The organism is Microbispora sp. NBC_01389, from assembly GCF_045040095.1.
In the GTDB taxonomy this organism is placed as follows: domain Bacteria; phylum Actinomycetota; class Actinomycetes; order Streptosporangiales; family Streptosporangiaceae; genus Microbispora.
This window is the reverse complement of sequence record NZ_CP109552.1, coordinates 6,150,252-6,207,922: the sequence shown is the minus strand read 5'-3', so window position 1 is coordinate 6,207,922 and position 57,671 is coordinate 6,150,252. Positions and strand designations below refer to the sequence as shown.

The window sequence follows — 57,671 nt, the reverse complement described above, 5'->3', positions numbered from 1 at the left end:
CGCGTCCGTGAGCGAGCTCGCGCGGCCGTTCGCCATGTCGCTGGCCGCGATCGTCCAGCATCTGAAGGTGCTGGAGGCCTGCGGGCTGGTCCGGTCGGAGAAGATCGGCCGGGTACGCGCCTGCCGCCTGGAGCCGCGGGCGCTCACGGCGGTGGAACAGTGGGCCGGCGAGCGCCGCAGGACCTGGGAGCACCGCCTCGACCGGCTCGGCGACCACCTCGCCGAGCAGCCCGACGAGTGGGATCCGGAGGATGGGAAATGACCGATCGTCACGTGGAACACGCCGACTTCACCATCGAGCGCGCCTACGCCGCCTCGCCCGAGCGGGTGTTCACCGCCTGGGCGGAGGAGAAGGCCAAGGCCGACTGGTTCGCCGGCGGCGGGAACGACTACCGCCTCGACTTCCGGGTCGGCGGCAGGGAGGTCAACCGCGGCAGCCGGAGCGGCGGCCCCGTCATCACCTTCGACGCCCGTTATCACGAGATCGTCCCGCCGGAGCGCATCGTCTACGCCTACGACCTGTACGTCGGCTCTACGCTCGCGTCGGTGTCGGTGACCACCGTGCAGTTCGCCCCCGCCGGTCGAGGCACCCGCCTGGTGCTGACCGAGCAGGTCGCGTTCCTCGACGGGCACGACCGTCCCGAATGGCGCGAGCAGGGCACCCGCGACTGGCTGGAGACGCTCGCGGCGCACCTGGAGCGGGAGACCTCCCGCGCCTGAGCCCCGGCGCGCTCGCCGCTCGCCGCTCGTGGGCCGGGGCGCCGCGGCCCGGGACGGCGGCACGAGCCGGGGAGCGCATTCCGGGAGAAGCGCATCGCGGTCACCGGCCTCATTGTGGGAGTGAACCACCGCAGGGCGCCTCCGCCGGCATCGCGGCGGGGATCGCCTTCGCCTTCGTGTCAGGGCTCGCGGGAAGCTTCACGGCCTGCAACATCGCCGCGTTCAGTGCGGTGGCGCCCCTGATCGGCTCGGAGGGCAGCCGCTCGGGCCGTCTGCTGCGGCTGTTGCGGCCTCTCGGATGGCTGGCGGCCGGGATGATCCCGGTGTCGGCCGCGTACGGCGCCCTCGTCGGGCTCGCGGGCACCGGTCTGCCGCAGTTCTCGACCGCCCAGACCGAGCCGGGGGTCCTGTCGCCCCGGAGCGTCCAGTCGATGATCGTATTCGGCGTGATCGGACTGGTCATGATCTATCAGGGTCTGGCGGCGCTGCGTCTCGTGCCCGACCCGTTCGCGCGGATCGCCGCCAGATTCCCGAACTTCCCGATGGTATTCATGGGCGTGCTGATCGGGGCATTTCTCATCGGGCGCCCGTTCCCGCTTTTCCGTCAGATGTTACGTAACGCGGCGGAGAGCGGGAATCCTCTCTACGGCGCCTTCGTGTTCGTCCTGCAGTCGCTCGGCAACATCGTCATCATGGCCCTGCTGTTCCTGCTCGTCGCGGGCCTGGCGGGCGGGCGGCTGCGGCGGTGGCTCTCCAGGCGGCCGAGCCGGGCCGCGGTGCTCACCGCCGCGGCGTTCATCGTCGCGGGCGCCTTCACGTTCCTGTACTGGGATGTTCGCCTCCTGGCGACCCGCGAGATCATCTCCTGGTATCCGATGATCAAGTGGTGAGATGGCTCGCGGTGTGGGACGGAACGCCACCGGCGCCGAGTGGATTCATTCTCCGGCAGGCTGACGGGCGATGCCGCCTGGAGGGGTGACGGGTGGGCCGGCGAGGCCGGCCCGTCCCGAGCCTGGCGCCGCGGCGCTACCGTTGCTCGGGTGGAGGAGATTGATCGCCGCATCGTCACGCTGCTGGCGGCGGACGGCCGGATGAGCTTCACCGATCTGGCCAAGGAGACCGGGCTGTCGGTCTCCGCCGTTCACCAGCGCGTACGCAGGCTCGAAAAGCGCGGAGTGCTCCGTGGATACGCCGCGCTCGTCGACTACGACGAGATCGGGCTGCCCCTGACGGCGTTCGTCTCGATCAAGCCGATCGACCCCTCCGCGCCGGACGACGCCCCGGTGCGGCTCAGCCATCTGACCGCGATCGAGGCCTGCCACAGCGTCGCGGGGGATGAAAGTTACATCCTCAAGGTCCGTGTCGCCTCGCCGCTCGCCCTGGAGGAACTGCTGCAGCAGATCCGCGCCTCCGCGAACGTCAGCACCCGCACGACGGTCGTCCTCAGCACGCCGTACGACTACCGCTCCCCGGTGCTCGGAAGGGAACCGGAGGGCGGCGCCGCCGAGGGGTGATCTATAAAAGCAGGCAAACGGCCCCCCAGGGGACACATATGTGACTACGTCGCGCCCGATTCCGGGGAAGGGCGGGACGCCACGTAGAATCTGGCGGCCTATGCCACCATCTTCGACGGGCGAGCTGGCCCGGGAGCAGAAGTACGTCGCGGCGCTGTACGAACGTCTCGACGTGCTGCGGGAGCGCACGCGCGGGCAGCTCGACGCCGTGCTGGCCCAGGGAGCCTCCGGCACCCACCAGAACCGTTCGGAGCGCGACTCGTTCGCGGGCATGTACGCCCAGCGCCTCGCCCGTCTGTGGGCCGTGGAGCACGGCCTGTGCTTCGGCCGGCTCGACCTCGCCGAGGAGGGCGGGCCAGAAGCGAGTCACGCCAAGGAGGACCGGGCCGACGAGAAGCGGCTCTACATCGGCCGCATCGGCCTGTCCGACGACGACCAGCACCGGCTGCTGATCGACTGGCGGGCCCCGGTGGCGCAGCCGTTCTACCGGGCCACCCCGGCCGCCCCGATGGGCGTCACCCGGCGGCGCCACCTGCACAGCCGCGGCCGTACGGTCACCTCGATCGACGACGACCTGCTCGACCTCGACCGCATCAGCGAGGCCGACCGGGCCACGCTGAACGGCGAGGCGGCCCTGCTGGCCGCGCTCGGCGAGAAGCGCACCGGCCGCATGCGCGACATCGTCGCGACGATCCAGGCCGAGCAGGACAAGATCATCCGTAGCGACCTGAACGGCGTGCTCGTCGTCCAGGGCGGGCCGGGCACCGGCAAGACCGTGGTGGCCCTGCACCGCGCGGCCTACCTGCTCTACACCTACCGGGAGCGGCTGGAACGCCGCGGCGTGCTGATCCTCGGGCCCAACCCGACGTTCCTGCGCTACATCGAGCAGGTGCTGCCGTCCCTCGGTGAGACCGACGTGCTGCTGTCCACGGCCGGCGAGCTGTATCCGGGGGTCACCCCGAGCAGGCGGGAGCCCGCCGAGGCCGCCGCGGTCAAGGGCCGGGGCGCGATGGCCCGCGTGATCGAGCGGGCCGTCCGGGAGCGCCAGCGGATGCCGCGCACGCCCGTGCAGATCAGGCTCGACAAGTTCACCCTCTCCCTCGACCGGCAGACGCTGGAGGCGGCCCGCTCGAAGGCGGGCCGTTCGCGCCGGCCGCACAACCAGGCCAGGGCCGTGTTCGTCCGGCACCTGCTGACCGTGCTCACCCGGCAGGCGGCCCGGCACCTCGGGCGGGCCTCGCTCGACGAGGCCGACTTCGCCGACCTGCGCGAGGAGCTGCGCACCGAGGAACCGGTGCGGGTGGCGCTCAACCGGCTGTGGCCCTACCTCACCCCCCAGCAGCTGCTGATCGGCCTGTTCACCGACCGCGGCCGGATGGCCGCGGCGGGGTTGGACGCGCGCGAGTGCGACCTGCTGCTGCGCGAGCCCCCCAGGCCGGGCGACAGGCCGGGCGACAGGCCCGGAGACAGGCCCGGAGACAGGCAGGGCGAGAACTGGTGGAGCGAGGCCGACGTGCCGCTGCTCGACGAGGCCGCCGAGCTGCTCGGGGACATCGACGAGGGCGTGCTGCGGGCGGCCCGCAGGGCCGAGCAGGAGCGCGAGGAGCGCATCGCCTACGCCCGCGAGGTGCTGGAGCTGACCGGCCTCGCCGACGTGATGGACGCCGAGCGCTTCGCCGAGCGTCACCAGGCCGACGACCCCTACCTCACCACCGCCGAGCGGGCCGCCAGGGATCGTACGTGGGCCTTCGGCCACGTGATCGTGGACGAGGCGCAGGAGCTGTCGGAGATGGCCTGGCGGATGGTGATGCGCCGCTGCCCGACCCGGTCGATGACGATCGTCGGGGACATCGCGCAGACCGGGTCGGCCGCGGGCGCGGCGAGCTGGGGCCGGGTCCTCGATCCGTACGTCGCGGGACGGTGGCGCGAGGAGCGCCTCACCGTCAACTACCGCACCCCCGCCGAGCTGATGGAGGTCGCCGCCCGCGTGCTCCAGCTCGTCGGCCCCGACCTCAAGGCGCCGGAGTCGGTGCGGGAGACCGGGGAGCGGCCGTGGGCCCTGCCGATCGCCTCCCTGGCCGAGACGGGCCCCCTGGCCGCGGCGGAGGTGGTCGAGGAGGGTCGCGTCGTGGTGATCGTCCCGGCGGGCATGGCGGCGGAGATCGGGGAGATCGTCCGGTCGGCGGTGCCGGGCGCCGCCGTCGGGACGGGCCCGGCGGCGCTGGACGCGCCGATCGCGGTGCTGCCGGTCGCCGAGGCCAAGGGGCTGGAGTTCGACGCGGTGATCGTGGTCGAGCCGGAGCTGATCCTGCGCGAGTCGCCCCGCGGGCCGAGCGACCTCTACGTCGCCCTCACGCGCGCCACGAGCCGCCTCGGAGTCGTCCACAGGGGTGAGCTGCCGCAGGTTCTGGAGGGCCTGGGACGGCGCTGAGCCAGACCCCCGTCCTACCTGCGGAAACGTGGTGTTTGTGCTGGTCGGAGGGTGGTTGACAACTGCGCTGAGGTCGGTAGTTTGCTGCGCAGTCCAGCACGGGACTGACCGGTTGGCCGTACTGTGGCGCCGTCGGCTCCTGCGTCGATGACGGAGCGTGGCTCCCGGGCCTGGCCTGGGAACATCTCCGTCAGCACACCAGGCGCAGAGCCGCGTCCCGCCTAGGCGGGGCACCCCAGCCGGCCGGGGGGTTGGACCCAGGAGGGGCCCGGGAGCCCAGTAGACAACGGAGCTCCGCGCCCGCCGCCGACGGGACGGAACCGGTCCGAAGGGCACCCGGGACCCCTTTCCCCCTCTCCTCTTCGCGAAGATCACCACTTTGGCGGCCGTAGAGTGGCCGGGGCTCGGTTTGGCGGGCTCCGGAGTCGTCTGCGACGCTGGACCTCGGTGAGTACGGGGCAGGCGTGGCACCGGCTCGCGGCAGGTCATCGGGCTCCCGACGGGCGCACCGGTGCTCGGGAAGAGGCGAGGAGAGACCGCTCCGTGGCATTGAAGACGGCGCAGGAGCCGGCGTCGGCCGCCCCCCGCGCGGGCTCGCGGCGGGTGCCGGAGGCGCCGGCCCGCCTCGCCGCATCCGTCGTGGGCGGCGTACTGCTCCACCTGGCCTTCCCGCCGCTCGGCTGGTGGTTCTGCGCCCCGCTGGGCGTGGCGCTGCTCGCCCTCGCGCTGCGCGGCGCCCGCCCGCGCCGGGCCGCCTGGATCGGGTACGCGGGAGGGCTCGCGTTCCTGCTGCCCACGCTGGCCTGGGTCCGGCCCATCGGGGACGACGCCTGGCTGGCCCTGGTGGGCGTCGAGAGCCTGTTCTGGGCGGCGCTGGCCGTCGCGGCCGTGCTCGTGATGCGGCTGCGCCTGTGGCCGCTGTGGGTCGCCTGTCTGTGGGTGGCGCAGGAATGGGCCAGGGGACTGTTCCCCGTCGGCGGCTTCCCGTGGGCGCGGCTGGCCTTCAGCCAGGGCGAGTCGCCGTACACGGGCTTCGCCGCGCTGGGCGGCGCACCGCTTGTAAGTTTCACCGTCGCCCTCACGGGCGCACTGCTCGCCGCGCTGGTCAGAGGGCGTGCGCCGAGGTGGCGTGCCGACCGGGTGGTTGCCGGAACGCTCCTCGCCGCGATAGCCGTACCTGTGCTGGGGCTGATCGTGCCCCGGCCCGGCGACGAGGGCAGGACTGTGCGGATCGGGGTCATCCAGGGCAACGTCCCTGGGCGGGGGATGGACTTCCTCGGCGACGAACCCGCCGTCGTGCTGCGCAACCACGCCGACGAGACGCACCGCATGGCGCAGGCCGTACGCGCCGGGACACTGAAGCGTCCCGACATCGTGGTCTGGCCGGAGAACTCCACCGACATCGACCCCTACGACAACGCGTACGCCCGGGAGGTCATCGACTCGGCGGCCAAGGACGTCGGCGTGCCGGTCCTGGTCGGCGCGGTCGTCAAGATCGGGGCCGAGAACCGGGCCACCCGCGGGGTGGTCTGGGACCCGGTCACCGGGCCCGGCGCCTACTACGACAAGCGGCGGCTGGTGCCGTTCGGGGAGTACACCCCGTTCAAGGACCTGTTCCTCGCCCTGTCGTCGCGGGCCAATCTGGTCGGCCGGCAGTCCGTCGCGGGCGACCGGCCGGGCGCGCTGCGGATGGGGCCGGTCACGATCGGCGCGGTGGAGTGCTACGAGGTCGCGTTCGACGGCACGGTGCGCGACGCGGTGCTGGCGGGCGGCACGCCGCTGGTGGTGCAGACCAACAACGCCAGCTACGCGCTCACCGGCCTGCCCCCGCAGCAGCTCGCGATGTCGCAGCTGCGCGCGGTGGAGTTCAACCGGGCGGTGGTCACCGCCGCGACCACGGGGATCTCCGCGTACGTCGGCCCGGACGGCCGGGTCGGCTGGCGGACCGGCGAGCTCGTGGCGGACATGAACGTGCTGGACGTGCCGGTCAGGACACGCAAGACGGTGGCGGCGCGGGTAGGTGCGCTACCGGAGTGGGTTTTGGTACTCATGGGAGCCGGAGCGACGGTGGCGGCCATCTCTGGGGCCATCTCTGGGCGGAGGAGAAGCTGATGGAGCGGACCCCAGGGCGGGTGCTCGTTATCGTCCCCACCTACAACGAGCGGGAGAATCTCCCGCTGATCACGCGGCGGCTCCGCGAGGCGCTGCCCGACGTCCACCTCCTCGTCGCCGACGACAACAGCCCGGACGGCACCGGCCGCATCGCCGACGAGCTGGCGGAGCGGGACGACCATGTGCACGTCCTGCACCGGACGAGCAAGCAGGGGCTGGGCGCGGCCTACATCGCCGGGTTCCGATGGGGCCTCGCCGAGGGCTACGACGTGCTGGTGGAGATGGACGCCGACGGCTCCCACCAGCCCGAGGAGCTGCACAAGCTGCTCGACCTGGTGGCCGACGGCGCCGACCTCGCCATCGGCTCGCGCTGGGTGCCCGGCGGCAAGACCGTCAACTGGCCCGTCTCGCGCGAGTTCCTGTCCCGGGGCGCGAACACCTACGTGAGGCTGGTGCTCGGCATCCCGGTCCGCGACGCCACGGCGGGCTTCCGCGCCTACCGCGCGGCCACCCTGGAGAAGATCGAGTTGGACGGCGTCCAGTCGCAGGGCTACTGCTTCCAGGTGGACCTCACGCTCCGGACCGTACGGCAGGGCCTGCGGGTGAAAGAGGCGCCGATCACGTTCGTCGAGCGCACCGTGGGCGCCAGCAAGATGAGTCGTAAGATCATCCTTGAGGCGTTCTGGCGCATCGCCCTCTGGGGCGTCGCCGGCCTGGGGGAGCGGTTTCGCCCACGGCGATGAGCGCGGGGACGATCCACAGGAACCCCGGCGGCCGTGGGGACGTTGACCGCAACGTACGGGTGCCGGGGTGAGTGGGGCGAGAAATGGTGCGGATCGGGCTGTTCCTGGGGTTCCTCGTGGTGCCCGTCCTGGAGATCTGGTTTCTGATCCGGGTGGGCAGCGTGATCGGCGGATGGCAGACGGTCGCCCTGCTCATCGCCGACAGCCTCATCGGGGCCTGGCTGGTGCGCCGGGAGGGACGGCGGGCGTGGGCCGCGCTGCGGAGCGCCGCCGAGTCGGGACGGATGCCCGACCGTGAGCTCGCCGACGGCGCGATGATCGTCGCGGGCGGCACCCTGCTGATGACCCCCGGCTTCCTGAGCGACGTGCTCGGGCTCTTCGTGATCCTGCCGTTCACCCGGCCGATCGCCCGCCGGTGGCTGTCGTGGTTCCTCGGCCGGCGGGTGCGGTCGCTCGCCGCCCGCTCGCCGTACGCGCCGCTGTTCGGCCAGGTGGAGCCGGACCCGGCGGCACCCGGCCGGGCAGGGTTCGGTCAGGCAGGGTTCGGTCAGGCGCGATCCGGTCGCGGGGAGGGCTCCCGCGGCCGGGTGGTGCGCGGCGAGGTGATCGAGGACGACCCCCTCTCGGCCCCCGGCGACCGCTCGCACTGAGGGGCAGCGGGGCTGTGACGGGCCAACGCCCGTACCGGAGCCGGGATCAGAGGCCGGGGTCCCGCTCGTCGCGGTCCCGCTCGTCCCCACCCCGCTCGGCGTCCGGTTCGTCGTAGCGGTCGCGGTTCTTCGCGTCGGTGCCGAAACGCTGCCCGGCGCGGATGTCCGGAGTGGCGTCGAAGCGCTTCTCGGCGCGGGTGCCGGCGTCGCCGGCGAACCGTTCCCCGGAGTCGCTGACCGGGTCGCCGCCCTCGAACCGCTCCTGTGACCTGGCCGCCGGGTCGTCCATGTCGTACGGCTCGCTGGAGGTGACGCCGGTGTCGCCGCCGCCGAAAAGCTCGCCGGAGCGGGTCGCCGGGTCGCGCGGCGCGAGCGGCTCACCGGGCCGGGTGCCGGGGATCTCGGCGTCCAGACGGTCCATGGAGCCGAGCGACGGGTCGTCGGTGCCGTACCGCTCCCCGCGGTGGGTCACCGCGTAGTCCGTCCCCGCACCCGCGTAGCCGGTGCCGTCGGCGGCGCGGTCCGCGGTCTCGCCGGGGCGGTCCAGGCGCTCACGCTCGCGCCGCCCGCCGGTCTCGGCCCAGCCGGTGAGGCTGCCGGGCTCGTTGGCGCGTTCCCAGGCCTCGTCCCAGCCCATGTCGTAGTGGCGGTAGAGCAGGCGCTCCTGCTCGGCGGACAGGTGCCCGCCCTCCTCCAGGTCGACGTCGGGGGCGTTCTTGACGTGCTCCTTGTCGTACGGGACCTCGATCCCGTCGGCCGTCACGTTCGCCTCGTGGAGGGGAACGAAGGTCTGCTTGGCGTGCAGCAGGCCGGTCTTCACGCAGAGCCACTTCGGCAGGCCGGTCGCGTCGTCCAGGAAAACGTGCGCGACGTCGCCGATCTTGTCGCCGATCGAGTCGTGGACCGGGTGGTCGAGCACCATGGGGATCTGCTCGTGAGTGATCACGTGCTTCTCCTTGTCTCTCGCTTGATCGGTCCTTGTCTGGCTACCGCGGATCGGCCGATGAAAACCACTTCCACGGAAAAACACAGGCGCCCGCGATTCCGCCGTACTCGTCCTCCATCCGCGTCGGCCCAGGTGAGCGGCGACCGCCGCGGCATGGAACCCGGCGGAGAATTCGTCCTCCCGCCAGGGCGGTGGTCAGTGTCCCGCCCAGGGGCCGAGGTCATCCTCTTTCCATTCGAGGCGGTCGGCCACGCCGATCACGCCGTTGGTCCGCTCGACCATCCGGGTGAGGACGCGCGCCTGCGAGCGGCGTCCGACGGAGCCGGCGAGGGTCACCACTCCGTTTTCGGCCGAGACCTCGACGCCCGACAGGTCGGCCCACAGGCAGGTGCCGATGACGTCCTCCCGTATCTCCCGGGCGATGTCGGCGTCGCCGCGGGCGAGGACCTTGAGCAGGTCGTGGCGGCTGAGGATGCCGACGAGCACGTCCTCGTCGTCCACGACCGGCAGGCGCTTGACGCCGTGCCCGCTCATCAGGCGGGCCGCGGTGACCACGCTGGTGTACGGCCGGATGGTGAACGCGGGCGCGGACATGAGCTCGGCCGCGGTCACGCCCCGGGCCCGCTCCTGGGTCCGTACGGCTCGGTGGCCCACGGCCTCGCGGAGACGGGCCCGCAGGGGCGGCCGGTAGCCCTCGCGGTAGAACTGCTCGCGGAACTCCTCCTTGCGCAGCAGGTCGGCCTCGGAGACCAGGCCGATGACGTGGCCCTCGCCGTCCACGACGGGCACCGCGCTGATCCCATGGGCGATCATGATCTCGGTCACGTCGCGGAACGGCGTGCTGCCGTTGACGGAGGCGACCTCACTCGTCATGACATCCCGCACCTTCATGTGCATGACCGTCTCCTTCCCGACGTGTCCTTTCATCTCCCATCGCATCGCGCCGCGGACCCGGCGCGAAGGGACCGACGACCCTCCCGGCCGGGCCCTTCGCCACCTCCCCGGTGGGGGCGCGCCCGCCTCCGGAGGGATCGGTGGCCGAAAGTCCCGCCCACTCGGGACCTTCACCGCTCACCCATGGGAACGCGGGCGGGGCACGCTGGCCTGGAGAGACGGGAGGCGTCGTCATGACGGCGAAGGTGAAGGATGTCATGGGCAAGGTGGCCATCGCGGTGCGGATGGACGCGTCGTTCGCGGATCTCGTCGCCACCATGCGGCGGTACGGCGTGGGGGCGGTCACGGTCATCGACGCCGACCGGCGCCCGGTCGGGGTGGTCTCCGAGGACGACATGCTGCTGAAGGAGATCGACCTGGGCGAGCACATGTTCGGCGGTCCCCGCAGGCGCGTGGAGCAGCGCAAGGCGGCGGGCACGAACGCCGGCCAGATCATGACGCGACCGGCGATCACGGTGACCGGCGGCACTCCCGTGCGCGACGCGGCCCGGCTGATGCACCGCAACCGGGTCAAGCAACTCCCGGTGATCGACGCCGTGAGCGGCCGCATCGTGGGCACCGTCCACCAGGGCGACCTGCTGCGCGTCTTCGCGCGGCCCGCGGCGGAGATCCGGGCCGAGATCGAGCGGGTCGCAGGCCGGATGGATCTCGACCTCGGCGACCTCGACGTCGCCGTTTCCGGCGGAGTCGTCACGATCAGGGGGCAGGTGCCCCGCAGATCAGTCGTGAGGCCGCTGCTGCACACCGTCCGCCGGGTCGAGGGCGTCGTCGAGGTCGACGCCGACGACCTCGCCTTCCTCGTCGACGACCTGCTCATCGCGCCGCCGCTGCTGTAGCGCGGCCTGCTGCGGCACGGCGCTTCCGAGGCCGGGCCCGTACGCGCCCTTCGAGGGGGGAACACCGTGAACACTCGGACATCTGAGGGGATCGCGCAGGCGGCCCGGGAGGCCGTGGAGGCCGCCCTGTGGGCGCCGTCGATCCACAACACCCAGCCCTGGTCGTTCGCCGTCTCCGGCGACGAGATCAGCCTGCGCGCCGACCCGGACCGGAGGCTGCGCGTCTCCGATCCCACCGGCCGGCAGATGACCATCAGTTGCGGCGCCGCGCTGTTCAACGTGCGGATCACGCTGATGGCGCTCGGGTACGAGCCCGAGGTGCGCCGGCTGCCGAGTCCTGAGGGCCCGATGCTGCTGGCCACCGTGCGGGTGCGGCCCGGGCGCGAACCGGGCGAGCACACCCGGCTGCTGTACGGGGAGGTCCAGCGCCGCCGCACCCACCGGGCCGGGTTCACCGCGCTGCCCATCCCCGACCCGCTGACCGACGCGCTCGTACGGGAGGCCGCGGCCGAGGGGGCGCACCTCGCGCCCGTCAAATCGGACGCTCCGGCACGGGTGCTCGCCGCGCTCACCGGGGCCGCCCAGGACGTGCAGGCGCAGGACCGGCAGTTCGTGCTCGAACTCACGCGCTGGGCCCGGCCTCCGGGCAGCGCGCGGCGGGACGGCGTGCCGGTGGCGGGCTACCCGACCGACCCCCGGCGGACCTACCCGCAGCACTTCGCGTCCCGCGACTACAGCAGGGGACAGGAGTGGGGGGCGGCCCCCGAGGAGCGGGTGTCCACCTCGACCGGTCTCGTAGCGCTGCTCAGCACGCCGGGCGACGCCCGGGAGGACTGGCTGATCGCGGGGGAGGGACTGCAGCGGATGCTGCTGCACGCCTCCGCGTACGGGGTGAGCGTCGCCTTCCACACCCAGGCGCTGGAGATGTGCGAGCTGCGCGAGTTCATCCGCAGGCACCTGTGCTCCGGTGAGGCACCCCAGATGATCATGAGAATGGGCTTCGTCCTCGACGAGAGTGAAAGCGTCCGGCGCGCCCCTTCCGACATTCTGGAGTGAGCCTCCGCCGCCGCGTGCCGTGTGCGCCGTGCTCCGCTGCCCGCCGCGAGCGGGTGCCTGCATGGATCGGGCATGCGCGGTCTGGGTGCTTTTCCAGCCAGATTCCCTCACTTCCGTGTGGTCTGCGCATGCGTGGAAGGCGGGGCTGTGGGCAGTGGAGACGGACCGCCGGCCCGCCCGAGTTTCCGCCCACGCCGTCCGGTCCGCCGGACCTCCGGCGGCGACCCTTCAGGGCTCACTCTGGGGGCTCACTCTGGGGGCTCACTCTGGGGGCTCACTCTTGTGGGCCGGCGGTGGCGTGAGGACCATGCGTGGGAGGTGTGCCATGAGATCGATCGCCCGCTGGGTCGTGGCGGGGCTGCGCCGCTACCGGCCCGATCGCAACCCGCTGCGCCGCCGGTCGGACCGGGTCGAGGCGGGGCTCGTGGCGGCCGTCCTGCTCGCCGTCCTGCTCGCGGTGTGGCCCGCCGCGCTGGCCGCCCGCGCGGCGTACGGCGGCGGGCCCGCGGCGGCGGGGCCGGGGGCGCGGCACCTGGTCGAGGCGACACTGACGGGCGGGGCCACCGCGAGCGCGGCCGACGCGCACGTCCTGTTGGGGGCGACGGCGGCGCGCTGGCCGCTGCCGGACGGCGGGGTCCGCGAAGGCATGGTGCCGGCGGCCCTCCTGCTGCGGGACGGGCCCCGGGCCCGGCTGTGGATCGACAGCGAGGGCAGACCGGCCACGCCGCCGCCGCACCGCGCCGAGATGACCGCCAGGGCGGGGCTCGCCGCCTTCGGCGTCATGGCCGCGGCCCTCGCACTGGCCGCCGCCTGTCTCGTCCTCGCGCGGCGGCGGCTGGACCGCGCCCGCTACCGGGCGTGGGACGCCGCCTGGGCGGACGCCGACCAGCGGTGGCGCAGGCACCGCATCTGACCGGCGAGGCCAGTGAGGCCGGTGAGGCGATCATCGGCCTTGGTCAGCGCATGAACTGGCAGACGTCACCGCCTCCGGAGGCGTTCTGCACGCTGTTCCGCCCGGCGTTGGTGACGGTGCTCTGCTGCGGGCCGCCCAGGAATGACGGCGTGTAGACGCCGACGAGGTTCTGGTTGTACCGGCCGTTGCCGGACCGGTAGGCCCGCGCGTGGGTCCGGGAGCCACGGGCCACCTGCCGTACGCCGGGACCGGGTTTGGCCGCGGCCGCGCGCGGCCGGTGGCGGTGCGCCGTCGCGGCGTCCGCCGGAGCCGGCGCCGCCAGGGTGACCCCGGCCGCCGCGGCGGCCAGCAGTGCGGCCACGCCGAGGCGCAGGACCGGCGGGACCGGTTCGGATCGGAGAGCTTCCGCGCGGAGAGGCACCACCGAAAAACCTCCTACATATCCGGCACTATGCAGACACAAGCGACATATGTTTCGTACCCGCACTATTGGGGCGAGACATGCGCCTTGGGGGAGCGGGGAAAAGGAAATTACCGTTTCGACCCGACCCTGCCCAGCGGTTCGGGCATGGCGTTCAGCGCGGCGGTCGCGTCGGCCCAGGCGGAGTCGCCGGGGTAGAGCGTGGTGCGGAGATAGGCCCAGACGAGCGCCCGCAGCGCGGCGACGCGCTCGGGGTTCTCGTCGGTCGTCTCCGCCCCGTCGTACATGGACACGCCGCCGAGGCCGTGCTCCGCCCCGAACAGCGTCAGCAGGCGGTTCGGGTTCCGTCGTGGGTTTTCCGGCCGATGCCGAGGGGGACCGGCGGCGGGTGGGATCGGCGGCGCGGGGGCGCGGTCAGGCGGCGGCGCGCTCGGCGACCGGCCGGCGGCGGAGGTCCGGGCGCAGGAGGGCCGGGGGCCGGTAGGCCTGGTCGAGCGCGCCGACGTCGGTGCCGGGCGGGACGATCTGGTCGATCTGGTCGAGGATCTCGTCGGTGAGTGTGACGTCGACGCCGGCGAGCAGGTCGTCGAAGTGCTCCATCGTGCGCGGTCCGATGATCGCGCTGGTCACGCCGGGATGAGCGATCGCGAACGCCATCGCGAGGTGGGTCATCGGCAGCCCCGCCTTCTCGGCGATCGGGATGAGCCGCTCGACGGCGTCGTGCCGGCGCTCGTCGTTGAGGTGCCGGAAGAGGCCCGCGCGGCGCAGGTCGTTCTGCTGCCCCCTGCGGACGCGGCCGGTGAGCAGTCCCTGCGCGAGCGGGCTCCACACCAGCGTGCCCATCCCGAAGCGCTGCGCGACCGGCAGCACCTCGCTCTCGATGCCCCGGTTGAGGATCGAGTAAGGCGGCTGCTCGGTGTGGAACCGTTCGAGGCCGCGCCGCTCGGCGACCCACTGCGCTTCGACGATGTCGGAGGCGGGCATCGTGGACGATCCGATCGCACGGACCTTCCCGCTGCGGATCAGGTCGGTGAGCGCGGAGAGCGTCTCCTCGACGTCGGTGTCGGGGTCCGGCCGGTGGATCTGGAAGAGGTCGATGTGGTCCGTCCGCAGACGGCGCAGCGAGTTCTCGACCGCGATCATGACCCAGCGCCGCGAGGCGCCCTGCCGGTTGGGATCGTCGCCCATCGGGCGGCTCATCTTGGTCGCCAGGACGACGTTGTCGCGACGTCCCTGGAGCGCTCTGCCCACGACCTCTTCGGAGTCGCCGTAGACGTCGGCGGTGTCGATGAAGTTGATCCCCGCGTCCAGTGCCTTGTGGATGATGCGGATCGAGTCGTCGGGGTCGGGGTTGCCGAAGGACGTGGCGAACATCATCGCGCCGAGGGCGAAGGGGCTGACCTTGATGCCGGTGCGGCCCAGGGTTCGGTAACGCATGCGGTGACTCCTGACGAGTGGTGGCGGTGACCGGGCGGTGGCCGTCGGCCGTGCAGGCGGGGGGTGTGCAGGCAGAGGGGTGTGCAGGCCGGGCGTGGGACGCCGGGGGCGTGCCGTATCCTGAAGCGAAGCGGAACGGCTTTCCGGAACGACTATACGGAAAGTCTTTCCGGTTATGCAAGCGGAGGAGGGCCGTGACGGAGCACACGCCGGCAGAGCACACGGTGGCGGCCGCACCCGGCTCGACCGGCAGCACGGGCGGCGCGGGCGGCACCATGGGGGGCGGCGTGCCTGGACGCGCGCCGCGCCGGCTGCGCGCCGACGCGCAGCGCAACATCGACTCCCTGCTCACGGCGGCGAAAGCCGTCTTCGCCGGCTCGGGCGTCGATGCGCCCGCGAAGGAGATCGCCGATCTGGCCGGTGTCGGAGTCGGCACGCTGTACCGGCACTTCCCGCAGCGTTCGGACCTGGTCAAGGCCGTGTTCCAGCGTGAGGTGGACGCCTGCGCCGAGGCGGCCCCGGCGCTGATGGCGGAGCACGGGCCGGGAGAGGCGCTCGACCGGTGGCTCCACCGGTACACCGAGTTCGTCGCGACCAAGCGTGGGCTCGCCGCCGCCCTCCACTCGGGCGATCCGGCGTTCGACGCCCTGCCGGGTTACTTCATGGGACGGCTGGGGCCCGCACTCGGGTCCCTGCTCGACGCCGCGACGGCGAGCGGTGAGATCCGCGCCGGCGTCGGTCCCGAGGACCTTCTCCACGCCGTCGCCAATCTGTGCCTGCCCATGGCGGGCGAGGGGGCGGCTTTCAGCAGGCGCATGGTCGGGCTGCTCGTCGACGGGCTCCGCTACGGCGCCGATGCGAGCCGGGCCGACTCTTGAGCGCAGGAATCGGACCGTTTCCTTCCTCTGTGTCTGCTTTCAGGTAAAAAATGCGTCGCTGCAACCCCATAACCCTTCTTGTCGTATAGGTCTAACGAAGAGATAGGGGTACGGGGCTTTCTGATGCTGACTAAGCGAATCTCGGCGTACGCGGTGGCGGGCCTGCTGGTGTACGCGGCCGCCGCCACGATGATGGAACGACGCGCGCGGAAGGCCCTCGCGGCCGAGTGTGACCGGCTGCGCTGGTTCGCCGCCGACCTGTCGCACGAGCTGCGCACCCCGCTCACGGCCGTACGGCTGGAACTGGAGGACGCCGCCCAGGACGCCGGAGCCGACGTCGCGTCGCTGACCGAGCGCCTGCTGCCCAGCCTCGACCGGACGGAGGCAGTGGTCACGAGCATGCTCCTGCTGACCGGGCGGCAGGCCGGCGACGAGGGGCGCGAACTGGTCGACCTGAGCGACCTCGTCGGCCGGGAGGTCGCCTCGCGCCGCGATCCCTACCCGGTCACGGTCCGCCTGTCCGGCCAGGTCAACGTCAGCGCCGTACGCGAGCAGATGCGCCAGGTGCTCACCAACCTGCTGGACAACGCCCAGCGGTACGCCCGCTGCGGCGTATTGGTGGAGGTGTCACGACATGGCGGCGTGGCGCGGATGCTGGTGGACGACGACGGGGACGGCGTCCCCGAGGCCGACCGGAGGCGGGTGTTCCAGCGGTTCACCCGGCTCGGCGGCCACCGCGACCACGACGGCGGCGGGCTCGGGCTCGTGATCACCCGGGTCATCGCCGAGGCCCACCGGGGCAGCGTCGAGGTCGAGGAGGCGCCCTCGGGCGGCGCCCGGTTCGTGCTCCGCCTGCCCGCCGCCTGACAGGCTCTCAGGGCCGCCTGACAGCACCCCTGACGGGGCATCTGACCCGCCGCCTGACGGGTTCTTGACGGACGAGGGCCGCCGCGCCGATAGCATTCGATCACTGACCGGCCCGACTCATCCCCCTGGAGTGACGATGCCCCGACCCGGCGACCTGGTGATCGGCGGATACACGCCCGACACGGAGGGATCGGGCCCCGGCCTGACGGTGGCCCGGCCGGACGCCGATGGGCGGCTGGAGCCGGTGGCCGAGACGGCCGTGTCCGGGCCGTCCTTCGTCGCCGGCCACCCCCGCCTGCCGCTGCTCTACGCCGTGCTCGAACGCGAAGGGGAGGGCGGCCTCGCGGTCCTCGCCACCGGCGCGGACCGGGCCGCTCCACGCCTGCTGGCCGAGCACCCGAGCGGCGGGTCGCTGCCCTGCCATCTCGCGCTCGACGACCGGGGTGAGTGGCTCGTGATCGCCAACTACGGCGACGGGACCGTCACGGCGTACCGGCTGGGGGAGGACGGCATGCCGGAGCCCGGCCCGCTGACGTTCCCGCACGAGGGCCGGGGCCCCCACCCGGAACGGCAGGAGGGCCCGCACGCCCACATGGCCGTCTTCGGCCCCGGCGGCGTCCTGTACGTGACCGACCTCGGCACCGACGAGGTCCGCCGCTTCCTGCCCGGCATGCGCCCGCACCCCGAGGGCGCCGTACGGCTGGTCTCCGGCAGCGGCCCCCGGCACTTCCTGCACCACGAGGGACACTGGTACGTCACCGGCGAGCTCGACGGGACCGTGCGCGTCTACGACGCCTCCTGGCAAGAGGCGGGGACGGTCCGGGCGAGCGGCGCGGAGGGGGAGAACCTGCCGTCCCACATCGCCCTGTCCGCCGACGGCCGTCACCTGTACGTCGCCAACCGGGGACCCGACACCGTCGCCGTCTTCGCCGTCGACGGGCCGCGGCTCACGATGGTGGCCGAGGCGCCCGCGGGGGGCCGGTGGCCCCGGCACTTCGCGATCGACGGCGACCGTCTCTACGTGGCCTGCCAGCGGTCGGACGTGGTCGTCGCGCTGGGGCTGAAGGAGGGGCTGCCGGAGCACGGGGGCCAGGCGCTGGCTGTGGGCACCCCCTCGTGCGTGCTCGTCCGCTGACAGTGATGATGTACGGCCCCGGCAGGCGCCGGGACGGTCAGGGGACGCGGCCGACGCCGCCGACGATCCACACCCGCTGGGCCCGCGCGGCGCTCTCCTTCGTCTCCGGTCGCCACTGGCGGATGTAGACGAGACCGGGCTCGACGAGCTCGGTCCCGTCGAAGAAGCGCAGCACCTTCTCCCTGGTCCGCGGCACGTCGTCGGCCCGGGTCACGATCTGGCGGAACAGCTCGACGATCGGCCCGGTCAGCTCGGGACGGCTGTCGAAGACGGCGTGGCCGACGGCCAGGTAGCTGCCGGGGGCGAGGTGGTCGCGCACGTGGGCCACGCACTTGTACGGCTCGGCGGAGTCCGGGAGATACTGCAACCGGGCCGGGATCAGCAGCCCGACCGGCTGCCGGAAGTCGACGAGCCGGAGCATCTCGGGGTCGGTTAGCATCTCCGCCGGGCGCAGGATCGAGCCCTTGACCACCCCGGTGCCGGGGGTGCGGGCGAGCAGGGCCCGGGCGTGGCTGAGCACCACCGGGTCGTCGTCCACGTACACCACCCGGGCGTCCGGCGCGAGCTCCTGGGCGACCTCGTGGGTGTTGCGGCGGGTCGGCAGCCCCGACGCCACGTTGAGGAACTGCCGCACGCCCTGGTCGACCAGGAAGCGGACCACCCGTTCGAGGAACGTCCGGGTGTCCACGGCCATCGTCTTCACCTCGGGGGCGATGGCCATCAGGCTCTCGGCGAACTCCCGGTCGGCGGCGAAGTTGTCCTTGCCCCCGAGCAGGTAGTCGCTCATCCGCGCGATGTTGGCCCGGCTGGGGTCGAGGCCCGCCACCTTTGCGGTCCACGAGTCGCCCGGTTCCCGGCCCCCTGACTCCGCGCCACCCGTGTCTGGGCCACCCGTGTCTGGGCCGCCCGAGTCCGGGCCACCCAGTTCCGCGCCGTCCACTCGGCCTCCCTTGCTCCAGATCAACCAAGCATGATTATTCCGGTAAGTTCGTTGTGTCGGATGCCGATCACTCTGGAAATCCGCGAAAGCCTGCTAGTCCCACCAGAATGACCAGGCGTTGCTGCCCACGAGCTGTTCGGCGTAGTCGGCCAGCGTCCCCGGCCCCTGCAGGACGCTGTCGGGGCAGAACGTCCAGTGCTCCGCCGCGACGTGCAACGCGTGCGCCGGCGTGGCGGGCGGTGCGGCGACGCTGAGGTCGAGCGTGTTGAACCCCATGCCGACGACCCGCGCCCCGAACCGTTCCTCCCAGCTGCGCACGACGGCGGCCAGCGGCACGGTCCACTCGTTGTGGTGCAGCGCCCCCTGCCAGCCGATCGCGACCATGGCGTCGGCGCCGCGGCCCACCGCGGTCAGGCCCAGAAGCGTCATGCGCTCGGCGAGCATGTCGGCGTACCAGTCGGCCACCACGTCCGGGTCGGCCACGGGCTGGGCGGGAGGCGCGGGCCCGGGGCACTCGGCCCCGAACGGCGCGAGGTAGGCCTCGTGGCCCAGCAGCAGGTCCTGCCACGCCTCGGCCATGAACGCGGCCGCGCTGAAGCAGTCGACCTGATCGGGCGAGTCGGGGGCGATCTGCCCGGCCGCCCAGGGCTGCACGCCGTCCTCCAGCAGCACCGGCCACAGGCCCGAGCGGGGGTGCTCGGCGCGCAGCCGGGCCCACAGCCCGGCGGGCACCGGCTCGTCGCTCAGCCAGAACGACGGGCGGTGGTGGGTGCGCATCCTGTCGTAGTCGGGGTCCGGCCACACGAGGGACCCCGACGGCAGGCCGGCGGACAGCACCCGGCCGTCGCCGCCGTCGCCGAACAGCAGCTCCAGACCCATGGGGAGCCGCCGACGCTCGTGAACCGACATGCGCCAATAATGTCGGACCTGGCCCCGGCGCGTCCCGCCAGGGCGATCATTATGCGATGTCGAGCCGGCCCAGTCCCTCGGCGAGAACCTTGGTCGTCAGACGCGTACGGCTGTCGCAGCCGAGCTTCGCGAAGATGTGCTCCAGATGGGTGGTCACGGTGCGCACGCTCAGCACGAGCGCGGCGGCGATCTGGGGGTTGGAGTCGCCCCGCGCGACCCGGGTCAGCACCTCGATCTCCCGGGTGGTCAGGTCGTACGGCAGCGCGCAGGGGCGCTCGGCGACGACCGCGCCCTGGATCGAGCCGTGGAAGCCGACGCCGGCCCGGTGCAGGCGCATCTCCCGCCACTGGCCCGTGCCGTCGAGCCACAGCCCGCGGCGGGACAGCTCCCGCGAGTCGATGAAGTCCCGCGCGAGGTCCGCCATGGCCGGCTCGGCGGCGAGGGCCCGCGAGGGCGGCCAGCCCGCCACGTCGCGCCGCCGGCCGCCGCGCTCGAACGACAGCGCGTGGAAGCCCGGCGGCAGGCCGAGGGGATCGACCACGCAGCGGGTCACGTCGGTGAGGTGGGCCAGGGCGGGCGACACCGCGCCGATCACCGCGGGCGCCTCGGGCGGCAGGTCCGCGCGCGAGCCGACGTGCAGCAGGCCGGTGTAGCGCCCGCCGGTCAGGAACAGCGGCGTGGTGATGCCATAGCGCCAGCCGTACGGCTCCAGATGACGGCGGAAGTAGCGTTCGGTGCCGGGAGAGCCCATGACGACCGGCGTGCGCGCGGACATCGCCCGGCGGTAGGTGTCGAGCCCGGCGTACTCCTCGGCCGCGTCGTCGTCGACGCGGGTGTAGCCGGCCGAGACCAGCGAGCGGTGCCGGCCCGTCGCCGGGTCGAACGCGACGAACTCGTAGGCCTCCACGGGGATGACCTCGCCCAGCGCGGTCATCGCCCCGTGCGCCCCCTGCCGGGCCACCTGGAAGCCCAGCTCGGCGACCGCGTGCAGGCCGCGCGCGCTGAGGCTGATTGGGTTCATCGATCCTCCACGCTCAGACTGCCCGGTAAAGATCCCGCGAGCAATACGTAAAGTCTCCGATGCCGACGGCGGCCCCGTTTCCTACCCTCACCCGCAACACCACCGAGAGGCGGAGCACAGTGCGGGTCACGAGAAGCCGGACGGCCGCCCTCGCCGCGGCCGCGATCATGCTGAGCGGCGGCTGCGGGGGATCCTCGTCCGGCGGCGCGAAGGGCGCGGACGCCGACCGTTTCTCCGTCGCGCTGACCGAGCCCGACCACCTCACCCCCGGCAACACGTCCAGCGACTACTCGATCACCGTGCTCGACACGCTCTTCGAGACCCCGGTCTCCATCGACGCCGCCGGCGGCAGACCGGTGATGCGCGCGGCCGAGTCGGTGACCAGCACCGACCAGAAGGTCTGGACGATCAAGATCAGGCAGGGGGGCGTGTTCAGCGACGGAGAGCCCGTCACCGCCCAGAGCTTCGCCGACTCCTGGAACGCCACCGCGTACGGCCCGAACGGCTGGACCAACAACTACTACTTCGCCAACATCGAAGGCTACGACAAGCTCAACCCCGCCAACGGCGACCCCTCCACCGACAGGCTGAGCGGCCTCAAGGTCGTGGACGACCACACCCTGGAGGTCACGCTCACCGCGCCGTTCAGCCAGTTCCCGATCACGCTGGCCTACATCGCGTTCGCGCCGATGCCGAAGGCGGCGTTCGCCGACCTCAAGGCGTACGACCAGGCGCCCGTCGGCAACGGGCCGTTCGTCCTCGACGGCGCCTGGGAGCACGACCGGCAGATCAAGGTGAAGCGGTCGCCGTCGTACAACGGCGAGCGCCGGGCGAAGGCCGGCGCGGTCACCTTCAGGATCTACGCCGGCCGCGACACCGCCTACACCGACCTGCGGGCCGGCCGGGTGGACCTGCTGACCACGATCCCGCCGGCCAGCACGGCCGAGGCGCAGCGGCTGCTCGGCGACCGGTTCCTTCGGACCCCCGACGGCACGATGGACTACCTCGGCTTCCCGACGTTCGACAAGCGGTTCGCCAGCCGCGACCTGCGCCGGGCGTTCTCGATGGCGATCGACCGGAAGGCCATCGTGGACGCCGTCTACGACGGCGCGTTCAAGCCGATGGCGTCGCTGCTCGCGCCGCTGGTGCCCGGCTACCGGGAGAACGCCTGCGGCGAGGCCTGCGCGTACGACCCGGCCGGGGCCAAGGCGCTGTTCGACCAGGCCGGCGGGTTCAGCGGCACGCTGACCCTGTGGTTCTCCAACGCCGACCCCAGCTACGAGCAGTGGATGACCGCCGTCGCCAACCAGCTCAAGCAGAACCTCGGGATCTCCGACATCAAGCTGCGCAAGGTCCCGGCCTCCGACTACCTGTCGTCGCTGCGCGAGCGCAAGGAGGACGGCCCGTACCGGAACAACTGGGTCATGGACTACCCCAGCCCGCAGGACTACCTGGAGTACATGTGGGGCGCGGGCAACCGGATGGGCTGGGAGAACAAGGAGTTCGACGACCTGATCAAGCAGGCCGACTCGGCGCCCGGTCTCGACGCCAGCCTGCCGCTCTACCAGAAGGCCGAGGACGTCGCGCTCGCCGAGATGCCAATGATCCCGCTGTGGAACTGGCAGAACCAGGTCGGCTTCTCCACCCGGATCAGCGGTGTGGACGTGACGCCGTACAGCAAGAACCTCTACGCGATCAGCGTGAAGCAGGGGTGACGCGGGAGTGAGATACGCCGCGCGGCGCCTGGCGCAGGCGGTCCCGGTCTTCGTCGTGACCACCTTCCTGATCTACACGATGGTGTTCGCGCTGCCCGGCGACCCGATGCTGGCGCTCGCGGGCGACAAGCCGGTGCCCGAGCAGGTGCTCGCCGTCATGCGGCAGCGCTACCACCTCGACGAGCCGCTGCTCGTGCAGTACGGCCACTACATGCTCGGGGTGTTCCACGGCGACCTGGGGGAGACCTTCACCGGGCAGCCGGTGAGCGAGCTGCTCCAGGACCGGTGGGCGGTCACCGCGCAGCTCGCGCTGACCGCCTGGGTCTTCGAGCTCGTCGTGGGGATCGGCCTCGGCGTCCTCGCCGGGCTGCGCCGGGGCGGGGCCGCCGACACGGCGGTCCTCGCCGGCACCACGTTCGTCATCGCGGTCCCGGTGTTCGTGGTCGGGTACACGGCCCAGATCGTGCTGGGCCTCAACCTGGGGCTGTTCCCGACCGCGGGGACCGACGACGGCTGGCCGGGGAGCTACCTGCTGCCCGGCATGGTGCTCGGCTCGTTCGGCCTGGCGTACATCGCCCGGCTCACCCGCACCTCGCTGGTGGAGAACCTGCGCGCCGACTACGTCCGTACGGCGACCGCGAAGGGGATGGTGCGGCGGCGGGTCGTCGGGCTGCACGCGCTGCGCAACTCGCTGATCCCGGTCGTGACCTTCCTCGGCGTCGACTTCGGCAACCTCATGGCGGGCGCGGTCGTCACCGAGGGCATCTTCAACCTGCCCGGGATCGGCCAGCAGGTGTTCCAGTCGATCCAGCTCCAGGAGGGCCCGGTCGTCGTCGGCGTCGTCACCCTGCTCGTCATGGTCTTCATCGCCGCCAACCTCGCCGTCGACCTGCTCTACGGCGTGCTCGACCCGAGGATCCGCCGTGCTCGCGCGTGACGCCTGGCTGGAACTGCGCGGCCGGGTGGTCTTCTGGCTCTCCGCCGCCGTCCTGCTGGTCGCGTCGGCGATGGCGGCCTTCCCCGGGCTGTTCGCCGCGCTCGGTCCCAACGAGCGCTGCGACCTGCGGATGTCGAAGCGCGGCCCGCGGACCGGCGCGCTGTTCGGGTACGACCTGCAAGGCTGCGATTACTGGTCGCAGGTCGTGCACGGCACCCGGGCGTCCATCGTGGTCGGCGTCGCGGTGACCGTGTTCGCCCTGCTGATCGCCATCGTGCTCGGGCTCGTGGGCGGGTTCTACGGGGGTCTCGCCGACGCGCTGATCTCCCGGACCACCGACGTGTTCCTCGGCATCCCCTTCGTGCTGGGGGCGACGGTCGTGCTGGTGGCCTTCCCCGACCACGGGATGTGGGCGATGACGCTGGTCCTCGTCCTGCTCGGGTGGACGACGATGACCCGCCTGATGCGCGGCCAGGTGATCGCGATCAAGCACATGGACTACGTCGCCGCCGCCCGCATGCTGGGCGCGAGCGACCGCAGGCTGATGGTCCGGCACATCCTGCCCAACGCGGTCGCGCCGGTCTTCGTGGTCGCGATGCTGAACGTCGGCAACGTGATCGCGGGCGAGGCGACGCTCGACTACCTCGGCGTCGGCCTGCAGTACCCCGACGTGTCCTGGGGCCTGCAGCTCAACACGGCGCAGACGTTCTTCGCCGAGCACCCGCACCTTCTGGTCTTCCCGGCGCTGTTCCTCACCGCGACCGTGCTGAGCTTCCTCATGCTGGGCGACGTCGTCCGCGACGTCCTCGACCCCCGCCTGCGCTGACTCGTGGCGCACAGCGAGCGAGCCGGCACCGCACACCGCCCGGCACCTACCGCTCGGGCGAGCCCCGGGACCCGGGCCCCGGAAAAGGCCCGCATGCCCGAGGGCTGCCCGAATCGTCAGCGGGGGAGTGGGTTGTCCGGCCTCGGACGCCGCGGCATCCATTGCCGGAAACTGCTGCGGGTGGCCCTGGCTATCGCACGGTGATGCTGCCCGGGCCGACCTTCCCCGTTACGTGGACGCGTAGCCGAACCGGGGTGCCGGGGGCGACACGCGTGCGATTCTGTACGCTGCCACTGCCCACCGCCACATCCTCGACGTCCACGAGGACGTCCGGCGGAACCACCAGCGTCACCGATCCGCTGCCCACCGACGCCTCGATCTCCAACGTGGGTGACGTGATGACGGCACCGGTGAAGTCGAGAACGACGGATCCGCTCTTGCACTCGACCTGCATGCGCTGCGGCACCACCCAATCGCCGTCGCGCTTCGCACTCGCGCTGCCGACCGCGATCCGCGTCAACTCCTTCGGAAGAGTGGCCGCGACACCGCGCGCCAACGCCGGTCCGGCCCCCGGAAGGTCCGCGAGCAGCGCGTCGAGCTCCCCGTACGTACGCGCCGTCAGCGCCGCTTCGAGCCGTTCGTCCAGCTCGTCCGCGCTCAACCGGCCGTCTCCGGCGGCGACTCGTAGCAGCTCCACGATCTGCTCTCGATCCTTGTCAGACGCGCGCAGCTCGCCCCGACCGGGCGCCATTTCACCAGACATATCTTCACTGTAATGATGTGGCCGTTCCCCGTTGCTGGGCCTGTGGAGCTTTAGGGGGGACGTTAGGGGTGAATCTGCCCACACGCCCGGCGTGCGGCACCAATCGCGATGTCCTGGCCAGAACCTGGGAACTGTCGCTCGCACGTGCCGACCGGCGGGGGGTCAGGAGCACGCCCTTGACCCCCGCCTGCGCTGAGCCCTCTGGGCGGGCCGGCGGATCGAGAATCCGTGGATCACTGTCGAATCGGTTCTTCCACCGTCGATGAACATTTCATCCCCTGTCGGTGAGTCGATCCGGCCTCAGGTCGTCCGTCGCCGCAGGCCGACAGCCACGGAGGCCTGACCATCATCGTCGAAACGGTTCGCGATCTCCTTGACAGGATTCTCTCTCGAATCGATTCAATGAGACCGGTGGAGACGCCGCGGTTTCCAGGACACGGCCCGTCCCGCCATCCCCACCCCTTCCGTCGAAGGAGTCACGAGTGAACATCGGATTCAGCCGGTGGCACAGGCGCCGCCGCAGCCTGGCCGCGCTGCTGTCGGCCGCGGCGCTCGTCGCCGCGTCCGTCGTCGCGACCGCCGGGCCGGCCCAGGCGGCGGACGAGTCGATCGCGGTCAACTTCTCCGCCGGGAGCGGTTCCCCCACCTATCGGGCGTCGGGGTGGATCTACGGCATGACGGAGAACGGCGCCAATCCGCCCGACCATTTCTTCACGGACGTGAAGTACCGGTTTATGCGTGCGGGCGGCGCGCAGCTGGACGGCCCGGGTGGATGGGTGTCGGGCAAGTACGACCGGCGGTGGAACGCCACCCGGGCGCAGCTCCTGCGTACCCGTTCGCTGGGCGGTGAGTTCGTGCTGCTGGTGCACGACCTGTGGGGCGCGGACGGCTATGCGATCTCGCGCTTCCCGGGCGACAACGGCAACTGGACCGACTACGACAACTTCCTCACCCGCCTGATCGACGACGTGCGGGCGACCGGTGTCCCGGTGCAGTGGGATCTGTGGAACGAGCCCAACATCACCCTGTTCTGGAACCGTACGCAGTCGCAGTACTTCGAGATGTGGAAGCGGGCCTACCAGCGCATCCGGGCCGCGTTCCCGTCCCAGCTGATCGTGGGGCCGAGCTGCGCGTGCGTGCCGTCCACGGGCGGCTGGTGGACGCAGTACCTCGACTACGTCAAGGCCAACAACGTCGTGCCCGACATCGTCAGCTGGCACTCGCTGCCCGGCGACCCGGTCGCGAACGTGGCCACCGCGAACACCAGCCTCGACTCGCGGGGCATCGCGCATCCGCGCCCGTACCAGATCAACGAGTACGGCGCGTCCAACGAGCAGAACCCGGCCGACGGCGCCTGGTACATCGCCCGCCTGGAGCGGGCGGGGGCCGACGGCCTCCGCGCCAACTGGGCCGGCGGCAGCAACCTGCACAACGACCTGGCCAATCTCCTTACCCACAACTCCGCAGGCCAGTACTCGCCGAAGGGCGAGTGGTGGGTCTACCGCTTCTACGGCTCCCAGACCGGGCAGATCGCCTCGGTCACCCCCAGCTCGAACTACGACGCCTTCGCTACCAAGGCGAGCGGGAACGCCAAGATCCTGGTCGGGGGCGGCCGCACCACCGGCAACGTGGCGGTCAACCTGCAGCGGCTGGACACCACCAGCGGCGTCGTGCAGAACAACCAGGTGCGCGTGCTCGTCGAACGCGTCCCCTACAACGGCGGCGGCGCCGTCACCGGCCCGGTGACCGTCCAGAACACGGTGGTGACCCTGTCGAACAACGGCACGACCGTCAACCTGCCGCACACCGCCGTCGACGACACCTTCACCATCACCCTCCTGCCCCCCGACGGCTCGTCTCCGTCCCCGTCACCCTCGCCGAGCAGCTCGCCGTCACCTTCTCCCAGCAGCTCGCCTTCGCCTTCGCCGTCGGTGGGCGGGGCGTGCTCGGCGACGATCAAGACGGTCAACAGCTGGGGTGGCGGGTTCCAGTCCGAGGTGACGGTGCAGGCGGGCAGTTCGGCGGTCAACGGATGGACCGTGAAGTGGACCTGGCCGGGCGGGCAGACCATCAGCAGCCTGTGGAACGGCCGGCAGAGCGTGTCCGGTTCCTCGGTGACGGTCACCAACGAGTCCTACAACGGCTCGATCGCGGCGGGAGGGTCCACGACGTTCGGCTTCACCGCCAACGGCACCGCGGCCACCCCCACCGCCACCTGCACCAGCCCCTGACCCCTGTCAGCCTGAGACTCGATCCGGCAGCTCCAACCAAGGCCGCATAACCGAACGCTACTAGCCGTCAGCGGATAGTAGCGTTCGCGTATGATCCCCGACACTCCGGTGCCCGGGCACGACCCGGGTGCCGACGACCTCGCCAGGGGCGCGGCCCCGGGCCTGCCGATGGCGCTGGTCGAGCGCTGGCGTGCGGGTGGCCGTACCGTCGCCGACGCGCGGCGGGTGCTCGGCGTGCACGTCACGACCGGATACAGCGTGGTGTCCGATTCGGCCGGGTTGACCAGACTGAGCCGGAGCCTCGGCCTGCTGGAGGTGCTGGCGATCATCGACGGCCCGAAACGTCTCCTGCACGCGTACGGAAGGGCGGCGGGAGGCCGGGCGGTCGGCGTCTGGGCGGCGGACAACGCGCAGATGTTCCATCCTGCCTCGATCGGCGCCGACGTGCTGCTGTCGGCCCTGCTGCGGACGCAGGACGAGATCGCCCGCCGCTGCCGGGTCCGGATCGGCGTCGGCGTCCACCACGGAAGCTTCTATGACCTGGACGGCGGCCTGTACGGCGCGGAAGCCGACTCCGTCGAGATCCTCGCGGAGAACCACACCGAAGGCGGCGAGATCGCGGTGACCGAAGCGGTCACCGAGCGGCTGCCGGCGGGTCACTCCTTCGTCCTGCGCAGGAAGGGCGTGCCGGGTGCCCCGAGTGGCCCGCTCCGCACCGTCTACCGGGTGCTCGACGGCCCGCGCGCCGCCGCCGCCGAGGCCGCGTCCGGCGACGGGGCGTCAGGAGAGGGGGCGCGGTATCCGATCCCGTACTCCGCCGCCTTCTACAAGGACCTGTTGCGCCTGGAGCGCGACCCGGAGGACGCCGGGCTCGCCGCGACGCTGGCCGGGCGGCACCTGCGCGAGCGGACGGTGGTCCTGGCCGAGCGCGGCGAGGCGGACGCCGGTGCCGGGGACGAGGACGGCGGTTCGGAGGCCGCGATCCTGCGGGAGCTGGATCTGTCGGTCTCCATGCGCGAGACCGGGCTGCGTCTCCTGCCACCGGTGGGCGCCGTCAAGGTCGCCGGCCCGCTGGGCATCTACCTGTTCGACGAGCCCGCCGCCGCGGCACGCTTCGCCCGTGACCTGCGGCCGCCCTGGCCGAGGCCGGGATGACCTGCCGGATCGGGGTGGACACCGGTCCGGTGCTGGCCGGCCTTACGCCCGGCGGCGGGTGGGACGTGGCCGGCGCGCCGGTGAACCTGGCGTCCAAGATGGCGCAGGATCTCGCCGCTCCCGGGCTGGTCTGCCTCAGCGAGGCGGTCGGCGCGTACGTCGGCCTGGACGGGTTCACCCTCGTCCGGCACACCGTCTCCGGCGTGGACATGGCCTTCTATCAGGGCTGATCGCCTACGAGGAGGCGGTCGAGGACGCGGACGCGGAACTCCAGGCCCTCGACGGGGACCCGCTCGCCCAGACCGTGGAACATGCCGAAGTAGTCGAGGCCGGGCGGTAGCAGCAGCGGTGCGAAGCCGTACCCCCGGATGCCGATCCTGGCGAACCACTTGGCGTCCGTGCCGCCTCTCATCGCGTCTCGCGCTGCGCGACGCCCTGGGTCGGCGCGACGAGGCTTCTCACCGGCCGTGTGTGAACCGATACAGGCGCAGCGGGCTTACAGTGTGGATCGAGCGCGAAGACGTCGGCAACACGTGAAGTCGTCACGGAGGGTGTCTGCCGTTGGCCCTGCCAGACGCACCGGTGAACATGTCGCAGAGTGAGCGCATCCACCGATACGGCGATGTCGCGAGCGCGCTGGCGTTGCAGAGCGACCGGCAGCTTGGCGAGTCACTGGAGCGGGCGCAGATTCTGGGCTCGGGGATCGGTGGTACCTCGGCGCTGTTGGCCATCGACGGCGTGCCGGTTTTCGCCAAGCGAGTCCCACTCACCGACCTGGAGCGCCGCCCGGGCAACGTGATGTCCACTGCGAACCTGTTCGGGCTGCCTCCGTTCTGCCAGTACGGAATCGGCGGGCCGGGCTTCGGTACGTGGCGTGAACTCGCGGCCAACGTCATGACGACCAACTGGGTCCTGGCCGGGCGAAGTGCGGCCTTTCCGCTGCTGTATCACTGGCGGGTGCTGCCAGGAGCGCCGCCACCCGGCGACGAGCACGCCGACATCGAGGCTGTTGTGCAGTACTGGCATGGGTCGCCGGCGGTTCGGGATCGTCTCCACGCCGTGGCCCGGGCCTCGGCCAGCGTCGTGCTGTTTCAGGAGTTCATCCCCTACAACCTCGACACCTGGCTCGCCGCTCAGCTCGCCGCCGGGCAGGACGCTGCGATAGCGGCAAGCGCCATGGTGGAGTCGTGCATGCTCACCGACGTGGCCTTCATGAACGCACAGAAGCTCATGCACTTCGACGCTCATTTCGGCAACATTCTCACCGACGGTGAACGCCTGTACATCGCCGACCTCGGACTGGCGGTCTCCCCGCGGTTCGACCTGTCCACGCAGGAGATCCTGTTCCTGGAGCGCAACCGAACCCACGATCTCGGGTACGCCATGATGCGGCTGGTCAACTGGCTCGTCAGCGCGATCTGCGGGGTGAGGGAGTCGCGAAACGGCGCACCGGTACGCCGCAACGAATATGTCCGCACGTGCGCGGATGGCGCGGACCCGGCTGGTGCCCCGCCGTCTGTCGCCGCAGCGATCCGCCGGTACGCACCCGTGGCAGCGGCCATGAACGACTTCTACTGGGACCTGTTCGGTACCGGTAGGACGACGCCGTATCCGAGCGAGAAGATCGAACGCGCCCTGAGCGCGATGACCTGACCCTGCGGTGCCGGTGGAGGTGTCGGGCAGGCGATCGACGGGGACCCGCTCGTTGGCGTCCGCCGCCGGCTTCACCTGCTCGGGAGGCCGCGGGTCCGCAACGTGGTGTCCAATGCCTTTACGTGAGGGCGAGATCCAGTACAGGTACGCCGGATCTCCCTCGCGCATGGGTCCTGCGGCCAGCCGGAGCGCGTTGTCGTGCGCGCGGGCGCTCGCGGTCGCGTTCCCGGCGGCTGCGTAGGAGGCGGACAGCACCGACTCGTTCATCGCGCGGAGCAGCCTGCTCGGTGACCGGACGGCCCAGCGCCGAGACGTCGGCTGCGACCCCAGGTAGGCAACCCACCTGTGACGCCAACAAATCATCAGCGCAACAGTGCCTGCGACAGCTCGGCATGGGAGAATTCATACATGCTTTCGAATCGACGGAGGAGGTGCAATGGACCTGTTCGATAGCGATTCTGACCGCCCTCGTCATTCGATTGGCGAGGACGCCGACTGGTGGGACCGGCTGACAGCTGGCTCACCGCTGTGGTCTTCCGAGGTTTCGGCCGCCCGTGAATATGTCCCGATCGTCGTTCCCGAGCCGCGCGAGCACGTGAGTCGCATCGACAAGCTGGCGGCTCACGACGGCGCTCCGGGTAGCGCTTGTGGCAGTGCCACTGTCGGTGCTCCTCCCACCAGTGCTCCCATGGGCGCGCCTGACGGTGCCTCTGGCGCTGGCCCGGGTGACTCGGGCCAGGATCAGGACGCCGCTGAGGGAGGCGCCAGGGCCGAGGGCGACGCCGTCGGGGATGGTTGGGACGTCGGCAGCGCGCCTGATGGTGCCTCTGGTGGGGCCTTCTGCGGTTCCGGTGGTGGTGTTTCCGGTGCGGGGTCGTCGTCGTGGGTGGCGGTGGCGGCGGTTGGTGAGGCGGCGCGGGCGGTGGCGTTGGTGCCGGTGCCTGAGGACGCGCGTGTGTGTCTGGCCGAGGCCGAGGAGTTGCTTGCGGCCCGGGATCGGATCACTTCGGCATTGGCGGCCCGGGTCGGTCGTGTTCACCGAGTGGGGGAGGCGAAGAGCCATGGGCATGCGTCCACGAAGTTGTGGTTGCGCTCTGCAGGGGGGATGACGCCGGCGGGGGCGGGGCGCCTGTTGACGATGAGCATGGAGCTGCCCCGTCTGCCGAAGGTCCGCCGCCTGTTCGCGGAGGGTGGCCTGGCCGAGGGGATCGTGGAGGCGATCTGCACGGCCACCGCAGGGCTGACCGACGACCAGGCCACGACCGCTGAGGCGATTCTGCTGGAGTTGGCGAACTCGGCGGGTGCGGCGGAGGTGGCCAAGGCGGGGCGGTATCTGCGGGCGGTGCTGGACCCTGACGGGCATGAGAAGGACGAGCAGGCGGATTTCGATCGCCGGTTCTTCCGGGTGCGCCGGCGTAGGGGTGGTGGGTTGGAGGGGGAGTTCTACCTGCCGGTGGAGGTTGCGGCGCGGTTGCAGCACATGCTGGATGTGTATGCCCGGCCGAGGGCTGAGGGTGATGACCGGCCGTTGAGTGTGCGGAACGCGGACGCGTTGATCGCGTTCCTGGAGAACAAGATCGTGACTGAGCTTCTGGTGCTGGTCAACGCCGAGTCCCTTCCCGACGACCCTCCGAGTGGCACTCCCTGCGACGACGGCAAGCCCGCAGGCACCGACCCCGCAGGCACCGACCCCGCAGACACCGACCCCACAGCCGATCACCCCACAGCCGATCACCCCGCCGCCGACCCCGGCGGCGAGCCCCGCGCCGGTGATGCTCCGGGGCGCGACAGTGGGCGGTGCGAGTGCGACGGTGACCGGTTGGCCAGCGATGCGCCGATGCGGGGCGATGAGCACCGGGCTGACGCGCCCATCGGACAGGACCCTGCCACGGACGCTCCCACCTGCCGCGACGGCGCCCCTGGCATGCCCAGCGAAGACGCCTCCAGTGGGGACTGTCCCGGGGACTGCCATGCCCACGGCTGCCCCGGCGGCGACCGTTTGGGGGACCGCCCGGGGGAGTGCCGCGCTCCCGCCTGTCCCGATGGGGACCGCCGTGATGGCGGCTGCTCTGATGGCGGCTGTCCTGTTGGTGACGGTGCGGCGGGGGGCTATCGGCCTACCTTCGCGCCCGGTGAGGTGCCGAGCGGGATGCCGGGGGCGGGAGCCGATGCCCCGTGGGCCACGGACCCCGGCGCTCCGCCGGGTGCGGAACACGGCGGAGACACCTGGCCGGGAGGCGACTCCTGGCCGGGGGCGGGCCCAGACGCTCCGCCGTGGCCGGGAGGCGATGCACGACCGGAGGGTGATGCCCGGGCGGAGAGTGATGCCCGGGCGGAGAGTGATGCCTGGGCGGGGGTGGAAGCCGATGCGCCGCCAGGGGTGGGGGTGAGTGCGCCGCCGGGGGTGTTGTTGCGGGGGTTGCCGGGGCTGATCCTGGCGACCGGGCATCTGCTGCCCGCCTCCAGCGTGCACCGGCTGGCCCGCAGCAGCACCCTGGTGAGGATCGTGATGAACGCCGCCGGGCAGGTCCTGGACATGGGCCGCAAGGTCAGGTTGGCCACCCCGGCCCAGCGGCGGGCGGTCTTCGCCCGGTACGCCACCTGCTGGGTGGACGGCTGCCCCCTGCCCGCCACGATGTGCCAGATCGATCATTGCGACGACTGGTGCAGCGGCGGGCTGACCGACCTGAAGCTGCTCGGGCCGGCGTGCCAGTTCCACAACCGCGACCGCTACCGCCATCCCACCCGCTACACCCGCCGAAAGATCGGCGACGACCGCTGGGCCTTCACCTACCGCAACCCCCGCAGCAGCACCCGGCGAGCGAGGACATAAAGGAGAGAGGTTCGTGGGCAGAGGCCGAGCCGTCGGCCGCATCGCTAGTCGATTCGGACATATAAGCCCCCTGGATGCCGTGATAGAACTGATGCCGCTCATATCGGTCACCGATTTCCGGCCCGTCGTCGCGGACAAATACCATGTGATCGAGGCCGGAGCCGCTGCGAAGATTTTTCCCTATCATGCCAACGTGCCCCCTGCTCATCCCGCCACGATTCCGTTGTCCCGCACCCGGCGGACGCTCAGCATCATCTGGGCGCTCACTCCGCTCATCACGTTCGGAATAGCGACGGTATTCATCATCGGATCCGCCGCCGTGCGGCTCGCCAGGTATAGGACGTGGCTCGCCGCCAGCGGCTATGTCGTCCTCTTCATCGTCATCGTGGTCGTCGCCCCCGGCGTCAACCACCCGCCGGAAGACCAGACCCGCGACACGATCGCGATGTGGCTCTGGTTCTGCGGCTTGTGGATCGGCGGAACCATGCACGCGTTCTTCCTGCGGACCGCGGTCTTCCGCCCACGGGAGCAGCCGGCGGTACCGACGCCAACTGTACCGACGCGATCTGTGGCGACACGCCCGCTGCACACGGCAGGTCCGGCGACGTGGGATCCCTGGGGCACGGCGCGCTCGGCTCCGTCCGCCACGCCGAGCGGTGGGCAGGGCGGGCATTCGGGCCCGGGCATGCTGGGGCCGTACCTTCTGGGCGAGAGACTGGGTGAGGGCGGGCAGGGCGCGGTCTACGCCGCGACGACCGGTGACGGCCGCCGGGTCGCTATCAAGGTCCTGCATGAGCGGTTTCGCGGGGGTACCAAGGAACGTGAGGACTTCATGCGTGAGGTCGCCGCGGCGCAACGCGTTCCGCAGTTCTCCACCGCCAGGATCATCGACGCCGGAGTGGCGGGCGACACCTCCTACATCGTCAGCGAGTACGTTCCGGGCCCCTCTCTCGACAGCCTCGTGCGGGGACAGGGACCGCTTGACCAAGACAGCCTGATCCGGCTCGCGATCGCCACGTCGGCCGCGCTCAACGCCATCCATTCCGCCGGGGTCATCCACCGTGACTTCAAGCCCGCCAATGTGCTGCTCGGCCCGGACGGCCCGCGAGTCATCGACTTCGGTATCTCCAAGGCCCTGGACCAGGTCACCATGACCGTGGGCATCAAGGGAACGCCGGCCTACATGTCACCCGAACAGATCTCGGGAGCGCGTGTGGGGCCGCCGTCCGACGTCTTCAGCTGGGCCGGGACCATGTTCTTCGCGGCAACCGGTCACCAGGCGTTCGGCGGCACCACGACCATGCAGGTATTCCAGGCCATCCTTCACCACACCCCCGATCCGCGGGCCTTTCCGCCATCTCTCCGCGGTCCTCTGACGGCCTGCTTCGACAAGAACCCCGGCAGCAGGCCGACCGCCGCGCAACTTCTGGTGGCCATGGCAAGCTGAGAGAAGCCGCCCCTCGCCTGACCGGTCCACGCTGCCGAGGTTCTGACACGAGCGTCTGTCAGGGCTGATCGCCCACGAGGAGGCGGTCGAGGACGCGGACGCCGAACTCCAGGCCCTCGACGGGGACCCGCTCGTCCAGCCCGTGGAACATGCCGAAGTAGTCGAGGCCGGGCGGCAGCAGCAGCGGCGCGAAGCCGTACCCCCGGATGCCGATCCTGGCGAACCACTTGGCGTCCGTGCCACCGGTCATCACGTACGGCACGGGCCTGCCGGCGGGGTCCTCGGCGAGCAGGGCGGCGGTGAGCTCGTCGAACAGGCCGTCGGCGGGGGAGGAGACGGCCTCCTCGAAGCTGACGAACTCACGGGAGACCTTCGGGCCGAGCAGCCGGTCGATCGTCTCCAGGAACTCCTCGCGCTGCCCCGGCAGGAAACGGCCGTCGACGTGGGCCTCGGCCGTGCCGGGAATGACGTTGACCTTGTAGCCCGCGTTCAGCATCGTCGGGTTGGCCGAGTTGCGCAGCACCCCCTTGAACAGGGCGGCCGCGCGGGGCATCCGCTCGATCTCCTCGTCCAGCCGGTCGACGTCGATCGGCCGGCCGAGCGCCCGCGACAGCTCCTCGATCAGCCGGGCCACCTCGGGCGTGAGCCGTACGGGCCAGTCGTGGGCGGCGACGCGGGCGACGGCGGCGGCCAGTTCGGCGACGGGGTTGTCCACGGCGGGCTTGGACCCGTGGCCCGGCACGCCGCGGGCGGTCAGCCGCATCCACGCGGTGCCGCGTTCCCCGACGGCCACCGGATAGACGCGGACGTCGCCCTCGTACCAGGAGAAACCGCCGGACTCGCTGATCGCCTCGGTGCAGCCGTCGAACAGGTCGCGGTGCCGCTCGATCGCGTGCCCCGCGCCGTACTCCCCGGTGGCCTCCTCGTCGGCGAGGAACGCCAGCACCAGGTCGCGCCGGGGCCGCACGCCCCGGCGCGCGTTCTCGCGGGCCCAGGCGAGGGTCATCGCGAGCGTGCCCTTCATGTCGACCGCGCCCCGGCCGTGGACGCAGCCGTCGTCGATCTCCCCGGAGAACGGGTGCGTACGCCATTCGGCGGGGTCGGCGGGCACGACGTCGAGGTGCCCGTGCAGGAGCAGCGCGTCGGGGCTGTCGCCGGGGATGCGGGCGACCACGCTGGTGCGGCGCGGCGCCGACTCGAAGACGATCGGCTCGATGCCGGCCTCGGCGAGCAGGGACGCCACGTATTCGGCGGCCCGCCGTTCGCCCGGGCCGTCGCCCGACCCGTCGTTGGTGGTGTCGATCCTCAGCAGCTCCGAGCAGATCGTCGCGACCTCGGTCATTCCTTCTCCCCGTTGTGCAGCGTCAGCGGCGGGACCTCGGGTGTGGGAAAGCCGAAGACGATCCCGTAGAACGCGAGCTCCGCCTCCAGCGCCCGGACGATGGTGTCCTCCCGTCGCCATCCGTGCTGTTCCCCCTCGAAGGTGAGGTACGCCCACCGGTGGCCGTGCCGGGCGAGCGCGGCGGCGAAGCGCTCGGACTCGGCGGGATCGACCACCTTGTCCTCCAGCCCGTGCAGGAGCAGCGCCGGGCCCGACGCCCGCGCCGCGTGCCGTTCCGGCGACCGGTCGAGATACCGGTCGCGGGTCTCGGGCAGCGGGCCGATCAACCCGTCGAGGTAGTGCGACTCCAGGTCGTGCGTCTGCGCCGCCCAGCGCTCGGGGTCGGAGATGCCGTAGCGGGACACCGCCCCGCAGAATACGTCACTGTGGACGAGCGCGGCCATCGAGGTCCAGCCGCCCGCGCTGCCGCCCCTGATCGCCACCTTCTCCGCCCGCCCGGTGCGCAGCAGCCACCGCGCCACGGTCTCGCAGTCGCGTACGTCGACGACCCCCCAATTGTGCCGCAGGCGCTCCCGGTAGGCCCGGCCGTACCCGGTCGAACCGCCGTAGTTGACCTCGGCGACGCCGATGCCCCTGCTGGTGAAGTAGGCGATCTCCAGATCGAGCACCGGCGCCGCCGACCCGGTCGGCCCGCCGTGGACGAACACCACGTACGGCGCGGGCCCGCCGCCGCCGGTTGGGGCGTACAGGTGGGCGTGCACGCCGTCGACGGTCACGGCCTCGGGGGTGGGCAGTTCGGCGTCGCCGGGCACGGGCCTGCCGGGGGAGAGCACCTCGTGCCGCCCGGTCTCCAGGTCGACCCGCACCACCTCGTACGGCCTGTGTGGCGAGGCCGCGACGCCGACGACGCGGGAGCCCCGCGCCGACAGCGTGGGCGCCCAGAAGGTGTAGCCGCCGCCGACGTCGCGGATGGCGGCGCCGCCCGAGCCGTTCGGCAGGGGCCGGTCGAGCACGCCGAGCCGTCGTTCGTCGGCGGTGCCGTACACGGCGGCGATCCGCCCGCCGGCGACGGCGAAGAACGTGCCGCCGATCTTCCAGGTGGCGTCGCCGAACTCCAGGGGGACGGGGGTGAGGTCGCGCGTCGTACCGTCCAGCCCGACGAGGTGGATGTTCCACCAGCCGGTCGGATCGGTGACGGCGTAGAGGCTCTCGTCGTCGCGCCACTCGGCCTGGCAGGTGGACGCGCCGGACAGCAGCACCCGGTGCGGGCCGCCGGCGACGGGCGCCACGCACAGTTCCGTGGCGTCCCAGGGCATGTCGGGGTGGTTCCAGCCGATGTAGGCGAGCGTGCGGCCGTCCGGCGACACCCGGGGGTTCATCAGGAAGCGGTGGGACGCGACCACCCCGCGGAGGGGGGAGCCGTCGAGCGGCACCACGACGATGTCGCGGTCCGCGCTCCGGGGGCCGCCCCGCTCCCGCACGCACCAGATCTCGTCGCCGCGCACCACCAGGTCGGCGTAGCGGGCGGGGCCCTCGGGGGTGAGCTGGACCGGCTCTTCGCCGGGGGAGCACAGGTGGATCCGGCCGTCCGCCCAGTTGGTGAACACCAGCCGGCCCTCGTGGGCACGCCAGGACCGCCCGCCGTACTCCATCACCCGGTTCCTGGCGTTCCAGCCCTGCGGCAGCACGTCCTCGATCGCGCCGCCGGCCGTACGGCGCACCACGCAGCGCCGGCCGCCCTCGTGCGGCCGGGGCTCGTCCCACCAGACCTCGTCGCCCGAGATCTCCACCCACAGCGGGCGGTCGTCCACCCGCGCGACGTCCACTGCCCGAATCGTCACCAGTTCCCCCCCGACTCCGGAAGAGTCGTACCCGGCGGGTGGACGATGTGCACGATCCCCCCGCTGCTCGTGCCGCGCAGCCAGACGCGCTCGAAGGCGGCGCGCGGGTAGACCCGCCGTACGCCGTCGTCGTCCGGCGCGGCCGGGTCGTTCGCGATCACGTCGCCCTCCGCCGTGAACCCCGTGACGACCATGATGTGGCCGCTCGTGGAGTATCCGGCGCCGGGCAGCTCGTGCTCGCGGAACGCCTGCGAGGTGATCACCGGGATTCCGGCGGCGATGAAACGCTCCACTTCGGCCAGCGAGCGCAGCCGGGTGACGAAGCCGTCCAGCCCGTAGCGGCCCGCGTAGGCGACGCCGAACGGCCAGTTGCCCGTGCCCTGGTAGCTGTGGTCGTACATGTCCCTGGCGGCGTGGTCGACCGCCGGGCACGGATCGCCGGGGGCCACCCAGGCGAGGTCCGCCGGAGCGGGCCCGCGTCCCCAGTAGCCGAGCACCATGGTGAACGACGCGGGGCTGCACCACGACTCGCCGCCGCCGTCCCACTGCGGGTAGTGCCCGAGGTGCGCCTTCTGCGACCGGCGCGGCACGTCCAGCTCGATCCCCCGCGCCCCCCAAGCCCCGCCTGACCGTCGCGCCGCCGGTGCAGCGCCGCCCGTTCCGCCCGGCCGTACGGAGGAGGCCATCACGGCGAGGGACCGCACGTGGCCGCCGCCGCCGTACAGGGTGGCCCGCACCCGGTACGACGTGACGGGCCGGGCCGCGACGAGGGTGTCCACCGCCACGTCTCCGTCGGCGTCCCCCTGGCCCGGCAGGGATGTGCGGTGGATGTCGGTGTCGCTCTCGGCCCATCGGCCCATGACGTACCACTTGGTCAGGGCGCCGTTCACGGTCCGGGCCCGCATCTCGATCTCCAGCCACGCGCCGGGCGGCGTGGCGGCCGTCCACGACGGCACGAGCTGGGTGGCCGGGAAGCCGATCTCCTGCTCCTTGGAGGTCCAGCGGGTGTAGGGCCATTCCCGCTCACCGCCGGGCGCGAACGGGTCCAGGTACTTCGCCGTCCCGTCCTCTTGCCCGCCGACGGACCATCGGTGCAGGACGACGAGGCTCAACTGGGGCTCCGCTCGGCATACAGCAGGGTGACCACCTCGCCGATTGTGGTTTCCGCCCTGACCTGGCGCATCGGATGGTTTACGTATCCGGCACACCGGACGCTACGGCATCGCGCGCCGTGCTCCGCCGGGGCCCGGACGATGCCGGCTCAGTTGAGAGGGAGGAGGTAGCCGTTGTCGACCAGCCAGCCGATGGAGACCTCGCCGTCGGGGTTGGCCGGCGCGCCGGGGATGTACCGGGCGAGCGTGTGGAACTGCTCGCCCTGGCCGGGCTGCTGGAAGGCCGGGGCCGCCGGGCCGCCGTCGACGTAGAACGGCCGGATCACCCGGTAGACGTGATAGTTGCACAGGTGGGGGTCGCCGGGCACGTTGTTGAGGTTGCTGGGCGGCAGGGCCCGGGCGGGGAACGGCGTGCCGTAGGGCGCGAGGAACGCGCCGCCCTCTCCGCCGAAGCGGTCCACCCGGTAGCCGATCGGCAGTTTGACCTGCGTGACGAGCACGCGCGCGTTGCTGAACCCGCCCGCGTGCGCGAAGCCGGAGTCCGGGGGGAAGCGGTAGAAGTCGGTCACCGGGTTCAGATAGCGGCGCAGGAAGTCGGCCGGGATGAGGCCGCCGTACCGCCGGTAGCCGGCCAGGATCTTGTCCAGCGGGAAGGTGTGCGGCAGGAACACCGGGCCGAGGAGCTTGTCGTCCTGCACGAACGGCGGCCCGCAGGGCGCCCCCCATGCCGCGCTCCGGGCCGCGAGCGCGGCGGCCGGGACGCCCTTGGCGAATCCGGCCGAGCCGTGGGCGGATACGGCTGCGGCCTGCCCGGACACGGCCGAGGCCTCGGCCGGGGCTCCGGTCAGGGCCGCCACGGTGAGGGCGCAGGCGGCCAGGGACGTTAGGCGAGAGTGAAAGCGCACGAATTCTCCCGAGAATGCGCACAGAGCATGCGATCTGGACATGTCGCATCAGATCGAGCCATATAAGGGAAATCCCGCGATCGATCTGACGCGCTGAATTCGTGCCTACCCGATCTTCATTCAGGCGCAGCGCAAGGAATTCGCCGTGACGTTCAAAACCCCTGGTGGGCCGATATGTCAAAGCGGACATATGTAGATATCGGCAGCCGACGGGGAGTGGCAATCAACGGGCGTTCCGTGTGCCGGATTAACGCCTAGCCGAATCGAGGCCCGGGAAAGCGGCGCTGGACAAGTCTGTAATTCCGGAAATGGCCTCCGGGTGCCCGGTACTATTGAAACGGGATGAGGTGTGAATTGACCGCGCGCTCAAGGGGACGCCGCCTGATGACGTCGATCGCCATGACCATCGCGGCGCGGCAGCACCGTCCAGAACGTCCGGTTCGGGACGCCGGTCCCCGGCCCCGGCGGACCGGGGACCTGTCGTTTCAGAGGTACTGGCCGGTGGTGGCGGGCGGCTCGGTAAAGGGCGCCGGACGGCCGTCCCGCAGGGCGAACATTTCGGCGAGCGTGGCGCCGTCCGGGGGAGTCGCCGCCGTGCCGCCCAGCCACTCCGCCGCCTGGGGCCGGTCGAACCGGCCGACCTCGATCTGGGCGAGGCACCGGCCGGGCCGTACGACGGCCGGGTGGAGCCGGCTGAGGTCCTCGTTCGTCGTGATGGCCACGAGCACGTCCCGGCCCTGGCCGAGCAGCCCGTCGGTCAGGTTGAGCAGGCGCGACAGGCCCTGGCCCGTCGACTGCTTGGCCTCGGCGCGGATCAGCTCGTCGCAGTCCTCCAGGACCAGCAGCCGCCAGCGCGGCTCCTCGTCGTCGTCGTCCGGGCCGTCCCAGCCGACCGCGACGTCCATCAGGTAGCCGGGGTCGTTGAAGAGCAGCTCGGGGTCGAGCACGCAGTCGACCTGGCACCAGGACGCCCACTCGCGGGCGAGCGTACGCAGCAGCGTCGTCTTGCCGGTCCCCGGCGGGCCGTGCAGGAGAATCAGCCGGCCGGCCACGTCGTGCGGGCTGACCGCCATGAGCGCGTCGAGGCGACCGGCGGCGGCCGCCGGGTAGTTCCGCCTGATCTCCTGCCAGGACGAGGTCGTGATGGGTTTGGCGGAACGGCGGGGGCCGTGGCCCGAGCTCCACCAGAAGCCCATCCGCACGTGGTCGCCGCCGGGCGGCTCCTCCTCCGCGCCCTTGGTCGCCTGCTCCAGAACCGTGCCGGCCAGCTCCTCGCTGACGGCCGTGGCGGTGAGCATCGCCGACCGGTTGAGGTTGCGGACCACCCGCAGCGTCCACCCCTCACCGGCGAACAACCGGGTCTCGTACCCGTCGGTGTGCTGTGCCACGCGCAGCAGGCGGCCGCCCTCGGCCGTGAGCGAGGCGTCGGCGCGGACCCGGCTGAGGTTGGTGGTACGCGACCAGGGCTGCTCCCCGGTGGCGAACGGCGACAGCGCGAGGGCGTCGATCACGTCGGCCGGGGTGTCGGAGTCGTCGAGCCAGATTCGCATCGGCAGTGCCGGCGGTCCGGACGACGGCCCCAACGGTCCGGAGGGTCCGGAGGGTCCGGAAGGTCCGGAAGGCCCAGACGGCGGCGGGGGCGTGGGCATGGACGGCGGAGTGAAGTCGACCTCCCTGACAACGGACATACGGTCATGATCTCGACGTTCGACATGGATTGTCGACGGATTTAGGGTGGTGAGGGCAGGTTGGCGTGCGGTGGGCGTCTGAATTGCACCTGAGCTCAGTGAACCACCTTGCGGGTTTGGTCCGTCTTCTTCCGGTAAAAGGTCTCTATCTCCGGGCGCTTGCGCATACGCTTGGACGTCCTCTGCACATGGAGATCTAGTGGCTGACATCGTGTCCCGTGAGGAGTGGGGTGCCCGCTCCCCGAAGGGTGCTTATTCCCGACTTAGTAGCACAAAAGGTGTGAAAGTTCACTATACAGGTGGCCGCGTCTCACCTGGCATCATCGGCGACCATGCTGTGTGTGTGGCCATGGTCAAGTCGATCCAGAGCTTCCACATGGATGGGAACGGGTGGATCGACATCGGATATTGCGTTGACGAAGAGACGCAGATCCTCACTCAGCGTGGATGGCGGTCGTATCGAGACCTGCACATAGGGGACATCGCGCTGACACTCAACCACGAGACAGGGATGGCTGAGTGGCAGCCCGTGCTGGAAGTGCATGTGTTCCCCGCCAGGGAACGCGAGATGATCAGGATGCAGGGCGATCGTCACTCGTCCCTCACCACGCCCCATCACCGGTGGCCGGTTGAGCGGTACCGCAGGCGAACGGGTACGAAACGCGTGAAGGGTCCTGACGGTCGCTGGCTTGGCGTTGGCAGAGCCAGGCGCTCTGCGACCGAGCGTGAACGCCTGTGGGTGACAACGGAGACGTTGGGATACTGGGATCGCATTCCGATCGCCGCACCGTGTGGAGACCTTCCGACTGAGGCGAAATGGTCTGATGCTCTTGTCGAGCTCGTCGCCTGGTTCTGGACCGAGGGGCACGTGAAACGAGGCCGCGGTGGGGAGCCGACCTCCTCTGTGGCCATCTACCAGAGCGAGCGGAATGCGATGAATGTCGCCCGTATCAGAGCCGCGCTCCGGCAGGTTTTCGGTGCTGCTAGTGAGGGCTTCCCGCGGGCCGGCCGTGCGACTGACGGCGTGCCGCGGTGGCGCGAGGTCGGTAACCGGCACCTTGTGGAGTTTCATCTCTCGGCCGACGCGGGCACCGTCCTTCTCGGGCTCGCACCGGATCGGGTGCCCACTTTCGAGTTCCTCCTGTCCCTCACCAGGGCGCAGCTCACGTTGTTCATCGAGGCATCCCTGGCAGCCGACAACGCGGGCGTCGACAAGCTGGCCCAAAAGAATCGAGCCGCCGCGGAAGCGTTCATGTTCGCTGTACTTCTCTCAGGGCAGGCCGCGTCCTTGCGGCGCCAACCGCCTACGGCGACCTGCAAGAGTGAGATGTGGCTCGTCACCATCCGGCGGCAACAGAGCTTCGCTCCTCGAAACGCAGCAGCCAAAAACGCGCGTTTCACCGTCCGCCGGGAGCCGTACTGGGGCGAGATCTGGTGTCCTCGAACCGAGAACCAGAGCTGGTTGGCGCGCCGCGACGGAACCGTCTACTTCACCGGTAACACGATGGTCGCGTGCCCGCACCGGAAGGTGTTCGTCGGCCGCGGGCCGGGCCACCTGCCCGCAGCCAACGGCCCCGGCCTGAACTCCGGCCACTACGCCGTGCTCGGCCTGGTCGGCAACGCCGGGCTGGTCCAGCCCACCGACGGGATCCTGCACGCCATCCTCGACGCGGTGGAGTACCTCCGTACGAAGGGCGGCGCGGGCAAGGAGATCAAGGGCCACCGCGACGGCTACTCCACCGACTGCCCCGGCGACGCCCTGTACGCCTGGGTCAGGAAGGGCGCTCCCCGCCCCGGCGGCACCACCCTGCCCGATCCCGAGCCCGGACCGAAGCCCACCCAGGAGTGGCCGGGCCGGCTGCTGAAGTATCCCCCCGTGACGCGCGGCGACGACGTGCGCGCCTGGCAGTCGCGGATGAAGACACTCGGCTACGACATCACGGTGGACGGCGCTTACGGGCCGGACTCCCAGGAGGTGTGCCGCCGGTTCCAGAAGGACAAGCACCTCGACGTGGACGGGATCGTCGGCAAGCAGACCTGGGACGCCGCCTTCGCCGCCAAGTCCTGACCCCGGATCCGGCCTCGGCGCGCGCACGGCCGCCGACCCGTCATTCGAGAAATGATCCGTGGCTGGCCCCAGGATCGGCCACACTTTCGGCGTATGAAGGACAGACCGGCCGACCTGGCGGAGGCCGAGCTCATGATCGCACTGGCCGAGGGCTGGGGCATGGAGCCCCGCTCAGGCGAGTACCTCCCGGTGGGTGCGGGCAGCCATCACTGGTCGGTGGTGGATCGGCGGGGGCCGGCGTGGTTCGTCAAGGTGGACGACCTCGGCGCCGGGGACGCCGGACGCGATGACGCCTTCGACGGCCTTGAGCGGGCGTTCGGCGTCGCGCTGGCACTGCGCCGGGACGCGGGGCTCGACTTCGTGCTCGCGCCGATCCCGGCCGAGACCGGCGCCCTGGTCCGGCGGTTGACCTCGCGGTACGCCCTGTCGGTGTTCCCGATGGTGGAGGGCGCCGCCGGGCACTTCGGCGCGCACCGGCCCGAGGACCGCGCCGAGCTGGCCGGCCTGCTGGCCGCGTTGCATGAGGCGACCCCGCTCGTGGCGGACATCGCGCCACGGTCCGACCTGGCGCTGCCCGGCCGGGACGGGCTGGTGGAGGCGCTGCGGGACCTCGATCGCGAGTGGACCGGCGGGCCGTACGCCGAGCCGGCCCGTACGCTGCTGGCCGCCCATGCCGAGCAGGTACGGAGGTCGCTCGCCGAGTTCGATTCACGGGTCGAGCAGGTGCGCGGCACAGGAACGGAGTGGGTGGTCACACACGGCGAACCGCACCCCGGCAACGTCCTGCGTACCCCAGCCGGTCTGCGGATCATCGACTGGGACACCGTGCTGGTCGCTCCTCCGGAGCGGGACCTGTGGATGCTCACCCCCGCCCTCGCCCGCATGCTCGGCGAGGACGAGGCCGGCGACGGCGGCGACGTGCTCGCTCGCTACACCCGCGTCACCGGCCGGGCCGTCACAGAGGCCGGCCTCGCTCTCTGTCCTCTGTGGTGGCGGCTCGCCGACATCGCCGCCTTCGTCGACGACCTGCGCCGGCCGCACGGCCCCGGTGAGGACGCCGCCGCGGCGCTCACCTATCTCACCGGCTATCTCGAATCCGGCCGGGACTGACCCATACACCTCGGGAAGGGCGTCGCCCAAGCGAAAAGATCGTGGCGTAGCGTCCCATACGTGGATGAAGAACGCGCGGCTCGGTACCTGCACGCGATCGACGAGGTGATCGGCCTGGCGGGGGAGATCGGTGTCCAGGTCTGGCTGCGCGGCGGCTGGGCGATGGACTTCTACCTTGGTGAGATCACCCGCGACCACAGGGACATCGACTGGTTCGCCTGGGTGGAGGACGCTCCGAATCTGGCCGCCGAGTTGACGGGGCGCGGTTACGAACCGCTGCCCGGGCCGCCGCCCGAGCAACAACTGGACTTCGGCCGTGGAGACGTGGAACTGAGCTTCGCTCTTCTGGCGAGAGACGGAGACGGCCGGGTGGTGGTCGGAGGCGGCCCCTGGAAAGGGGAGCCCTGGCCGGAGGGGATGCTCGACGCGGCACCCGGCCGGCTGGGCCGGTTGCGGTGCCCGATCATCAGTCCCGCCGCGCAGATCGAGATCAAGCGGATGATGCCGGTCTGGGTCCCGGGCATGCCCCGCCGCCCCAAGGACCTCGAAGACGTCGCCCGGCTGCAAGCCGCGTTGCACGAAAGAAGGCACGGGCTCGCGAAGGTCAGGCCGGGGAGCCGGACTCCCCGTCCTTGACGCAGGCGACGAAGACGCGCCGTTCGGCGGGGGCGGACATCAGCGATCAGGATCTTGCGCCCGCCCGTGGTCGGGCGGCGGGGGTCGTCGGGGGAGGTGGCCGAGCCTGTGGGTGGCGTAGGCGCGGATCGCGTCGGCGAGCCAGGGCGGGAGGAGCGGGTCGACGTCCTCGATCATGGCGCGCTGCCCGGGGTCGGTGGTCACGACGTCCGCGAGGGCGTGGTAGGCGGCGGCGTCGGCCGGCCACAGCAGCCGTACGGCGCGGTAGTGGTCGGCCATGAGGTCCAGGACGGCGGCGCTGCCGGGGGCCAGGCCGCCGACCCGGGCCCGGGAGAGCCTCCGCAGGAGCCGCCGCCCCTGCGCCGCGGCCTGCTCGTGCTCCTGGCGGGTCCACCGGCCGGTCTCCTCGGCCGCCGCGGCGAAGTGGTCCCCGACGCCAGGCCCGTACCGCGCCTCCAGATCGCGCCGTAACGCCTCGCGCCGCGCCGTCAGGCCGCTGAAGAACTCCTCCTCGCTGAGATGCGCCTGCCCGGTGAGGTCGGCGATGGTCCGGTCGACCGTGGCGATGACCTCTTCGATGTGGTCGCGGCGGGCGGCGAGCTCCTCGCGGTGCCGCCGCAGTGCGGCGACCTCGTCCCGCGCTCCGTCGAGGATCTCGCCGATCCGCGCGAGCGGGACGCCCAGTTCCCGCAGCAGCAGGATCCGCTGCAGGCGCAGCAGCTCACGGCGTCCGTACCAGCGGTAGCCGTTTCCGGCGGTCCGGGCGGGGCGCAGCAGCCCGATGTCGTCGTAGTGCCTCAGCGTGCGCGGGGTGAGGCCGGACACGCGGGCGACCTCGCTGATCGAGTGCTCCACGCCCGCACAATAAAGGGTGGCGCGGCATCAGGAGAGGGCGAGGACGCAGAACTCGTGGCCCTCCGGGTCGGCGAGGCACGTCCACGGGACGTCGCCCTGGCCGACATCGAGGTCGGTGGCGCCGAGGGCCCGCAGCCGGGCCACCTCCGCCGCCTTGTCGTCACCGGGGTACGGCAGCAGGTCGAGATGGACGCGGTCCGGCACGGTCGTCACGCCGGGCGTGCGGAGGAACTCCAGGTACGGCCCGACACCCTTGGCGGAGCGCAGCGTCGCCTGGTCGTCGCTCACCTCGTGGAGGGTCCAGTCCATCGCCTCGTCCCAGAACCGGGCCATGGCCCGGGGGTCGGCGCAGTCGACCACGACCGCGGCGATCGGCCCGGTGTCCCGGTACTTCTCCCGCGGCTCCAGCACGCAGAACTCGTTGCCCTCCGGGTCGGCCAGAACCGTCCACGGCACGTCGCCCTGGCCGACGTCCGCCGGCGTCGCACCGAGATGCCGAAGGCGCGCGACCAGCTCCGCCTGGTGGGCCGCAGAGGTGGTGGCGAGATCGAGGTGCAGCCGGTTCTTCGCCGTCGTCTTGGGCTCCGGGACGGTGACGACGTCGACACAGACGTAGACCGGGTCCGGCCAGACGAAGTCGCCGGCGGGCCCGACATAGGTGGTCACGCCGGATCCTCCGCCGGTGGCGTTCCAGCCGAGCGCCTCCGCCCAGAAGCGGCCGACGGCCGAGTGATCACGAGCCTTGATGTTCACCATGACGGGTCGCAGCGCCATGCCGGGGATCCTACGCACCCGCTCCGCGGAACGGGCTGGACCTTCTCGTCGCGTCAACTTCTAGCGTCGGCGCCGTGAGCAACAGCCATCAGCCCTTCACCATCACCGGCGTCCGCGTGTTCGGCGGCGGCGGACCGCTCCCCGGCGTCACGCACGTCCGCGTCAGCGCCGGCCGCATCGCCGGTGCCGGGGACGCCTCCGTGGCGCGCCCGGGCGACGCCCTCGTCGACGGCTCCGGCGCCACCCTCCTGCCGGGCCTCGTCGACGCGCACGTCCACCTGCTTCCCGGATGCACCCGGCTGGCGGCCGGGTTCGGCGTGACCACGGTTCTCGACATGTTCAGCAAACCGGAGACGATCGTCCCGGAGCGGGCCGCGGTCGCCGCGTCGGAGGCGGGGCGGGGGCCGGTGCGCGCGGACATGCGGACGTCGGGCGTCGGCGCGACCGCGCCCGGCGGGCATCCGACGGTGGCGTACGCGCCCTTCCCGTACGTCACGGGACCGCGGGACGCGGCGTCCTTCGTCGCGGACAGGGTCGCCGAGGGCGCGACGCACCTCAAGGTGATCTACGACGACGGCTCGGGCGCGATGCTCGACCTCCCCGCCCTCGACGTACGGACGATCGAGGCGCTGGTGGCCGCCGCGCACGGCAAGGGGCTGCCAGTCGTGGCGCACGCCTCTACTTCGGCGGGGGCGGTGACGGTGGCCCGGTGCGGCGTCGACGTCCTCGCGCACGTGCCGTTCGACCGCATGACGGACGGGCAGGTCCGCGACGTGGCCCGGTGCGGGGTGGCCGTCATCACGACCTTGGGCGTCCACGACGGGTTCCCGGGCAGGGACGGCGTCATGCCGCTGCTCGCCCGGCCGCGTCTGGCCGGGCGGCTGGGCGCCCGATGGCGCCGCGTGGTCGAGCGGCAGGCGACCCGGTGGATGCCGCCCGAGCCGCCGGACGGCGCCGCGCAGCGCTACAACACCGTGGCGCTGCTGGAGTCGGGCCTGCGGGTGCTGGCCGGCACGGACGTGCCCAATCCGGGGCTGGTGTTCGGCGCGAGCCTGCACCGGGAGCTGTGGCACCTGGTCGAGGCGGGCCTCACCCCGGCCGAGGCGCTGACCGCCGCGACCTCGGCGCCGGCCGGGGTCTTCGGCCTGGCCGACCGCGGCGAGATCGCCGTGGGCCGCCGGGCCGACCTCGTGCTGGTCGACGGTGACCCGGCGGCCGACATCACCGCGACGGAGAGGATCCGCGACGTCTGGGTGCTCGGCCGCCACGTCGATCACGGCGCCTACACTGGCGGCGAGGCCGAGCGCGAGGGCGTGCGTTGGCAACGGGAGTCGGTGGAGCGGATCGTCCGGGCGATCACCGAGACGTGGCCCGGGCTGCCCGGCCCCGAGGAGGTGCGGCGCGAGGACGGCGAGATCCTCGGCAGGGTCGTGCCGACGTCCGGAGGCTGGCAGGCCATGACGGTCTTCGGCGCGCCGCTCGGCAGAGCCGGCGGCCACGACGAGGCCGTCGCCGTCCTGCACGCCCGGGGGCTGGCCTGCCTGGCCGAGCCCTGGTGGGCCCGCGCCGGTGACGACCCCGCCTGGCGGCGGGCCCGGATCGTCGAGGCCGCCCCCGGACGGGTCCGGCTGCGCTGGGACGACCCCCTGGCCGACCAGCCGCCGTCCGGCCGGTGGTTCGGTCTCGACGACCTGGACCTGTCGCTCGGCCCGCCGGAAGGCTGATCAGCGGGGACGTCCGCAGGCGGGACACCCGAGAGGGCAAGGCCAACGCCGTCCCCAGATTCGGGGCCCGGGGACCCCAGACTCGGGGGGCCGACGCCTCGCCGACGCGAGAATGCCCATAGCATCCGGTTCATGACGGTGCCGCCTGTTGAACTCGACGACCTCGCCGATCCCACCGCAGGGTTTCCGCAGGCAACGCGGGAACGGTGGCGCGCGCTCGCGCGCGGGGTGCTGCGCAAAACCGGCTGGGAGGGGACGGACGACGCGGCCGAGGACGCCTTGTCGACCATCTCCTACGACGGTGTCCGGATCGCCCCGCTGTACGACGCGGATGACGTGCCCGACGCGCCGCGCGTGGTCCGCGGCCCCGGCGTGTGGGACGTGCGGCAGCGGCATGCCGACCCCGACCCGGCGGTCACCCGCGAGGCGATCCACGCCGATCTGGAGAACGGCGTCACCTCTCTCTGGCTCGACCTGACCTCGATCGACCCCGCCGCGCTGCCGGCCGTGCTGGACGGCGTGCTGCTCGACCTCGCCCCGGTCGTCCTCGACGCCGGGCCCCGTGCGGCGGAGGCGGCGGAGGCGTTCCTGCGCCTGGCCGGGGGCGTGGCGCTGCCCGGCGGAAACCTCGGCGCCGACCCGATCGGGCTGGCGGCCCGCACCGGCACGCCGGCCGTCCTGGACGACGCGGTGACGCTCGCCCGCCGCTGCGCGGCGGATCACCCCGGCCTGCGGGCGATCACCGTGGACGCGCTGCCGTACCACGACGCGGGCGGCGCGGACGCCGACGAGCTCGGCTGCTCGATCGCGACCGGGGTGACCTACCTGCGCGCGCTGACCGGCGCGGGGCTGCCGGTGGAGCAGGCGCTGGGCCAGATCGAGTTCCGGTACGCCGCGACCGCCGACCAGTTCCTCACGATCGCCAAGCTGCGGGCGGCGCGGCGGATGTGGGCGCGGGTGGCCGAGGTCGCCGGAGGGCCGGGGCGTCAGCTTCAGCACGCCGTGACATCCTCGGCGATGATGACCGTCCGGGACCCGTGGGTGAACCTGCTGCGCACGACCCTGGCCTGTTTCGCCGCCGGGACGGGCGGGGCCGACGCGGTGACCGTGCAGCCGTTCGACGCCTGCCTCGGGCTGCCCGACGCGTTCGCCCGGCGCGTCGCGCGCAACACGCAGGCGCTGCTGGTCGAGGAGGCCGGCGTCGCCCGGGTCGCCGACCCCGCCGGGGGCTCGTGGTACGTGGAGCGGCTCACCGACGACCTCGCCCGCCGGGCCTGGGAGTGGTTCCAGGAGATCGAGCGGTCCGGCGGGATGGCCGCGGCGCTGGAGCGGCTGGTCCCCGAGCGCTTGGCGGAGACGCGGGCCGCGCGGGCGGTGAACATCGCCCACCGGCGGGACCCGATCACCGGGGTCAGCGAGTTTCCCGACCTGGGGGAGCGGCAGGTCACCCGCCGGCCGGGCCCCGGCCTCGCCCGGACGCCCGGCGACGGGCTGCCGCAGGTGCGCCACGCCGAGGAGTTCGAGGCGCTGCGTGACCTCGCCGACGCCCAGCCGAGCCGGCCCACGGTGTTCCTCGCCACGATCGGGCCGGTCGCCGCGCACACCGCGAGGGCGACGTTCGCGGCCAACCTGTTCGCCGCGGGCGGCATCGCGACCGTCACCGGCGGGCCGGGCGCCGACCCGGCCGCCGTCGCCGCGGCCTTCCGCGAGTCCGGCGCCCCCCTGGCGTGCCTGTGCTCCAGTGACCGCCTGTACGGCGAGCACGCCGCGGCGGTCGCGGCGGCCCTCCGGGAGGCGGGGGCGCGGAAGGTGTGGCTGGCGGGGAAGGGCGAGTATGAGGGGGTGGACGCCAACGTGTACGCCGGATGCGACGCGCTCGGGGTGCTCCGCGCGACGTTCGACGACCTGGGAGTGAGCCGATGATTCCGGATTTCTCGGAGATCGATCTGGGATCGGGCGCGGCCGCGCCGGAGGTCCCCGGCGGCGGGCCGGCGTGGGAGACCCCCGAGGGCATCGCGGTGAAGCCGTTCTACACGGCCGCCGACCTCGGGGAGGACGGCGCCCCGCGGACCTATCCCGGCGTCGCGCCGTTCCTGCGCGGCCCCTACCCCACGATGTACGTCACCCAGCCGTGGACCATCCGGCAGTACGCCGGGTTCTCCACCGCGGAGGCGTCCAACGCGTTCTACCGGCGCAACCTCGCCGCCGGGCAGAAGGGCCTGTCGGTCGCCTTCGACCTCGCGACCCACCGGGGCTACGACTCCGACCACCCCCGCGTCGCCGGCGACGTCGGCATGGCGGGCGTGGCGATCGACTCGATCTACGACATGCGGCAGCTCTTCGAGGGGATCCCGCTCGACCGGATGAGCGTGTCGATGACCATGAACGGGGCGGTGCTGCCGATCCTGGCGCTCTACATCGTCGCCGCCGAGGAGCAGGGGGTCGCGCCCGACAGGCTGGCGGGGACCATCCAGAACGACATCCTCAAGGAGTTCATGGTCCGCAACACCTACATCTACCCGCCGGGCCCGTCGATGCGGATCATCTCCGACATCTTCGAGTACACCTCGCGGAACATGCCGAAGTTCAACTCCATCTCGATCTCCGGCTACCACATCCAGGAGGCCGGGGCGACCTGCGATCTGGAGCTCGCGTACACGCTGGCCGACGGCCTGGAGTATCTGCGGGCGGGCGTCGGGGCCGGGCTCGGCATCGACGAGTTCGCGCCGCGGCTGTCGTTCTTCTGGTGCATCGGCATGAACTTCTTCATGGAGGTGGCCAAGCTCCGCGCCGCGCGGCTGCTGTGGGCCCGCCTGGTGAAGGGCTTCGGGCCGGAGAACCCCAAGTCGCTGTCGCTGCGCACGCACAGTCAGACCTCGGGCTGGTCGCTGACCGCGCAGGACGTGTTCAACAACGTCGTGCGGACCTGCGTGGAGGCGATGGCGGCCACCCAGGGGCACACCCAGTCGCTGCACACGAACGCGCTGGACGAGGCGCTCGCGCTGCCGACCGACTTCTCGGCCCGGATCGCGCGCAACACCCAGCTCCTGCTCCAGCAGGAGTCGGGCACCGGCCGGGTGATCGACCCGTGGGGCGGCTCCCACTACGTCGAGTGGCTGACCCGCGAGCTGGCGAAGGCGGCCTGGAAGCACATCCAGGAGGTCGAGCAGGCGGGCGGCATGGCGAGGGCCATCGACCAGGGGCTGCCCAAGATGCGCATCGAGGAGGCGGCGGCCCGCACGCAGGCCCGCATCGACTCCGGCGGCCAGCCCGTGATCGGCGTCAACAAGTACCGCCTGGAGGCCGACGAGCCGATCGAGGTGCTGAAGGTCGACAACACGGCGGTGCGCGGCCGGCAGATCGAGAAGCTGCGCAGGCTCCGCGAGGAGCGCTCGGCCGACGAGGTCGCCGGGGCGCTGGAGGCGCTGACGAAGGGCGCGGCGAGCGGGGAGAACCTGCTGGAGCTGGCGGTGAACGCGGCCAGGGCCAAGGCGACCGTCGGGGAGATCTCCGACGCGCTGGAGAAGGTCTTCGGACGGCACGCCGCCCAGATCCGTACGATATCGGGGGTGTATCGCGCGGAGGTGGGTGACGCCGCGGACCGGGTCCGCGAGGCGAGCGCGCTTTTCGAGAAGGCGGAGGGCCGCAGGCCCCGGATCCTCGTCGCGAAGATGGGCCAGGACGGCCACGACCGAGGCCAGAAGGTGATCGCGAGCGCCTTCGCCGACCTCGGCTTCGACGTCGACGTCGGCCCGCTGTTCCAGACGCCCGAGGAGGTCGCCCGGCAGGCCGTCGAGGCCGACGTGCACGTGGTCGGGGTCTCCTCGCTGGCGGCCGGGCACCTGACGCTGGTGCCCGCGTTGCGCGAGGCGCTCGCCGGCCTCGGCGCGGGGGACATCATGATCGTGGTCGGCGGGGTGATCCCGCCGGACGACGTGGAGGAGCTCCGGGCCGCGGGCGCCTCCGCGATCTTCCTGCCCGGCACGGTGATCGCCGACGCCGCGCTGGAGCTGCTGGGCGAGCTGTCCGCACGGCTGGGCCACACGTGACCGCAGCGGTGACCGCACCGGTGGTCGAGGACTACGTCAAGGGCGTGCTGTCCGGCGACCGCCGGTGGACCGCCCGGGCGATCACGCTGGTGGAGTCCTCCAGGGCCGATCACCGGGAGCTGGCGCAGCGGCTGCTGGTCGAGCTCACCCCGCACGCCGGAAAGGCCCGCAGGGTCGGGGTGTCGGGGGTGCCGGGAGTCGGCAAGTCGACCTTCATCGAGGCGCTCGGCACCTGTCTCACGGGTCAGGGGCACCGGGTGGCCGTGCTGGCCGTCGATCCCTCGTCGCGGCGCTCGGGCGGCAGCATCCTGGGGGACAAGACCCGGATGGCCAAGCTGTCGGCCGACCCTAACGCCTTCATCCGGCCGTCCCCGACCGCCGGGACGCTCGGCGGCGTGGCGAAGGCCACCAGGGAGGCCGTGGTCGTGGTGGAGGCGGCCGGCTACGACGTCGTGCTCGTCGAGACCGTCGGCGTCGGCCAGTCGGAGACCACGGTCGCCGACATGGTCGACACGTTCCTGCTGCTCACCCTCGCCCGTACGGGAGACCAGCTCCAGGGGATCAAGAAGGGCGTGCTGGAGCTCGCCGACGTGATCGCGGTGAACAAGGCCGACGGCGAACACGAGATGGCGGCGCGCCGGGCCGCGCGGGAGCTGTCCGGGGCGCTCCGGCTGCTGCGCTCGGCCACGCCGGTGCTGACCTGCAGCGGGCTCACCGGCGCGGGCCTGGAGGAGCTGTGGGCGCACGTGGTGCGTCATCAGGAGGGCGCCGACCTCGCCGCCCGGCGCAGCCGCCAGCAGGTCGAGTGGACGTGGGCGCTGGTCACCGACCGCCTGCTGACCATGCTGCGCGAGACGGTCGCGCCGCTCGCGCCGGAGATCGAGCGGCGGGTCCTCGACGGCACCCTCACACCGGCCCTCGCCGCCGACCGCATCCTGGCGGCCTTCCTGCCCGCCGCTCCCGACGCCCAGGGCGCCACCGGGGGCACCACCGGCCCGGACGCTGCCGAGGAGACCCCGCCCGCCTGACGCCGCCGTGAGGACCCGCCGCGCACGCCCCCGGAGGGGCGGGTGCGGGAGCCGGTGGAATACGGCGGACACTCGGGACATCACCTTTCCTCCCGGGTGGGACAGATCGCTACCCGTGGGCCCGGGAACGCACCGGTGCACATTTTCTCCGGCCGAAACCGTGCCACGATGTGGCCGCTTTCGACTACGGGGAGGTGCGATGACCCGCGATCCGATGATGCCGCCGGAGGTGGCGCGGGCGCTGCGGGAGTACGGCGCGCTGCTGTCCGCGCACGGGATCACCTGGGGTGAGCCGCCGCTGGGATACGTCCGGATGATGCCGTTCCTTCGGTTTCCCACGGTGGCCGAGCGGATGGCTTACGGACCCGACCTCGACGCGGCCTTCCGGGACGCGCTCCACGGTGGCGTCCCCCGGGGCCTGGTGGTGCTGCGGCTGACCCCGGACGGCCACCGGCTGGAGCATGGCCCGGCCCGGCCGCTGCTGTCCCCGGGGGCCGTGCCCGTCGTCCTGCTGGCCGACTCCGCGCTCCCGGGCCCGGTGGAGGTGTCGGCCGACGGCGTGCCGTACGCGATCGCCGCGGGCGGCGCCCGGCTGCTCGACGTCACGACCGCGACCACGCTGACGGTGGACGGCGAGGCGGTGGACCTGTCCGGGCTCACCCGGCCGGCGCGGGCCGCGCGGCTGCGCCTGCGCGCGGGCTTTCCCTGCCGCTGGAGCGTGACCTCCCGCGACGGCCAGGGGTGGTATCCGCACGGGGTGCCCGAGCGGCGGGACAACGACGACGTGCCGTTCTTCCACGGCGACGACCTCGTGGTCGCCGTACCCGCCGAGCCGGTCGCGATCAGGGTGACCCGCGGCATGGAGTACGGCGTGGCCGAGACCACGGTGGTCCCGGGGGAGGGGGAGGAGACGCTGGTCGGGCTCACGCCGCGACGGCGGTACGACGCCGCCGCCCGGGGCTGGTACGGCGCGGACCTGCACGTCCACCTGAACTGGGCGGGAGACCTGGTCGCGGTCCCGGCCGAGGCGGCGGCGGCGCAGCACGGCGAGGACCTGCACGTGCTGAACCTCGTCGCCGGGAACGTCGCGGGCGACCGGGTCTACGACCTGGAGGCGTTGCGGCACTGGGCCGGTCGTGACCTGCCGTGGTCGGACGCCGGGCACGTCGCCCGGATGGGGGTGGAGTATCGCAACGACCTGTTCGGCCATGTCCACGTGTTCGGGGTGGCCGCGCCGCCCGCCGTCTGCCACACCGGCTTCGGCGCGGACGCCGACTGGCCGCCCAACGGGACGGTCTGCGGCGACCTTCGGGAGCCGCGCGCCGTGCTGGGGTACGCCCACCCCTTCCACGGGCCGATCTCCTCGCCCGAGGACGTCGCCGCCGACGGCGCCAGGAACTGCACCGGCCGCGCCCTGGTGGTGGACGCCGCGCTCGGCCTGGTCGACGGGATGGAGCTGCTCCACTTCAGCGACCTGTCGGCCACACCGGGGACCGCCGAGGTGTACCGGAGGCTGCTCGGCGCGGGCAACCGTCTCGCCGCGCTCGCCGGGACCGACACCATGCTGTCGTTCACCCGCCAGGACACGGTCTCCAGCCCGCCGGGCTGGGAGCGCGTCTACGCCCGCGTGGACGGCCCGCTCAGCGCCGGGTCGTTCGCCGAGGCCGTACGGCGGGGCCGCACGTTCGCCACCACCGGCCCCTGGCTGGAGCTCACGGTGGACGGTCAGGGCCCGGGGGAGACGCTCGGCCTGGACGGCGGAGAGACGGTGACGATCCGGGCGCGGGCCGCCGGGGCGGAGGTGGCGCACCTGGAGATCCGCACCGCGGACGGCGTGCTGGCCGAGGGACCTGGCCCCGAGATCACCGCCTCGCTGACGGTGGACGCGCCGGACTACGTGGTCGCGGTCGCCCGCGGCGGCGCCCGTCCGCCGTCCTCCGGCGGCCGGGTGTACGCCCACACCAGCCCGGTCCACCTCCACCTGCGGGGCCGGCACGTGGCCCGCCCGGAGGACGTCCGGTGGTGCCTGCGCTGGCTCGACCTGCTCGACGAGCTGGTCAGGGACCGGGCCCGGCTGCACACCCGGGCCCAGCTCCGCGACCACCTCGACCTCGTCGAGAAGGCCAGGGCGGTGTACGAGTCGCGCCTGTGACCGCCGGCCTCTCCGGCTTCACAGATCGAGAGACGAGCCGCCGAAGCGGTCGCGCAGGAACCGTCCCTGGTCCCTGAGGGCCTGCTCGTCCCCCTGGTAGACGGCCTCCGCGACGGCCGACAGCCCCGACTCCAGCAGGCCGAGCTGGGCCATCAGCTCCTCGTGCGCGCTGCGCTCACGGGCCCCCCGCCGGGTCAGCGCGTACGACCGGGGCAGGTTGGCGTACGCCTCCAGGCTGGTGGGCAGATAGTCGCGGACGGCCTGCGAGACGACGTGCAGATGGTCGGGGGCGGAGGTGAGCGCCTCCGCCCTGGCCAGCACCTCGCGCAGGATCCCGGCGAGGTCGCCGACCTTCGCCACCACGTCCTCGGGGAAACGGGCGGTCGTCACCTTCGCCACGAGGGCGTCCAGGTCGGCCCGCAGGGCGCGCGTCTCCACCTCGGCGTGGGAGATCGCCAGCCGGACCCGGTCGGGCGGGGCGAGCAGGGCGCCCACGCCGTACAGCCCGGCGACGACCACCGGCCACAGCGACCCGGCGAGGCCGAGGAAGTGCAGCGCGAGACCGCCGAGCGCGAGAGCGGAGCCGGTGATGTTCTTCAGCGAGCCGAGGTAGGCGAGGACGCGGTCACTGGTAGCCACGGATCTCCTTGAACGCCGAGGCGAGGGACGCCTGCCGGGCGTCGAACACCGCGCCGCCGGTCAGCGCGGAAACCTGGCGCATCTCGGAGACGTCGCTGTCGCCGAACAGCACGACGAACGTCGGCACATGGGTGTTCAGGGTCCGGTGAAAGGCGGCGAAGTCCACGTAGGAGGAGCCGTCGGTGTTGTCGCCGTCGGTCATCAGGACCACCGAGGTGAAGCTTCCGCCGTCCCGCTCGCTCCCGACCGTCTGGTAGGCCGCGCGCAGGCCGTCGTAGATGGCGGTGCCGCCCCCCGCCGCCAGGGCGTCGCCGTACGCCCGGATCCGGGCCAGGACCGGGTCGGGGTCGCCCTCCGGCACGGTGAACGTGCTCCCCGGGCCGGTCACGGTGTTGAACGGCAGCAGGGTGACCGTCTCCCGGTCGCGGAACCGGGAGAACCGCCCCGACGCGGAGGTGTCGGCGCCGGTCAGCGTGGCGAGCGCCGCCCTGAGCGCGGCGATGCGGTCGCCCTCCATCGACCCGGAGGTGTCCAGCACGAACAGCGTGCGCGACGGGCGGCGCACCTTGTTCAGGTACGCGCTGATCAGCGCGTCGGCGGCGCTGCGCCGGTTGGGGAAGGGCAGCTCCAGCAGCGAGGCCGTGCCGAACCTGGCGTCGGGCGGCACCTCGGGCACGATGGGCCGGCGGGCCGTGGCCGTCATGATCTCGCGCTGCGCCTCCGGGGTGCGCAGCCAGGCCGCCAGCCTGCCGTACTGCGCCTTCTTGGGGGAGGAGGCGAGCAGCGTGAGCGGGTAGTCCGCGGTGACGACGCCGTCCGCCGGGTAGACCAGCGTGAGCGGCTCGCCGTCGGCGGAGCGCAGGCCGAGCAGCACCGACTCGTAGTTGATCAGCCCGTCCACGTCGGTGCGCCGGCGGAAGGCGTCGGCGAGCCATCCGGAGGAGCCGGCGGTGAGGGTCTGGGCGGCGAAGAACCCGGTCAGCTTCGGGGTGACGGCTGTGATCTGGACCTGGTCGAGCGCCTCACCCGCGTCCGACAGCGCCGCCGCCACCCCGACCAGGGCGGAGAACCCGGAGTTGGACGACGCGGGGTTGGTCATGCCGAAGGTGAAGCGGCGCTTGGCGGCGGCCTCGGCGATGTCGCTCCAGGTGACCTCGCCGGTGTCCCAGTGCAGCTCGCGGGCCTTGGCGCGGGTGAGGCCGAGGACGACCGGGGACACCATGATCTTGGTTTGGGTGGACAGGCGCGCGGTCGCCCCGTCGATCAGGGACAGGTAGCGGTTGGAGGAGAACCAGACGGCGTCGTAGCGGCCGTCCGCGGCGCCGCTCGCCACCTGCTCGGCGCCGTCCAGGGTGCCGGTGTAGGAGAGCGACACCTTCACCCCCGCCGCCCCGGCCGCCTTGGCGAGCAGCGGCTCCAGGTCCTTGACCTCGCTGCCCGCCAGGACGCGCAGCACGGCGGGGTCGTCCGGCGGGGACTCCGCCCCGCCGCCACCCGAGCAGGCGCCGGTGGCGGCCAGCAGCAGGGCCAGGGCGGCGGCCGTGACCGCGCTCCTCACGACGCGGCCTCGTCGGCGCGGCGGGATCGCTCCAGGTAGGCGCGGGCGTGGTCGAGCTCGACGGTCAGGTTGCCGACGGTGACGGCCATGCTCTCCACGGCCTTGGCCCGGAAGCCGTCGATCATGTCCATCGTCGAGTAGATGTTG

50 protein-coding genes and 1 pseudogene (2 of these 51 cut by a window edge) are annotated in these 57,671 nt (G+C 72.1%); 31 read left to right on the top strand and 20 right to left on the bottom strand.

All coding sequences use genetic code 11. The features are described 5' to 3' along the window. From OG344_RS27410 to OG344_RS27375, 8 genes are all read left to right on the top strand, one after another. Positions 1–262 carry the 3' portion of a metalloregulator ArsR/SmtB family transcription factor gene (locus tag OG344_RS27410; RefSeq protein WP_327046154.1) on the top strand. 92 nt of this gene lie to the left of the window's left edge, so only the last 262 of its 354 coding nucleotides appear in the window; the start codon falls outside the window, past its left edge; it ends in the stop codon at positions 260–262. Further along, on the top strand, positions 259–720 hold the full coding sequence (locus tag OG344_RS27405) for an SRPBCC family protein (protein WP_327046153.1): 462 nt from the start codon (positions 259–261) through the stop codon (positions 718–720). Before OG344_RS27410 ends, OG344_RS27405 begins: the two co-directional genes overlap by 4 nt. Positions 721–896: 176 nt before the next feature. After that, positions 897–1,610, top strand: coding sequence for a hypothetical protein (locus OG344_RS27400; RefSeq protein ID WP_405085562.1), 714 nt, complete (start codon positions 897–899; stop codon positions 1,608–1,610). Positions 1,611–1,760: 150 nt separating this feature from the next. After that, complete coding sequence (locus tag OG344_RS27395; protein ID WP_327046151.1) at positions 1,761–2,234, top strand: AsnC family transcriptional regulator; 474 nt, start codon at positions 1,761–1,763, stop codon at positions 2,232–2,234. A gap of 100 nt (positions 2,235–2,334) precedes the next feature. Then, a complete protein-coding gene (locus tag OG344_RS27390; protein WP_405085561.1) occupies positions 2,335–4,665 on the top strand; it encodes a HelD family protein in 2,331 nt (776 codons plus the stop codon). Positions 4,666–5,208: 543 nt separating this feature from the next. Continuing rightward, positions 5,209–6,777, top strand: a complete 1,569-nt coding sequence (gene lnt / locus OG344_RS27385; protein WP_405085560.1) for an apolipoprotein N-acyltransferase — start codon at positions 5,209–5,211, stop codon at positions 6,775–6,777. Further along, positions 6,777–7,520: a polyprenol monophosphomannose synthase gene (locus OG344_RS27380; protein ID WP_327046148.1), complete on the top strand. Its 744-nt coding sequence runs from the start codon at positions 6,777–6,779 to the stop codon at positions 7,518–7,520. The genes lnt and OG344_RS27380 overlap by 1 nt, the downstream gene beginning before the upstream one ends. A 71-nt stretch (positions 7,521–7,591) precedes the next feature. Continuing rightward, a complete protein-coding gene (locus OG344_RS27375; protein ID WP_405085559.1) occupies positions 7,592–8,170 on the top strand; it encodes an FxsA family protein in 579 nt (192 codons plus the stop codon). Positions 8,171–8,216: 46 nt separating this feature from the next. On the opposite strand, the gene OG344_RS27370 is transcribed toward OG344_RS27375, so the two are convergent. Together OG344_RS27370 and OG344_RS27365 are read right to left on the bottom strand one after the other, a co-directional pair. Beyond that, a complete protein-coding gene (locus tag OG344_RS27370; protein WP_405085558.1) occupies positions 8,217–9,116 on the bottom strand; it encodes a PRC-barrel domain-containing protein in 900 nt (299 codons plus the stop codon). Between the two features lie 195 nt (positions 9,117–9,311). Continuing rightward, a complete protein-coding gene (locus tag OG344_RS27365; RefSeq protein ID WP_405085557.1) occupies positions 9,312–10,013 on the bottom strand; it encodes a CBS domain-containing protein in 702 nt (233 codons plus the stop codon). Between the two features lie 230 nt (positions 10,014–10,243). Between OG344_RS27365 and OG344_RS27360 the strand changes: the two genes are divergently transcribed. The 3 genes from OG344_RS27360 to OG344_RS27350 all read left to right on the top strand — a co-directional run bounded on the left by OG344_RS27360 (position 10,244) and on the right by OG344_RS27350 (position 12,875). Then, positions 10,244–10,906: a CBS domain-containing protein gene (locus OG344_RS27360; protein ID WP_405085556.1), complete on the top strand. Its 663-nt coding sequence runs from the start codon at positions 10,244–10,246 to the stop codon at positions 10,904–10,906. 66 nt (positions 10,907–10,972) lie between these two features. After that, entirely contained in the window at positions 10,973–11,962 is a 990-nt protein-coding gene (locus OG344_RS27355) for an Acg family FMN-binding oxidoreductase (protein ID WP_327046143.1), read from the top strand. Positions 11,963–12,287: 325 nt separating this feature from the next. After that, complete coding sequence (locus OG344_RS27350; RefSeq protein ID WP_405085555.1) at positions 12,288–12,875, top strand: hypothetical protein; 588 nt, start codon at positions 12,288–12,290, stop codon at positions 12,873–12,875. Positions 12,876–12,918: 43 nt separating this feature from the next. Here the strand turns inward: OG344_RS27350 and OG344_RS27345 are convergent, their stop codons facing one another. The 3 genes from OG344_RS27345 to OG344_RS27335 all read right to left on the bottom strand — a co-directional run bounded on the left by OG344_RS27345 (position 12,919) and on the right by OG344_RS27335 (position 14,733). Further along, entirely contained in the window at positions 12,919–13,299 is a 381-nt protein-coding gene (locus OG344_RS27345; RefSeq protein ID WP_327046141.1) for a hypothetical protein, read from the bottom strand. Positions 13,300–13,406: 107 nt separating this feature from the next. Next, positions 13,407–13,589: a hypothetical protein gene (locus OG344_RS27340; protein WP_405085554.1), complete on the bottom strand. Its 183-nt coding sequence runs from the start codon at positions 13,587–13,589 to the stop codon at positions 13,407–13,409. Positions 13,590–13,710: 121 nt separating this feature from the next. Continuing rightward, positions 13,711–14,733: an aldo/keto reductase gene (locus OG344_RS27335; protein ID WP_405085553.1), complete on the bottom strand. Its 1,023-nt coding sequence runs from the start codon at positions 14,731–14,733 to the stop codon at positions 13,711–13,713. A gap of 194 nt (positions 14,734–14,927) precedes the next feature. Here OG344_RS27335 and OG344_RS27330 point away from each other — a divergent pair, with 194 nt between their 5' ends. From OG344_RS27330 to OG344_RS27320, 3 genes are all read left to right on the top strand, one after another. Next, a complete protein-coding gene (locus tag OG344_RS27330) occupies positions 14,928–15,611 on the top strand; it encodes a TetR/AcrR family transcriptional regulator (RefSeq protein WP_405085552.1) in 684 nt (227 codons plus the stop codon). A 123-nt stretch (positions 15,612–15,734) separates the two neighbouring features. Continuing rightward, entirely contained in the window at positions 15,735–16,478 is a 744-nt protein-coding gene (locus OG344_RS27325; protein WP_405085551.1) for a sensor histidine kinase, read from the top strand. A 136-nt stretch (positions 16,479–16,614) separates the two neighbouring features. Next, the gene (locus OG344_RS27320) at positions 16,615–17,613 is read left to right on the top strand and encodes a lactonase family protein (protein WP_405089177.1); all 999 of its coding nucleotides are present in this window, start codon (positions 16,615–16,617) and stop codon (positions 17,611–17,613) included. Between the two features lie 37 nt (positions 17,614–17,650). On the opposite strand, the gene OG344_RS27315 is transcribed toward OG344_RS27320, so the two are convergent. The 3 genes from OG344_RS27315 to OG344_RS27305 all read right to left on the bottom strand — a co-directional run bounded on the left by OG344_RS27315 (position 17,651) and on the right by OG344_RS27305 (position 20,483). Continuing rightward, the gene (locus tag OG344_RS27315; RefSeq protein ID WP_405085550.1) at positions 17,651–18,439 is read right to left on the bottom strand and encodes an SAM-dependent methyltransferase; all 789 of its coding nucleotides are present in this window, start codon (positions 18,437–18,439) and stop codon (positions 17,651–17,653) included. A gap of 207 nt (positions 18,440–18,646) precedes the next feature. After that, a complete protein-coding gene (locus tag OG344_RS27310) occupies positions 18,647–19,462 on the bottom strand; it encodes a DUF4253 domain-containing protein (protein WP_405085549.1) in 816 nt (271 codons plus the stop codon). A 49-nt stretch (positions 19,463–19,511) separates the two neighbouring features. After that, positions 19,512–20,483, bottom strand: coding sequence for a response regulator transcription factor (locus tag OG344_RS27305; RefSeq protein ID WP_405085548.1), 972 nt, complete (start codon positions 20,481–20,483; stop codon positions 19,512–19,514). Between the two features lie 119 nt (positions 20,484–20,602). Here OG344_RS27305 and OG344_RS27300 point away from each other — a divergent pair, with 119 nt between their 5' ends. From OG344_RS27300 to OG344_RS27290, 3 genes are read left to right on the top strand one after another with little or no spacing between them, the layout of a single operon-like run. Further along, complete coding sequence (locus tag OG344_RS27300) at positions 20,603–22,198, top strand: ABC transporter substrate-binding protein (RefSeq protein WP_405085547.1); 1,596 nt, start codon at positions 20,603–20,605, stop codon at positions 22,196–22,198. Between the two features lie 7 nt (positions 22,199–22,205). Next, positions 22,206–23,135 carry an ABC transporter permease gene (locus OG344_RS27295; RefSeq protein ID WP_405085546.1) on the top strand — a complete coding sequence of 310 codons (930 nt, stop codon included), beginning with the start codon at positions 22,206–22,208 and terminating at the stop codon, positions 23,133–23,135. Then, a complete protein-coding gene (locus OG344_RS27290; protein WP_405085545.1) occupies positions 23,122–23,961 on the top strand; it encodes an ABC transporter permease in 840 nt (279 codons plus the stop codon). Before OG344_RS27295 ends, OG344_RS27290 begins: the two co-directional genes overlap by 14 nt. Positions 23,962–24,151: 190 nt before the next feature. Here the strand turns inward: OG344_RS27290 and OG344_RS27285 are convergent, their stop codons facing one another. After that, complete coding sequence (locus OG344_RS27285; protein WP_405085544.1) at positions 24,152–24,724, bottom strand: DUF1707 domain-containing protein; 573 nt, start codon at positions 24,722–24,724, stop codon at positions 24,152–24,154. Positions 24,725–25,206: 482 nt separating this feature from the next. Here OG344_RS27285 and OG344_RS27280 point away from each other — a divergent pair, with 482 nt between their 5' ends. The 3 genes from OG344_RS27280 (at position 25,207) to OG344_RS27270 (ending at position 28,340) form a co-directional block, all read left to right on the top strand. Next, a complete protein-coding gene (locus OG344_RS27280) occupies positions 25,207–26,955 on the top strand; it encodes a cellulose binding domain-containing protein (RefSeq protein WP_405085543.1) in 1,749 nt (582 codons plus the stop codon). A 90-nt stretch (positions 26,956–27,045) separates the two neighbouring features. Further along, positions 27,046–28,110 (top strand): hypothetical protein, encoded by a 1,065-nt coding sequence (locus OG344_RS27275; RefSeq protein WP_405085542.1) that lies wholly within the window; start codon positions 27,046–27,048, stop codon positions 28,108–28,110. Next, positions 28,107–28,340 (top strand): adenylate/guanylate cyclase domain-containing protein, encoded by a 234-nt coding sequence (locus OG344_RS27270; protein ID WP_405085541.1) that lies wholly within the window; start codon positions 28,107–28,109, stop codon positions 28,338–28,340. Before OG344_RS27275 ends, OG344_RS27270 begins: the two co-directional genes overlap by 4 nt. Here the strand turns inward: OG344_RS27270 and OG344_RS27265 are convergent. Further along, positions 28,331–28,552 (bottom strand): annotated as a pseudogene (locus tag OG344_RS27265) (hypothetical protein); the annotation flags it as partial. The gene OG344_RS27270 and the pseudogene OG344_RS27265 sit on opposite strands and share 10 nt — an antisense overlap. 119 nt (positions 28,553–28,671) lie before the next feature. Between OG344_RS27265 and OG344_RS27260 the strand changes: the two are divergent. From OG344_RS27260 to OG344_RS27250, 3 genes are all read left to right on the top strand, one after another. Then, positions 28,672–29,763: a serine/threonine protein phosphatase gene (locus tag OG344_RS27260; protein WP_405085540.1), complete on the top strand. Its 1,092-nt coding sequence runs from the start codon at positions 28,672–28,674 to the stop codon at positions 29,761–29,763. A gap of 436 nt (positions 29,764–30,199) precedes the next feature. Beyond that, positions 30,200–32,596, top strand: coding sequence for a DUF222 domain-containing protein (locus OG344_RS27255; RefSeq protein WP_405085539.1), 2,397 nt, complete (start codon positions 30,200–30,202; stop codon positions 32,594–32,596). Positions 32,597–32,675: 79 nt separating this feature from the next. Next, complete coding sequence (locus tag OG344_RS27250) at positions 32,676–34,043, top strand: serine/threonine-protein kinase (protein WP_405085538.1); 1,368 nt, start codon at positions 32,676–32,678, stop codon at positions 34,041–34,043. Positions 34,044–34,101: 58 nt separating this feature from the next. On the opposite strand, the gene OG344_RS27245 is transcribed toward OG344_RS27250, so the two are convergent. From OG344_RS27245 to OG344_RS27225, 5 genes are all read right to left on the bottom strand, one after another. Then, the gene (locus OG344_RS27245) at positions 34,102–35,385 is read right to left on the bottom strand and encodes a M20/M25/M40 family metallo-hydrolase (protein WP_405085537.1); all 1,284 of its coding nucleotides are present in this window, start codon (positions 35,383–35,385) and stop codon (positions 34,102–34,104) included. After that, positions 35,382–37,226: a S9 family peptidase gene (locus OG344_RS27240; RefSeq protein WP_405085536.1), complete on the bottom strand. Its 1,845-nt coding sequence runs from the start codon at positions 37,224–37,226 to the stop codon at positions 35,382–35,384. Before OG344_RS27240 ends, OG344_RS27245 begins: the two co-directional genes overlap by 4 nt. Beyond that, a complete protein-coding gene (locus tag OG344_RS27235; RefSeq protein ID WP_405085535.1) occupies positions 37,223–38,338 on the bottom strand; it encodes a C39 family peptidase in 1,116 nt (371 codons plus the stop codon). Before OG344_RS27235 ends, OG344_RS27240 begins: the two co-directional genes overlap by 4 nt. Positions 38,339–38,487: 149 nt before the next feature. Further along, entirely contained in the window at positions 38,488–39,243 is a 756-nt protein-coding gene (locus OG344_RS27230; RefSeq protein ID WP_405085534.1) for a TNT domain-containing protein, read from the bottom strand. Between the two features lie 485 nt (positions 39,244–39,728). Continuing rightward, positions 39,729–40,793 carry a DUF5925 domain-containing protein gene (locus tag OG344_RS27225; protein WP_405085533.1) on the bottom strand — a complete coding sequence of 355 codons (1,065 nt, stop codon included), beginning with the start codon at positions 40,791–40,793 and terminating at the stop codon, positions 39,729–39,731. Between the two features lie 487 nt (positions 40,794–41,280). Between OG344_RS27225 and OG344_RS27220 the strand changes: the two genes are divergently transcribed. The 3 genes from OG344_RS27220 to OG344_RS27210 all read left to right on the top strand — a co-directional run bounded on the left by OG344_RS27220 (position 41,281) and on the right by OG344_RS27210 (position 44,745). Further along, complete coding sequence (locus OG344_RS27220; protein ID WP_405089176.1) at positions 41,281–42,999, top strand: peptidoglycan-binding protein; 1,719 nt, start codon at positions 41,281–41,283, stop codon at positions 42,997–42,999. Between the two features lie 93 nt (positions 43,000–43,092). After that, complete coding sequence (locus tag OG344_RS27215) at positions 43,093–44,109, top strand: phosphotransferase family protein (RefSeq protein ID WP_405085532.1); 1,017 nt, start codon at positions 43,093–43,095, stop codon at positions 44,107–44,109. A 60-nt stretch (positions 44,110–44,169) separates the two neighbouring features. Continuing rightward, positions 44,170–44,745 carry a nucleotidyltransferase domain-containing protein gene (locus OG344_RS27210; protein WP_405085531.1) on the top strand — a complete coding sequence of 192 codons (576 nt, stop codon included), beginning with the start codon at positions 44,170–44,172 and terminating at the stop codon, positions 44,743–44,745. 39 nt (positions 44,746–44,784) lie between these two features. On the opposite strand, the gene OG344_RS27205 is transcribed toward OG344_RS27210, so the two are convergent. Together OG344_RS27205 and OG344_RS27200 are read right to left on the bottom strand one after the other, a co-directional pair. After that, entirely contained in the window at positions 44,785–45,600 is an 816-nt protein-coding gene (locus OG344_RS27205; protein WP_405085530.1) for a MerR family transcriptional regulator, read from the bottom strand. 27 nt (positions 45,601–45,627) lie between these two features. Next, the gene (locus tag OG344_RS27200; RefSeq protein ID WP_405085529.1) at positions 45,628–46,374 is read right to left on the bottom strand and encodes a VOC family protein; all 747 of its coding nucleotides are present in this window, start codon (positions 46,372–46,374) and stop codon (positions 45,628–45,630) included. A 74-nt stretch (positions 46,375–46,448) separates the two neighbouring features. On the opposite strand from OG344_RS27200, the gene OG344_RS27195 reads away from it, so the two are divergent. The 5 genes from OG344_RS27195 (at position 46,449) to OG344_RS27175 (ending at position 55,327) form a co-directional block, all read left to right on the top strand. Further along, positions 46,449–48,098: an amidohydrolase family protein gene (locus OG344_RS27195; protein WP_405085528.1), complete on the top strand. Its 1,650-nt coding sequence runs from the start codon at positions 46,449–46,451 to the stop codon at positions 48,096–48,098. Positions 48,099–48,230: 132 nt separating this feature from the next. After that, complete coding sequence (locus OG344_RS27190; protein ID WP_405085527.1) at positions 48,231–50,021, top strand: methylmalonyl-CoA mutase family protein; 1,791 nt, start codon at positions 48,231–48,233, stop codon at positions 50,019–50,021. Continuing rightward, positions 50,018–52,147: a methylmalonyl-CoA mutase gene (gene scpA, locus OG344_RS27185; RefSeq protein WP_405085526.1), complete on the top strand. Its 2,130-nt coding sequence runs from the start codon at positions 50,018–50,020 to the stop codon at positions 52,145–52,147. Before OG344_RS27190 ends, scpA begins: the two co-directional genes overlap by 4 nt. Positions 52,148–52,155: 8 nt before the next feature. Further along, a complete protein-coding gene (meaB, locus tag OG344_RS27180; protein ID WP_405085525.1) occupies positions 52,156–53,175 on the top strand; it encodes a methylmalonyl Co-A mutase-associated GTPase MeaB in 1,020 nt (339 codons plus the stop codon). A gap of 199 nt (positions 53,176–53,374) precedes the next feature. Continuing rightward, positions 53,375–55,327, top strand: coding sequence for a CehA/McbA family metallohydrolase (locus OG344_RS27175; RefSeq protein WP_405085524.1), 1,953 nt, complete (start codon positions 53,375–53,377; stop codon positions 55,325–55,327). An 18-nt stretch (positions 55,328–55,345) separates the two neighbouring features. Here OG344_RS27175 and OG344_RS27170 read toward each other — a convergent pair whose 3' ends face one another. The 3 genes in view from OG344_RS27170 to OG344_RS27160 are tightly spaced (each overlapping or abutting the next) and all read right to left on the bottom strand, a layout consistent with a single transcriptional unit that may run on beyond the window. After that, positions 55,346–55,966: a hypothetical protein gene (locus OG344_RS27170; protein ID WP_405085523.1), complete on the bottom strand. Its 621-nt coding sequence runs from the start codon at positions 55,964–55,966 to the stop codon at positions 55,346–55,348. Next, positions 55,953–57,524, bottom strand: a complete 1,572-nt coding sequence (locus tag OG344_RS27165; protein ID WP_405085522.1) for an extracellular solute-binding protein — start codon at positions 57,522–57,524, stop codon at positions 55,953–55,955. The genes OG344_RS27170 and OG344_RS27165 overlap by 14 nt, the downstream gene beginning before the upstream one ends. Beyond that, positions 57,521–57,671, bottom strand: partial view of a toxic anion resistance protein gene (locus OG344_RS27160; protein WP_405085521.1) — the 3' portion only. The gene runs 1,013 nt beyond the window's last position; only the last 151 of its 1,164 coding nucleotides appear in the window; its start codon lies off the right edge, out of view — the gene reads right to left on this strand; its stop codon occupies positions 57,521–57,523. The genes OG344_RS27165 and OG344_RS27160 overlap by 4 nt, the downstream gene beginning before the upstream one ends.

What these genes read in the sequence shown, in the direction of transcription:
- OG344_RS27405 (WP_327046153.1), top strand. Translation starts at nt 259, where the DNA reads ATGACCGATCGTCACGTGGAACACGCCGACTTCACCATCGAGCGCGCC.
- OG344_RS27390 (WP_405085561.1), top strand. Translation starts at nt 2,335, where the DNA reads ATGCCACCATCTTCGACGGGCGAGCTGGCCCGGGAGCAGAAGTACGTC.
- OG344_RS27380 (WP_327046148.1), top strand. Translation starts at nt 6,777, where the DNA reads ATGGAGCGGACCCCAGGGCGGGTGCTCGTTATCGTCCCCACCTACAAC.
- OG344_RS27365 (WP_405085557.1), bottom strand. Translation starts at nt 10,013, where the DNA reads ATGCACATGAAGGTGCGGGATGTCATGACGAGTGAGGTCGCCTCCGTC.
- OG344_RS27360 (WP_405085556.1), top strand. Translation starts at nt 10,244, where the DNA reads ATGACGGCGAAGGTGAAGGATGTCATGGGCAAGGTGGCCATCGCGGTG.
- OG344_RS27350 (WP_405085555.1), top strand. Translation starts at nt 12,288, where the DNA reads ATGAGATCGATCGCCCGCTGGGTCGTGGCGGGGCTGCGCCGCTACCGG.
- OG344_RS27335 (WP_405085553.1), bottom strand. Translation starts at nt 14,733, where the DNA reads ATGCGTTACCGAACCCTGGGCCGCACCGGCATCAAGGTCAGCCCCTTC.
- OG344_RS27325 (WP_405085551.1), top strand. Translation starts at nt 15,735, where the DNA reads ATGCTGACTAAGCGAATCTCGGCGTACGCGGTGGCGGGCCTGCTGGTG.
- OG344_RS27320 (WP_405089177.1), top strand. Translation starts at nt 16,615, where the DNA reads ATGCCCCGACCCGGCGACCTGGTGATCGGCGGATACACGCCCGACACG.
- OG344_RS27310 (WP_405085549.1), bottom strand. Translation starts at nt 19,462, where the DNA reads ATGTCGGTTCACGAGCGTCGGCGGCTCCCCATGGGTCTGGAGCTGCTG.
- OG344_RS27305 (WP_405085548.1), bottom strand. Translation starts at nt 20,483, where the DNA reads ATGAACCCAATCAGCCTCAGCGCGCGCGGCCTGCACGCGGTCGCCGAG.
- OG344_RS27285 (WP_405085544.1), bottom strand. Translation starts at nt 24,724, where the DNA reads ATGTCTGGTGAAATGGCGCCCGGTCGGGGCGAGCTGCGCGCGTCTGAC.
- OG344_RS27275 (WP_405085542.1), top strand. Translation starts at nt 27,046, where the DNA reads ATGATCCCCGACACTCCGGTGCCCGGGCACGACCCGGGTGCCGACGAC.
- OG344_RS27270 (WP_405085541.1), top strand. Translation starts at nt 28,107, where the DNA reads ATGACCTGCCGGATCGGGGTGGACACCGGTCCGGTGCTGGCCGGCCTT.
- OG344_RS27255 (WP_405085539.1), top strand. Translation starts at nt 30,200, where the DNA reads ATGGACCTGTTCGATAGCGATTCTGACCGCCCTCGTCATTCGATTGGC.
- OG344_RS27245 (WP_405085537.1), bottom strand. Translation starts at nt 35,385, where the DNA reads ATGACCGAGGTCGCGACGATCTGCTCGGAGCTGCTGAGGATCGACACC.
- OG344_RS27225 (WP_405085533.1), bottom strand. Translation starts at nt 40,793, where the DNA reads ATGCGAATCTGGCTCGACGACTCCGACACCCCGGCCGACGTGATCGAC.
- OG344_RS27220 (WP_405089176.1), top strand. Translation starts at nt 41,281, where the DNA reads ATGGTCAAGTCGATCCAGAGCTTCCACATGGATGGGAACGGGTGGATC.
- OG344_RS27215 (WP_405085532.1), top strand. Translation starts at nt 43,093, where the DNA reads ATGAAGGACAGACCGGCCGACCTGGCGGAGGCCGAGCTCATGATCGCA.
- OG344_RS27200 (WP_405085529.1), bottom strand. Translation starts at nt 46,374, where the DNA reads ATGGCGCTGCGACCCGTCATGGTGAACATCAAGGCTCGTGATCACTCG.
- OG344_RS27190 (WP_405085527.1), top strand. Translation starts at nt 48,231, where the DNA reads ATGACGGTGCCGCCTGTTGAACTCGACGACCTCGCCGATCCCACCGCA.
- scpA (WP_405085526.1), top strand. Translation starts at nt 50,018, where the DNA reads ATGATTCCGGATTTCTCGGAGATCGATCTGGGATCGGGCGCGGCCGCG.
- OG344_RS27175 (WP_405085524.1), top strand. Translation starts at nt 53,375, where the DNA reads ATGACCCGCGATCCGATGATGCCGCCGGAGGTGGCGCGGGCGCTGCGG.